Origin of the sequence: Okeania sp. SIO3I5, from assembly GCF_010672085.1 — a bacterium.
In the GTDB taxonomy this organism is placed as follows: domain Bacteria; phylum Cyanobacteriota; class Cyanobacteriia; order Cyanobacteriales; family Microcoleaceae; genus Trichodesmium.
Genome location: NZ_JAAHHT010000004.1, coordinates 22,691 through 80,093 on the forward strand (window position 1 = coordinate 22,691; position 57,403 = coordinate 80,093).

Below are 57,403 nucleotides of genomic sequence, written 5' to 3' on the forward strand. Positions count from 1 at the left end.
TATATTTTTTACTTTCTGGTTGTCAATAGATGATTAGAAAAAATTGAGGATAAGCAAGACTTGGTGCTATTATGAATAACCTCAAAAATCCCAGATATAAATATTTAATTTTGACCTTAGTTACTGGCTTAGTTATTCTTGTAATTACAGCTACAGTTATTAAGTCAATGACTCAGGCAACTCTTCCTCAAATAACTTTTTTAGCAGAACTGAATTTTTCCACAGGTTGAAAATTTCCAAATACAGAAGTAGGGATAATTTGGGAAGTTTGGGAAGTTTGGGGAGTGTATGTTTTTGACTTTCTAGTTGTAAATAGATGATTAGGAGAAGTCGAGGAGAAGGAAGACTTGGTGCTATTATGAATAATCTCAAAAATCAAAGATATAAATATTTAATTTTGACCTGAGTTACCTGTTTAGTTATTCTGATAATTACACCTACAGTTATTAAGTCAATGACTAAGGCAACTCTTCCTCAAATAACTTTTTTAGCAGAGGTGAATTTTCCCGCAGGTTTAAAATTTAAAAATACAGAAGTAGGGATAATTTGGGAAGTTTGGGAAGTTTGGGGAGTGTATGTTTTTGACTTTCTAGTTGTAAATAGATGATTAGGAGAAGTCGAGGAGAAGGAAGACTTGGTGCTATTATGAATAATCTCAAAAATCAAAGATATAAATATTTAATTTTGACCTTAGTTACTTGTTTAGTTATTCTGATAATTACACCTACAGTTATTAAGTCAATGACTAAGGCAACTCTTCCTCAAATAACTTTTTTAGCAGAGGTAAATTTTCCCACAGGTTTAAAATTTAAAAATACAGAAGTAGGCGGACTTTCTGGCATAACCTATAATTTAGATAGACAAATTTATTATGCTATTTCTGATGACCGTAGTATTAAAGCACCAGCGCGATTTTATACTCTGAAAATTGACCTAGAATCAGATAAAATTTCAGAGGAAACTGTAAGTTTTGTAGATGTCACAAATTTATTAAATGAAACAGGTAAAATATTTCCTCCTTTGAGTATCGATCCAGAAGGAATTACTTTTAACGGAACTCATTTATTTATCTCTTCTGAAGGAGATAGAGAACGTCAAATACAACCATTTATTAAAGAATTTTCTCTGGAAGGTAAACAATTACGAAGTTTGCCAATTCCTGAAAAGTTTCTGATACAAACTGACAGTGGAATTAGAAATAATCTCGCCTGGGAAAATTTAACTATTACTCCTAGCAAAAAATATCTCTTTACGGCTACAGAAAATGCTTTAGTTCAAGATGGTGCAGAAGCTAATATTTCTACTGGTAGTCCTTGTCGAATTTTACAGTATGATTTAATTTCTGGTCAGCCAGAAAAAGAGTTTCTATATATTACTGAACCTATTACTTCTACATCTAATAATTTGGGTGGCTTTAAGACTAATGGTTTAGTAGAACTAATAGCTTTAGATGATACTCATCTTTTAAGTTTAGAAAGGTCTTTTACTCTAGACACTGGAAATACAATTAAATTATTTCAAGTTGATTTGTCAGATGCAGATAATATTCAACAAATTAATAGTCTAAACGGTAAATTTACTAATATTTCTCCCGTACAAAAAGAATTAGTTTTAGATTTGAGCAATTTAGAATTAATCTCAGATAATATTGAAGGAATGACCTTTGGCCCAGTATTGCCAGATGGTCGGCGATCGCTCATTTTAGTCAGCGATAATAATTTTAATCTCCTACAAGTGACTCAGATTCTCATTTTCAGCAGCAACTTTTAAATTCAAAATTCAAAATTCAAAATTCAAAAGTTAAAAGTTAAAGAAAGGCACTGAAAATTCAAAAGTTGAAAGTTGAAAGTTGAAAGTTAAATTCAAAATTCAAAATTCAAAAGTTAAAGAAAGGCACTGAAAATTCAAAAGTTGAAAGTTGAAAGTTGAAAGTTAAATTCAAAATTCAAAATTCAAAATTCAAAAGTTAAAGAAAGGCACTGAAAATTCAAAAGTTGAAAGTTGAAAGTTGAAAGTTGAAGTAAAAGATATTAAAGGATTTTTCGACTAATCCTAAGCAAGACTGACGTAGAAACCGGGTTGATCAAGGAAAATCAGCAGCAACCTCTAGCCGGAAAATTCAAAATTCAAAATTCAAAAGTTGAAGAAAGATTATTGAAGGATTTTTCGACTAATCCTAAGCGAGACTGACGTAGAAACCAGGTTGATCAAGGAAAATCAGCAGCAACCTCTAGCCGGAAAATTCAAAATTCAAAATTCAAAATTCAAAAGTTGAAGAAAGGCGCTGAAAATTCAAAACTCAAAAGTTAAAAGAAAGGCAATTCTAAATCCTGAAAACCTTTAAAAGTCTGCTGTTCCCAGTTAAGTGTTCCCTAGCGCGTAACGCTATAATTGGGAAATCAACCTGGTTTCTTGGTAGATTTGCGTTCTTCATTCAAAATAAAAAAAATGAAACTTTTAAAGCCTTGTCAAGTAAAGGTTTTGGCTACAAGAAACAGAAAGATTCAAAAAAAATTTAGAGAAAGGCTTGACAAATAAAATAGAAAGCGCCATAATTATACATGGCTTGAAAAAAGAGGGACTGTAGTTCAACTGGTTAGAGCACCGCCCTGTCACGGCGGAAGTTGCGGGTTCGAATCCCGTCAGTCCCGTAAAATTGATAACTTAACACTCATAACAAATCTGATAGACATAACTGTTTGATGAAAGCCTAATTTTTATGGTAAAAGTAGGAAATCAAGTCAGTATAAAAATTAGAGATTTTTACATCATTCTGGTAGATTATATATCTTTTCAGATTTAATCAGAAGTAGAATAAAATCTAAAAATCAAAAATCAAAATAGAAATTGATATGAGTGTTAGAGTTCGTCTGGCCCCAAGTCCAACAGGAAATTTACATATCGGTACAGCTAGAACTGCTGTATTTAACTGGTTATTTGCACGGAACCAGAAAGGAAAATTTATTCTGAGAATCGAAGATACAGATGTAGAGCGATCGCGTCCAGAGTATACAGACAATATTTTGGAGGGACTGAGATGGTTAGGATTAGAATGGGATGAGGGACCATCTTATCAGTCCCAACGTCTAGAACTATACGAGAAAGCAACTCAAGATTTACTAGACAAAGGATTAGCTTATCGGTGCTATTGTACAGCAGCAGAACTAGAGGAAATGCGGGAAGCTCAGAAAGCAAGAAAAGAAGCACCCCGCTACGATAACCGCCACCGCAACCTCACAGCTAAAGAACAAGCAGCTTTTGAAGCAGAAGGAAGACAACCAGTAATTCGCTTCAAAATAGATGATGAGCGGATAATTACCTGGAACGATCTAGTCCGGGGGACAGTAACTTGGAAAGGTAGTGACTTGGGTGGGGATATGGTAATTTCCCGTGCAGCAGGGGGAGGGAAAGTAGGGCAACCTCTCTACAATATGGCAGTAGTAGTAGATGATATGGATATGAAAATTACCCATGTGATTCGGGGTGAAGATCATATTGCTAATACAGCTAAACAAATATTACTTTATGAAGCTTTAGAGGGGAAAGTTCCGAAATTTGGCCACACACCTCTAATTCTCAATACAGAAGGACGAAAATTGTCAAAACGGGATGGAGTAACTTCAATTTCTGATTTTCAAGAATTGGGTTTTACTCCCGAAGCACTGGCAAATTATATGTGCTTACTGGGATGGACGCCTCCAGATGCAACGGAAGAAATATTTACCCTACCAGAAGCAGGAGAAAAGTTTAGTTTTGAAAGGGTAAACAAAGCGGGAGCTAAGTTTGATTGGCAGAAGTTGGATTGGATAAATAGTCAATATTTACATAGTCTACCAGTAGAAAAGCTGACAGATAAATTAATTCCTATATGGCAAAAAGCAGGATATGAATTAGATCCAGAAGGCGATCGCTCTTGGTTAGAAGAACTAACAGCATTAATCGGACCTAGTTTGACTCGCCTCACAGATGCGGTGGAAATGAGTAAGTTATTCTTCTCTCCTACTGTAGAACTGGATGAAGCAGCGGCAGCACAAATGCAGAAAGAAGATTCTGTTAAATCTATTAATTCTATTCTAGAAGTGATAGATGCTGATGCACCTCTGGGAGCAAATGATGCACAGCAAACTATTAAAAAAGTTACTCAGAAAATTAAGGTAAAGAAAGGCATTGTGATGCGATCGCTAAGAGCATCCTTAACAGGTGCTATGCAAGGACCTGATTTAATTCAGTCGTGGTTACTGCTGCATCAGAAGGGTTTTGATATATTACGCTTCAAAAAATCTGTAGGTGAAGAAATTGAGGAAACGAATAAAACAGAGACTACTCCTAATCAGAGTGAAGGTACTGTTGTCCTAGAAACAACTCCAAAATCTCCTGCTTTATCAAAAGAAGAAACTAAGACAACAAGATCGCCCGAACAAAAACAAGTAGCAGAGAACAAAGAGACAAAAACCTCAATACCCGAAACTCCGACTACTCCGACTACTGGTGCAGCAGCTAAGACTCCAGGGGAAGCAAAGGTAGAAAAAGAAAACCAAGTTTCCACACCACCAACTCCCACTATTGATGTAGCTGGCAAAACTACAGAACCGACTGTAAAAAAAGAGAGGAAAATTTCAGCATCACCATCATTAGTAACTCCAACTACTGGTGCAGGAGCTAAGACTCCAACTGAACCGAATGTTGCCAAACAGAGTCAAGTCTCAACACCAGCAGCAACTCCGACTGCTTCAACTACTGGTGCAACAGCTAAGACTCCAGCGGAACCAAAGGTAGAAAAACAGAGTCAAGTCTCAACACCAGGAACTTCCACGACTCCGACTACTGGTGCAGCAGCTAAGACTCCAGTGGAACCAAAGGTAGGCAAAGAGAGTCAAGTTTCCACGCCAGTAGCAACTCCGATTACTCCGACTACTGGTGCAGTAGCTAAGACTCCAGGGGAAGCAAAAGTAGCAAAAGAAAACCAAGTTTCAACGCCAGCAGCAACTCCGACTACTCCGACTACTGGTGCAGCAGCTAAGACTCCAACTGAACCGAATGTTGCCAAAGAGAGTCAAGTTTCCACGCCAACAGCAACTCCGACTGCTTCGACTACTGGTCCAGCAGCTAAGACTCCAACTGAACCGAAGGTAGCAAAAGAGAGTCAAGTCTCAACACCAAAAACTCCGACTACTGGTGCAGCAGTTAAGACTTCAACTGAACCGAATGTTGCCAAAGAGAGTCAAGTTTCCACGCCAGTAGCAACTCCGATTACTCCGACTACTGGTGCAGCAGCTAAGACTCCAGGGGAAGCAAAAGTAGCAAAAGAAAACCAAGTTTCAACGCCAGCAGCAACTCTGACTACTGCGACTACTGGTGTAGCAGCTAAGACTCCAACTGAACCGAATGTTGCCAAACAGAGTCAAGTTTCCACGCCAACAGCAACTCCGACTGCTTCGACTACTGGTGCAGCAGCTAAGACTCCAACTGAACCGAATGTTGCCAAACAGAGTCAAGTCTCAACACCAAAAACTCCGACTACTGGTGCAGCAGTTAAGACTCCAACTGAACCGAAGGTAGCAAAAGAGAGTCAAGTTTCCACGCCAACAGCAATTCCGACTACTGCGACTACTGGTGCAGCAGCTAAGACTTCAACTGAACCGAATGTTGCCAAAGAGAGTCAAGTTTCCACGCCAGTAGCAACTCCGATTACTCCGACTACTGGTGCAACAGCTAAGACTCCAACTGAACCAAAGGTAGAAAAAGAAAGCAAAGTTTCAACGCCAGCAGCAATTCCGACTACTGCGACTACTGGTGCAGCAGCTAAGACTCCAACTGAACCGAATGTTGCCAAAGAGAGTCAAGTTTCCACGCCAACAGCAACTCCGACTGCTTCGACTACTGGTGCAGCAGCTAAGACTCCAACTGAACCGAATGTTGCCAAAGAGAGTCAAGTCTCAACACCAAAAACTCCGACTACTGGTGCAGCAGTTAAGACTCCAACTGAACCGAAGGTAGCAAAAGAGAGTCAAGTCTCAACACCAGAAACTCCGACTACTGCGACTACTGGTGCAGCAGCTAAGACTTCAACTGAACCGAATGTTGCCAAAGAGAGTCAAGTCTCAACACCAGGAACTTCGACAACTCCGACTACTGGTGCAGGAGATAAGACTCCAACTGAACCAAATTTAGGCAAAGAGAGTCAAGTTTCGACGCCAGCAGCAACTCCGATTATTGATGCAACAGGCAAAACTTCACCCGAACCGACTGTCGCAAAAGAGAGCCAAATTTCCACGCCAGCAGCAACAACTCCTACTACTACTGGTACAGAAATCATAGAACAAAAAGTAGCGACTCTGGTTGAAACTTCCATTTTGGATGATCAACAACCTGTAGACACAGTAACTAACAAAACCATCGATCTTGAACAACTCAATAGAATTAAAGAGCAATTGATCGATATCTTTTCTAACTTTCCTGAATACATTAGTCAATTCTATCAAGAATATCAAAGTCAGCTTAAAGTCGTTGGTTACGTGACATTAACAATATTAATTTTGACGTTAATTCTTAGTTTTCTCAAAGCTTTACAAGGAATTCCTATTCTATCAATTAGTTTTGAATTTATTGGAATGGGATATACAGTTTGGTTTGTTTACCGTTATTTGCTGCGGAAACCTAATCGACAAGAATTATTGGATAAAATTGAAAATATCAAATCAGAAATTGTTGGTAAGCAATCTTAAATAAGCCGTCAGCGGTTAGCACTCAGCCATCAGCAGGATAATTTTTTTTTAGGTTTAAAAATGGCTTTTAACCGAAAAATCAAGGTTTAAAGCCTCTCCTTTCAAGGAGAAAAAAAATTTTCCTTTTTAACCAATCCTTTTCTTTTTAAGAAGAGGTAATAATTAATTAATAATTAATTATTAATTATTGAAACAGAGTTTCTAAAAGCTGATAGCTAGTTAAATAAGAGTTTGATGTACTAAAAAAGAAAGGGGGGAAATTACAGCAATGCATGAGGATGGTGAGGTACAGTGTAACACAGCCTTCAAGGCTTTAACAATCTGGAAGGTTGAACTGCAAAAATTACTAATAGGTTTCTAGCTTTTAAGAAATAGTAAAGCTTTGTACCTCACGCGCAGGCGTGAAACTGCTGTAAATATATAAAGTGAAATAGTAAAACTTCTGATTCACATTTCCTCTATAATTTTTTTGACCTTTATTATCAGAAAACAGCACTCTAGATGGATATAAATAAACTCAAAAAAACGATATTATTTTTAGGAGTATTGTTTTCATTAGCAGGTATACAGAAAACCACCCCAGTCTTATCTCAAGATTTACAATTGACACCTATATTTGAAGATGTCAACCTGTATCCAAAATCTCCTCAAAACCGAATGATTATTAGAGGGTTAAGTGGAGGACCTATATCTGCAAAAGAAACAATAGGTAGAGAAAACACTGTAACAGGACCATGTGTAGGTTTTATCGATCGAGAACCAGATCATAGATTAATTTTAAATGGCTTTTTTCAATCTCTGAAACTAGAGGTTAAAAGTAGTGAAGATACAACTTTAGTAATTAGAGGTCCTGGAGGTAGTTGGTGTAATGATGATTTTGAAGGAAAAAATCCAGGAATTATAGGTCAATGGTTTTCGGGTACTTATGAAGTTTGGATAGGTTCTTACCAAAGAAATAAATATTATCCCTATGTAATTAAAATTACTAAAGAAGAAGGATAATCAAAATAATATCATGTTCGGTTAAATACTTATAAATAATTACCAAGGAGTCAGGAGTCAGGAGTCAGGAGTCAGAATTCCTGGAGATAAGGAGTCAGGAGAAAAGTAGAAGTGTAATATTTTTTCCCTACTGTCAGAGCTGAAGTTTTATTTATAACTGATTATCCGAACATGATATAATACCGTTTTTTTCTGCCTTAATGCTTTAATTTCCAAACTAATTATAGTTTAGATATTTTTTCTGAGTGACATTCTTTTTTTTAATTAGACATCTCCGAAAATTAACAATCAAATCAATTCTCCCATTTGAAATTATCTATTCTTTCTTCCAGTTAAGAGTTAAGTGTTCCCTGTTCCCTCTTTTCCGGAGATGTCTATTACTATAAAACATAGTAGGGAATTTCGATGAAACGTCCCTACTCTCACACATTTTCCCTGTTACCTATTTGTGGGAATGTTGTGGTGCAGATTGCTTATGATAAGTATTTTTTACTATTGGTTGTGGTTGTGGTACAGATGGTACAGGATGAAGATTTTCGATTGTAGGTTGAGGTCGTGGTATCATAGGATTCACAGGTGTAGGTGCTACAGGTTGAGGCGGAATATTTGCCACCATTGGTTGACGTCGGACTACGACAGCATTCACAGGTGTAGGTGCCACAGGTTGAGGCGGAATATTTGTTACCATTGGTTGACGTCGGACTACGATAGCATTCACAGGTGTAGGTGCCACAGGTTGACGTCGGACTACGATAGCATTCACAGGTATAGGTGCCACAGGTTGACGTCGGACTACGATAGCATTAACTGGTGTAGGTGCCACAGGTTGACGTCGGACTACAATAGCATTCACTGGTGTAGGTGCCACAGGTTGACGTCGGACTACGATAGCATTAACTGGTGTAGGTAGTTGGAGGTTGTTAACTTCTGGAATGCCGAATTTATTAGTTTTAGTAGTTTTCCATTGATGAGAAAAATTTGCACCTTGATATTTAGTTCCAACAACATTATAATTATTTTTTAACTGGGAATTTTGAGAAGTATTAATCTCTTGATTTTGGGAGAGAATAAAATAATTCCGATGCTTTGACTCTAAGTTATTTTTATTGACATTATAACTTTGTTGTGATATGTTTTGAGTAGACAGTTGAAGTGTATTTACTAGAGATAAATTATCTCTGTCGTGACTGATAGCAAAACTTACTCTTGGCTGAACTAATGTACCAATCGTATATGTTGTAGCAATTAGAGGAACTCCTCCTAGTAAAGCCTTGAATCTGGTAAGGACTGATTTTAATAAAATTTTCATACTACCTATAAACCTTCTACTAATGGATAAAGGTGATTATACTGAAAGCTGTTCGTATTTACTATAACATATTATTTATAACACTAACTTAATGTTAAAATTAATTTTTGTAATTCTGCAGCTGAAGGATATCTATCAGCACTATCAATACCTGAGTTAATTCATTAGTTAAAATTTATTAACTTAAGATTGAGGCAAAAATCATACTCATATAGATTCTATGTTTCCTGTAATAAATAGTTGTATTTGGGTGTTGGATCGAGCAGGATGCTTTCTAGGAAGTATTCCAGTAGATGGAGAACGATCCTTTTCAGAAGATAACTCCCTGAAATTTCAGATACGTCAAGTTCTTGAAAATACTCAGAAAAATATTTTGAGCGATCAGATTAAAACTTGTTTAAAAACAAATCGTAAAGTTGAAATCCAACATAACTCTCAAATAGGAGAGGAGGAAGTTAAATTTAATGCTAGTATTTATCCCATTAATCAAGAAAAAGTCATATTAATTCCCCATGATATTCAAGTTATTAACTCCCAGAATGAATTACCAGAATCAGATTCGTTTCTCACCGAAGCAGACGAGCAATTACAAACACTTTTAGAAGCAATACCAGGATTAGTTTCTTGGATTAGTTCAGATTTACATTATCTAGGAGTTAATAGGCATTTAGCTGAAATATTCAACATGACTCCTGAAGAGTTTATTGGTAAAGACATCGGATTTTTGAATGGAGATGATACAGAATTTACCAGGTTTGTTCGCGATTTTTTTGCTAGTGATGCCACCGTTACCGTCCATGAAATGGGATCATCTGTACGTCAATATCTCATAGTTGCTCAAAAATACGATCGGGGTAATGCAGCGTGTACTGTGGGACTAGATATTACTGAACTTCGGGAAACAGAAACAGCACTAGCACTGACAGGTAAAGCGGTAGAAAGTAGCAGTGAAGCAATTAGTATGACTGATGCTAATGGCAATCACATCTTTCAAAATCCAGCATTTACTCAACTTTTTGATTATAGAAATGTATCCGAACTAAATGCTATTGGTGGGTTGCTAAGTTTGATAGTAGATAAAAGAGTAGCTAAAAAAATATCTGAAAGGATGATGAGTGGAAGTGGATGGAAAGGTGAAGTTACTTGTCGAACTCGCAGAGGTCAAATTATCCAGATTTTGATGCGGATAGATGTCATTAGAGATGCAACAGATAAAATCACTGGGTTTGTTGCTGTCAGCACCGATATTACAGAACGTAAGCAAGCAGAAAAACAATTGCGGGAAAATGAACGAAGGTTCAGATCACTAATCGAAAATAGCACAGATATTATCCAGATTTTAGACAGTCATGGCATTTATCAATATGTTAGTCCCTCTCAGGAACGAATTTTAGGTTACACTTCAACAGAATTAATTGGTAAATCTGTATTAGAGTTAATTCACCCTAATGATAGATGGTGGGTAGAACAGGATATAGAAGAAGTCAAACAATATCCGAAAATGCGCCGAGGTTTAGGTGAATATCAAGTCCGCCATAAAAACGGTAGTTGGTGTGTATTGGAAGCAATGGTAATGAATTTACTTGATGATGAATCTGTTCAGGGAATTGTAATTAACTGCCATGATGTAACAGAAAAAAAATCTGCACAGGAGAAATTACGACGTCAATCTTTCTATGATAGTCTCACAGACTTGCCAAATAGAGCTTTATTAATGGATAGATTACAGCAAGCATTGGGATACATACACATAAACTCTTCTAATTTGTTTGCTGTACTTACGATTAATCTAGATCGATTTAAGATTATTAATGAGAGTCATGGTCACTCCATGGGAGACAAACTCCTAATTGAAATTGCTCAACGAATCAAAACTTGTTTACGACCGGGAGATACGGTAGCACGAATAGGTAGTGATGAGTTTGTTATTCTCTTGGAGAAAATTGACGATCGCGAAGATGCTATTGGTTCGGCAACTCTGATACAAGAAGCGATCGCTCGCCCTCTAGAATTAGATGGTGATAAACTCTCTATTACTGCTAGTATTGGTATTGTTATAAGTTCTGATGATTATAAATGGGCAGGTGATCTAGTGCGAGATGCTAATATTGCCATGGATCAAGCTAAAGTGCAAAACCCAGGAAGTTATTTGGTCTTCACCAGTTCCATGCACAGCTACGTTACAGAAATGATGCAGTTAGAGCGCGACTTACGTCAAGCTGTGGATATGCTAGAAGAATTTTCATTTTCTTGTTCCATTGCCAACACTTTTTTACTCAATTATCAACCAATTGTTTCTCTATCTACAGGCGACTTAGTAGGGTTTGAAGCTTTAGCGCGGTGGCGAAATTCTGAACGTGGCATGGTTTCTCCGATCAAGTTTATTCCCATCGCAGAAGAAACAGGTTTGATTATTCCTCTGGGTCAGTGGGTATTTTGGGAAGCTTGTCGTCAACTGCAAGAATGGCAAAAAATTTATTCTCAAACTAACCTGACTATAGCTATCAATATTTCTAGTAAACAGTTTTCCCAATCTAACTTAATTTTACAAATTCAACGTATTTTGGAAAAGACAGGTATCGATGTTCAAGGATTAAAAATAGAAATCACAGAAAGTGTGGTTATGGATAATGCTGAATCTGCTACTAAAGTTTTATCTCACTTACGGGAGTTGGGAATGCAGTTAAGTGTTGATGATTTTGGTACAGGATATTCATCTCTAAGTTATTTGCATCGTTTCCCGATTAATACTCTGAAAATTGATAAATCTTTTGTGACAAATATGGGAGTTAATGGGGAAAATTGTGAGATTGTCAGGGCAATTGTTACATTAGCTCATAGTCTGGGATTGGATGTGGTAGCAGAGGGGATAGAAACAGAGGAACAATTGACTCAACTGAAGGATTTAGGATGTGAATATGGTCAAGGATATTTGTTTTCTAAACCTGTAAATGTGACTGAAGCAACAGCATTATTAGGTACTAATTTTTTTTAGACATAGGCGTGAAAAATATATAGACTTTTTGTAAAAGTAGGGAACAGGGAACAGGGAACAGGGAAGAGATTTTCAGTAAAAATGTACAGGAAATGATTTTATCAGGAAATTTTACAACTCTAGCTTACAGCGCTTTTCAGATTGATGAACCACATCGTCACAAGCACAACCCAGTAGGGAGGTTCCATGGAACGTCCCTACTGTGGTCTACCGTGCAGGAAAACTGCTGTATGGTAAATAAATGGCAAGTTGATTTTCTGGAGATGTCTATTTAATACGATCGCCAGATTCTACATCAAACCAATGAATCTGTTTAGTTGGTAATTCTAAAGTTATTAAATCATCCCAAGTTTGATGAGAAGGAACTAAAACTTTGATATTTTTATCTGAATTTTCTATCTCTAAAATCAATAATTTTTCCTTACCTAAATCCTCTACTAATACAACTTTTCCTTTAATAGTAATCCCCAAATTTTCAGCAGAAGAAAAACGGATATCTTCCGGTCGAATACCCATAATAATTTGTTTTTTTGTAGCAGAAAAATCTGGTAAATAAATTTTAAAATCTCCCAAAATTGCATAATTTTCTTCACATTTAAGAGTCAGTAAATTCATTTGCGGACTACCAACAAAACCAGCAACAAATTTATTTGCCGGACGAGCATAAATTTGATGGGGTGCATCAATTTGTTGTAAATAACCATCAGATAAAATTGCGACTTTACTTGATAAAGTCATTGCTTCCGTTTGATCGTGAGTCACATAAACTACGGGTTTTTGTTGAGCATTAAATAATTGTTTTAATTCTGCACGCACTTGTTCCCGCAATAACGCATCTAAATTACTCAGGGGTTCATCTAATAAAAATACCTCCGGGTTTCGCACCAACGAACGAGCTAATGCTACCCGTTGCCTTTGTCCTCCAGACATTTCCTTCGGTTTGCGAGCTAATAAGTTTCCTAAATCTAGTTTTTGAGCGACATCATTGACTCGTTGTTTAATTTCATCAGGGGGTATTTTGCGGAGTTTCAGGGAAGCAGAAATATTTTCAAAGACTGTCATGTGAGGATAGAGAGCATAACTTTGAAACACCATGGCAATGTTGCGGTTTCCTGGTGCTAGATTTGTAACATCGCGATCGCCAATTATCACCCTACCCTGAGTAGGAGTTTCTAAACCTGCAATGAGTCGTAGTAGGGTTGATTTTCCGCATCCAGAAGGTCCTAATAAGGTTAAAAATTCTCCATCTTCAACTTCAATATTTATGTCTTTAACAGGAATAACATTAGGAGCAAATTGTTTTCTAAGATTTTTTAATTGCAATTTTGCCATAATTTTCAATCGTTTCTACTTCTCTACTTATATCAAATCCGGTAGTATCGGTATAATTCAAGACTGTAGGGGTTTGGTCTCCAAACCCTCTACCAACTAGGAGTTTTCACTCTTTTGTGATGGTAGCATTATATTACTCCTTTCGCCAGCGGATTTGATATTATATAGCAAGGAAAAGGGAACAGTGGGAAAAACATTTCCTACCCTAAGATTTATCATCAGTCGATGTCCTAAGCAATTTTTTCTTAGCTATAAGTATTCAATCAACTATAGCAATCCGACTAAATAGGTTGTAAGATTTTATCGTAGGGGTTTGGTCTCCAAACCCTAGTCAAGATAATGGGATTTGGAAACCAAACCCCTACAGTTTTTCTCACATCTCATTTCCATAAAATAGGGAATAGGGAATAGGGGGAAATAATTGATGATTTATGTACGATAATTGATTTGATTTTTTCAGGACTCACGCAAAATACTAAATCATACAACACCTGTAGGGGCGAATGCCATTCGCCCTTACTAGATATAGCGGTACTGCGTAAGTCCTGTTTTTATTATTGGAGATGTCCCTTATAACTTTTGACTTATGACTTTTGATTTTTGACTTTTATTTTTTTTCGGTTATATTAAACAGGACTTACGCAAATTATTAGACAATACGCTATCTGTAGAGGGCGAATGCCATTCGCCCCTACTAGATATGGGGGTTATGCGTAAGTCCTGATTAAATTCAAGTTTACGTCTAATTTTAGTTCAAAATAACTCTTGATAATGATTCCAACAAACCTGTTGATTTTAGCTGTAGGTGGTTTATGTGCGGGTATTCTAGCTGGATTTTTAGGAATTGGCGGTGGTACGATAATGGTGCCGCTGTTATTAGCTTTAGGATATCAACCTATACAAGCAGTTGCAACTAGCGCTTTAGCTATTACAATTACAGCGAGTTCCGGCACTCTACAAAATTGGCGTATGGGTTACATTAAACCTAAAAGAGTTCTGTTGTTGGCGTTGCCGGCATTATTCACCGCCCAAGTTGGGGTTTATTTGGCGCAAAAATTCTCCTCCACTCTGTTATTGTTAGGTTTTGGTTCACTAATGTTGGTTAATATTTATCTGGTAGAGTTACGCAAGCGTGTTATTGCTAAACACAAGGATGCTGAAAACAATGGTGAAAAACGGCAAGGGGCAAATCCTACTATTGCTAGAATTATTACCGGGGGAACAGCAGGGTTATTAGCTGGTTTATTTGGGGTTGGTGGTGGGGTGATTATGATACCTCTACAAATTCTTTTACTCGGCGAACCTATCAAAGCTGCTATTAGAACAAGTCTAGGTGTAATTGTTGTTACTTCTATTTCTGCAGCTTTCGGTCATTATTTGAATGGTAATGTTTTGTTTGTAGAAGGTTTGTGTCTAGGTTTTGCGGGTTTGATTAGCGCTCAAATTAGCACTCGTTTTCTGCCGAAGTTACCTAGTTCAGTTGTGAGTTTTGCTTTTCGGACTTTGTTGGTAATTTTGGCTATTTACACATTCTGGAAAGCTTGGCAGGTGTAGAATTTAGAATTTAGAATTTAGAATTGTTTGAATTTAGAATTTAGGAGTCAACATTTCAAACTGTAGGAAAAGTAGGCTATTTTTTGATTATTGGGCCAACAAAATTAGGCTATTTGCGACGATCGCTAGGTGTATAAGAGAGAGGGTGAAAAAAAATGGCTGAGGTTGAGTATGGGGAAGGGTTTGAGTTTTGTGGGAGGTTGGAGGAGGTCGTCGCAACTTTTGTATTGTTTGACTGGCAAGGATTTGGAGGATTTTGCTTGGATAGGGTATTGCAATTTTTTCAATTTTCATGCTACTTTGATTATGGTCATCGCAAATGTACCTTGAAAATTAAAGATGGCATGGGTTCCACAACCCTGCTGTTGAAACTAACCAAAATCCCTATTAGGGATTGAAACGATTTTCTCTAATTATTTCTCGATCATACTCAACAACTGCAGTTGAAACTAACTAAAATCCCTATTAGGGATTGAAACACTTATATGTATAATTCTGGATGTCATCCTCCTCGTTGAAACTAACCAAAATCCCTATTAGGGATTGAAACGATTAATCCTTCTTTGGTTAGGTAGTTCCAAGAGTTGAAACTAACCAAAATCCCTATTAGGGATTGAAACTTCTGGTATCCAATAAGACTTTTCTAAATTCCTAATTGTTGTCAGTTTAAACTATAGTATTTCTCAATAAGCGTGAGTTACAGTTCTTTCGATCCCCCCTAACCCCCCTTGAGAAGGGGGGAACTGGAAGTCCCCCTTTTTAAGGGGGATTTAGGGGGATCGTTCGATGTACCTCACCAACCTGAAAACTGCTATAACTAAAATCCCTATTAGGGATTCTAAATTCAATTCTGCATTCTAAATTCTAAATTCTACATTCCAAATTTATCCTTTAACAGCACCGGCAGTAATACCTTGAACAATTCGCCGTTGAGCTATTAATACCAAAATCACCAAGGGAAATGTACCCGTCACTGTTGCCGCTGCGATCGCTCCATAAGGAATTTCAAACAGAGAAGTCCCCCCTAGTTGAGCAACTGCAACAGGAATAGTATACATTTCTGAACGAGTAATAAAAGTGAGGGCAAAAATAAACTCATTCCAAGCAAAAATAAAAGTTAAAATTCCTGTAGTTACTAATGCTGGAATTGTGAGAGGTAAAACAATATTCCACAACATAGAAATTGTGTTGTAACCATCTATTTTGGCAGAGTCTTCTATATCTTTTGGTAACTGTTGGAAAAAGCTTCTTAAAACCAGAATTGTCAGAGGTAAGTTAATGCCCGTGTAAGGAATAATTAGGGATATATAATTATTGCCTAAACCAATAGCTCTAATAATTTCTAATAGTCCCAAAAATAACAACACATAGGGAAACAGACTAACGATTAAAACACAGGCAATAATAATATTTTCTCCAGGTATTTTTAACCGCGCCAAAACATAAGCAGCAGGCGCTCCTATTCCTAAACAAATAATTGTCGAAATAATAGAAACAAAAGCACTATTAAAAATATAGCGAAGAAAACCCCAACCGAGACTGAAATAGTGGTCAAAAGTTAATTGGTTTAGGGTAGGAAAATAGATATTAGGAACTGCTGATATTGCCTCATTAGTTTTGAAAGAAGTTAGTAACTGCCACAAGACAGGAGCGAGGCAAAATATTACAGTTAAAACCACACTTATCCACAGAATTATTCTGCCTATTTTGATTGGCGATTTATTTTTTGATATAGACATTTTTGATTCCTAATTTTACAGCGGTTTTCATTTCAGTAGACCACAGTAGGGACGTTCCATGGAACGTCCCTACAAGGTTTTGGTTGTGGCGATGTGGTTCATCAATGTGAAAAGCGCTGTAACTTTTGACTTTGAGCTTTTAATACCATATCCGGTTCAATTTTGAGTAACTCGGAAGACCTCTCCCCCAACCCCTCTCAAGAGCAGGAGAGGGGAGATGTTCCCCCCTTCCCTTGTAGGGAAGGGGGTTGGGGGGTTAGGTTTTTTCAACTAACTTTTGAATTTTGAATTTTGAATTCCGCATAAGGGAAGGGGGTTGGGGGGTTAGGTTTTTTCAACTAACTTTTGAATTTTGACTTTTGAATTTTGAATTCCGCGCAGCGGTGCTAGCGATCGCTACTACAAAAATTAATAATAGAAATGTTACTACTACTAAAGAAGCTCCATAACCAAAGTCTAAGTAACGTCTAATAGTAGCATAAATATAGATAGAAATTGTTTCTGTAGCTCCAGCAGGTCCTCCTCCAGTCATTACTTGTACTAAGTCAAAAATGCCGAATGCTTGAGCAAATCTGAATAACAAAGCAATGATTATTTGTGGCATTAATAGTGGGATAGTAATTTGTTGAAAACTCTGTATTGGGTTAGCGCCATCAATAGCGTGAGCTTCATATAAATCAGAAGAAATTGATTGTAAACCTGCTAATAAAATAATAGCAATAAATGGCGTTGTTTTCCAAACATCAGCAATAATCATTGCCAACATTGCTCGGAATGGATCGCCTAACCAAGTAATATTAGTTTGAATGAATCCTAAACGGAGAAGTATATCGTTAACAATGCCAAATTGATCATTAAAAATCCACGCCCAACCTAACCCAATAGCTGCAGTTGGTAATGACCAAGGAATGAGATTAATAGTACGAACAAAACCTCTACCTCGGAATGATTTATCTAATATTAAAGCGATGCTCATTCCTAATATTAATTCTAAGAAAATTGAGAAAGTTGTAAATATTGTTGTGTTCCATAAAGTTTGCCAAAAACGACCATCAGTTAAGATTCTGTTGTAGTTAGTTAATCCGGAAAAAATAGGCTTTAATTCTGTGCCTAGATTTTGTGTGAATAGACTTAACCAAAAAGCGCGACTAATTGGATAGGCAAATACAAATAGTAATATTATAATAGCTGGGGTAATTAATAGCCATCCTGTTAATTTTTCTCTTTTTTCAAGAGAGTTGGGAATAGAAGTAGTTTGGGAATTTTTCATAGATTGTTTTCAGGAAATAATATCAATATCGTAGGGGTTTTGTGACCAAACCCCTACCAAATTTGGAGCTTTTACCCATATTGAAATTCAAATTTATATAGCAATTTCTACAGTTATGAAGTACATTTATGATCCCCCTAAATCCCCCTTAAAAAGGGGGACTTTGAAGGCTTCAACCTTTTTAAGGAGGGCGGGCAGGAGATCTAAAACTGTAGCTCATAGATTAAAGTAAAAAACTGCTATAGTAACCTTTTAATAGACAAAAATTTACAGCAGATTCCAGGTATATGAGGTACAAAGATTAACCTTTAAATATTTGTAGTGCGGGCATCTTGCCCGCGATTAATAATAGCAACACCCTTAATTTGTAACATTTTATCGTAGGGGTTTGGTCTCCAAACCCATTAATTTTTCTCTGGTTTCAAGGGAGTTAGTAATAGAAGTAGTTTGGGGATTTTTCAGAGATTTTTTTAAGGAAAAAATCTCAATATCGTAGGGGTTTGGTCACCAAACCCCTACAAATTTGGAGCTTTTGCCCAAGCTGAAATTAAAATTTATAGTAACCTTTCAATCAACAAAAATTTACAGTAGATTGCAGATATGTGAGGTACAAATATTAACCTTTAAATCTTTTTACTGAAAATTAATTCTGTCTCCTGACTCCTGTCTCCTGACTCCTTCTTTCTCCTAACAAAACACGAGTTTCTCTAGCTGCAGCTTTCATTGCTGACTCTGGCGTACGGGAACCTGTTAGGGCAGCACTCAAATAACGTTGTAAAATATCTGAAGCTTGAGCATATTGAGGAATTGGCGGACGTAATACAGAATTATTAACTACTGGAAATAAATTTGGTAAATAAGGAAATTTTTCTACCAGGATAGAGTCATTAAAAAGCGATTTTCTCGCCGGAACAAATCCTGTTTCTAAAATAAATTTTCTTTGTACTTCCGGTTGGTTGAAATATTGAATAACTTCCCATGCTTCCTCTGGATGTTTGGTAGTTTTAGCTATTCCTAAACCCCATCCTCCTAAACAAGCTCCACTATTTTTTCCAGGAGCATGAACCATTGGTTTAATATCAAAATTTCCAGCTATTTTTGATGCTGATGCTAATGGATAAACATAGGGCCAATTACGCAGAAAAACAGTATTGCCACTTTCAAATAAACGACGAGTTTCTTCTTCTGCATAAGTAGTAACTCCAGGAGGAGAAATTCCCTGACTAATACTTTTCCGTAAAAAATCTACTGCCGCGATCGCTTCTGGTTTATCTAAACCTACTTCATTGGTTTCTAAATTCACCCAAAAACCACCATAACCTTCCAGAATTTCGATAAACATTGCTGATAAACCTTCGTATTGTTTACCTTGCCAAACATAACCCCATTCAACCAATCTTTGTCTTTGCAATTCTTGGGATATTTTGATTATTTCTGCAAAAGTATTAGGAGGTTCAAATCCACCCTTTTTTAATAAGTCGGTGCGGTAATAAAGCATACCTCCATCAGAACGGAATGGCATTCGATAGAGTTTATTTTGATAAATTCCGCCTGCTACATCTCCTTGTAAATATATTTTTTGTAATTGTTGGATATCGACTTTTTCTGAAAGGTCTTTTAACCAATTAGCAGCAGCAAATTTTGACACCCAAACTATATCCATATAAACTAAATCATAAGGAGAATCTCCTAGTAAAAAAGAAGATGTATATAAATCTTCTATTAGATTAGTATCGTTGGGACCTTTGACAATTTCGAGATTAATATTTGGGTGAGTTTTGTTAAATTCGGCTTGAATTGGTTCCCAGAAACTAGCTTCTAGAGCTTGTATTAATACTCGGATAGTTACAGGTTTTTCCTGAGTTTTTGCAGGTAGGATTAATATACATAGAATAGTTAGGAAAACTACTAAAATTAAGATGGTTATTTGGAATTGTTTTTTCAGTCTAATTATTAGGAATTTTAACCAGGCATAAATTTTTGATTTGAGTTTTTCTAGAGTATGGTTGAAAAATTTAATATATTTCATTATTTTGCTAGGCGCAAGAATTAACAATGACCAAAAAATTAGGTCTCAAGCCTCTGGCTTTCCTAGCTCATGCTACGCAAACAGGCAGAGGTACTGATAACTGATAACTGATAACTGATAACTGAAATGACCTCTATAGCACTCATAAATAGGTCGAGACAGATATAATAGTAATAATAACATCTCCAGTCAAAATACAAAAAATGCCAGGGGGGATGTGGAGGAGTTTTTGTTGTGGTTTCCTTCGCTTAAAAGTGAGTTTATTAAATTATTTTAAAGTCTGCCTGAAGTTATCTGAACAATCATGTTAACCTAAAGAAAAACTCATTTTTTCTAAAATTATGATATATGAACTTTACAATTATTAGTGAAATTACTAATATTGAAATTATTGCAGTTAGTAATTCCATTCGCGATTTAGCAAGATTAAATAAAACCTACGGGAAAGGGTGTTGGCGTAAATTAAAAGGAGTGGCTACGATTCGTCTTGATAATGGTAGGATTAGAGTTGCTGAATTACACTGGTATGAAGCGCATGGAATTGGTAAAAAAGAGATTAAACGTAAATTTTATTTGGATTAAAAACTATGAATAATCTGAAATCTGAAGCTCAATTTGCTGTTTGTATTAAAAATAAAGATTATCCTGCATCTTTAGAATTACATAAAATTTATGTAGTTTTAACTGATGAAGAGGCAATAAAAGATGGGGATTTAAGAATAGTTGATGAAAGTGGAGAAGATTATCTTTATCCTGCCGATTATTTTGTAATAATTGAATTACCAAAAGTTGTTCAAAATTCTGTTTTAGCTATTGTTTAATTAAGTTATTACTAGAAGGCGAAAGAGGCAATTATGAAATCATAATACGATTTCTCTCAAGCAGAACAAGGCAAGTTTTACCATCCCGATGCTAAGTTTCATTACTCCATTTATCTCGAACCAGATGTTGAACAATTTATCACTAAAATTGCTGAACAGAGAAAAATTGACGTACAAATTTTAGTCAATGAATGGTTGAGAAATTATATTAAAAATATGACTGCTGAGTAAAATTATTCTTCCAAAGAATCCTAAAGTTTAGATATCGGTTCATCAAAATCAGCGTTTCTACAATTTAATGAAATAACTCCTACTAAGAAATAGAACAAATATCTGAGTAGTTTCCGTAAAAGAGAAATATTGGCTTGTTCGATATAGTAGGATATGCAAAAAAGGCACAACTGAAATCAAAAATATAGCAGAAGAGGAAAAGAAAAAATGATTTATCAAAATCCAGAACGTGGCCAAAAATATTTGTTTTTAATAGAACAATTATTGAGGTCTCCTCAAGGTCAGCATGAAAGTATTTTAGGTGATAATTCAGAACTGCTAGATGCTGGATTAATTGAGATGATAAGACAAAGGGCGGAAGCTGAACAAAATATGGGTAATATTCAGAATTATGAGTTATTAAATTCAATTGCAGATAGACTGAATGAAAATTTACCATCATCTTTTTCTAGCAATTTAGATCGAGAGAAAAAGCAAAATATAGAATCATCTAGTAGTGATAATTTTAATCAACCGGAGACACAACAAAAAATTCCTCAATTACCAGAAGTTCAACAGAGAGTATTGTTTGACATATTTAAAAATATTGAAAAATATGGAGTAAATACAGAGATTATTTATCCAATTTTGCAAAAACATTTACCTCAATTTAATCTAGAGTTTGCTGAAAATTTGCGACGTTGGGCAACTGCAAATTTGTATAAAAACTCGACTCAGGATGCTCATACTTTTGCTTCTTTTTTAGTCAATTTAAGTTTTTTAATTCTCTATTATCCCTTGGGGGATAAAGCAGCTAATATTGCTATGGTTAGAGCTGGTTATGAAAGTGCTTTAACCTTTTTTACTAGAGAAAAATTCCCTGAAGCTTATGCCGAATTAATGATTAATTTGGGGATAGCTATTGAAGAAGATCCTCTAGCAGACTCGGTGGAGAAATGGGAAGAAGCGATCGCTTGTTATCAAACAGCATCTCAAATATTTACTCGTGAAGTTAATCCTGAAAAATGGACATCTATTCAAGACAATTTAGGCAATGCTTATCGCAACCGTCAGCAAGGTGAAATAGAAATTAATTTACAACAATCAATTACTTTTTATCAGGATGCTTTGCAGATTTTTAATCCTGAAAGACATCCGAAAGTTTGGGGATGTGTTCAACATAATTTAGGAAATTCTTATGCACAATTATTTACTCTGAATCTCAAGGAATCTCAAGAAGATAATGAGCAGTTTTTAGAAGCAGCTATTAATTGTTATGAACAAGCATTACAAACTCTGACAAAAAACACTTACTCTGACCTATGGGCATTGACAGAATTGAGTTTAGGTCAAGCTTATTGTGGTCGGTTACGAGGAAATCCTTATGATAATTATGAAAAAGCCCAACAATGCTTTGAAAATGCTTTATTGGTTTATACGCCTCAAACTTATCCTTTTTATTATCAACAGGTAAAAGATGGTAAACAGCAACTTCAAAAGTTCATTACATTTATGTCTGAAAGGGATTCAAATATAGAAATAAAAGAGGATTTTTCTTTTATTATTGAACTGTTAAAGCTCACCTTAGCGAGTCAAGGAGACCCACAAAAAGTCTTCCCGTTTCTGGAAAAAAATTTAGGTGAACTTAATCAAGAGTTTCCCAAAAAATTACTCGTATTTATTGCTTCACTTCGGAGTCAAGACAAAAATACTTTGCTTAATTTTATGGAAGCTATTTTACAATTTAGCGATCTTATAATGGTTTTTCCCAAGGGGGAAATGAGGATTAATATAAATGTAGCTATTATAGGTTTTCAATTAGTTTTAGAATATATTTCAAAAGATAAAAATTTACAGCAAGATTCAGAGTCATCATCTCTAATTGGAAGCATAAAACTAAGTTTAGGAGCAGCTTTTTATGAAAGATATGAGAATAGATGGGGTGATTATTTGCTTGATTTAGAGGAAACTATTAAATATTTTGAAGAAGGCTTTGCTGTTTTGAACTATGAAAAGGATCCAAATATAAACTGGTTGGCTTATTGTCAAAATCTATTAGGAAATGTCTACGTTACAAGAAATCAAATTCAAGGGGATTATGATGATATTGAAAAAGCTATTAAGGCTTATAAATCAGCTTTAAAAGCTGATCCAGAAAATACATTACGTTGGGCAATGGTACAAATGAATCTTGGTATTGCTTATGGCAATCGTCAAGGTAATCCTTTACACAACTTAAACCAAGCCATTGAATGTTATGAAAAATCTTTGATAGTTCGCAAACAAGAGACTTATCCTATAGAATGGGCAGATGTTCAGAAAAATTTAGGATCGGCATATCGCAAAAGAGGAATGCTCGGACATTCAGAAAGTGCAGAAGATATGGAAAAAGCAATCGAATGTGATAAGAATGCTTTAAAAGTTTATGACGATCCTAGCAAATACCCTAAACAGTGGGGTGCATTGCAACAAAATTTAGGAAATGCTTATAGCGATCGCCGTAAAGGAAATTCTGCTGAAAATTTGGAATTGGCAATTGACCATATGAATCAATCTCTGAAAGTAAGAACCAAAGAAGCCGATCCTTATGAATGGGCAATAACACAAAAAAATTTAGGAGCAATTTACCTTGACCGGAAACTAGGGGGACGAGGGGATAGAATTACTAATTTTAAGTTAGTAATTGAATGCTATGAAAAAGCTTTGCAAGTTCTTAACCTGGAAAAATATCCTGTTGATTGGGCAAAAACTCAACATAACTTAGTTGCGTGTTACAAAAATCTTGCCGATTTTGTTGAACCTAGAAAAAACTTGAAAAAAGCTATTGAATATGGAACAAACGTTATCAATCAAGACTGGGTTCGTCCTCAACAATTAGCCAAGACTCAATTTGAGTTGGGAACTTGTTATAAAAATTTGGCATTGAAAGGGGAAGAGCGAGAAAAAAATCTAACTCTAGCTATTAAATCTTATCAAGACGCTCTTCGTGTAATTTCCCGTGAAAGTCAGCCTCATTTTTGGGCTAATATAAAAAATAGTTTAGGCAATGCTTATCAACATAACGGTCAATATCAAGACGCTATCAACTCTTACCAAAATGCTCTTTTGGTGTATACTCGCAAGACTTTTCCAACTGACTATATCAAAACTGTAATTAATATAGGAAATGCTCATGCAAAATATGAAAAACTAACAGATGCTTTTAACAGCTATCAAGAAGCAATTAATGTCTTCGAGGATTTACTGTATCAGTTAGCAACTGATGATGATGCTAAACGCAAATTAGGAGAAGAATGGGTTAAAATATATCAACTGATGGTTTCAACTTGTTTGAAGTTAGGCAAGGAAAAACCAAAATATTACGCTACAGCTTGGCAATATGTGGAACGAAGTAAAACTCGTCGTTTAGTAGAAATTTTTGCACAGACTAAACCTGCTGATGTTTCTGATACTGATTGGCAAGAATTTCAGGATTTAAGAAACCAAATAACTAACGAACAAAAATGGATAGAGGATAAAGAGAAGTCAATTATTTTATTAGGAGAATCTGTCGAAAAACCAGAGTTAGATACTCGCAAAATTATTTTAAATAATCTGAAGCAGCAGTTAAATAAAAAGCTGGAAATCACCCCTAAATTAGCTAGCAGACAAAAGGTTCAATATACTCCTTTTTCTAAATTAGGGGAAAAATTATCAGATGACTATACGGCCATTATTCAGTGGTATATTTTAGAAGCTGATGAAAAATTCTGTGCTTTTATTTATAATCATCAAAGTTTTCAACCTTATGTGTGGGAATCAAGCTTTAAAGATTTAAATAATTTACAGCAGTGGTATGAAGAATATTTTTTGACTTATAACCAATTCATTGAGATAATAAAATTTGAGGCAGTATCTGATAGCTTTGAAGAATTAAAGCAAAGAATGATTACTAAGTTAGCTTCCATGGCAGAAGATAGTGAAAATATTTTACCTATAGATAACCACAAATACTTCTTATTAAATTATGTAGCTAATCTCAAAAAACCCGATCAATGGATTGATGAATTACCAGAACGTCTTAATCGTTTAGCTGAAATCTTGCATATTGATGACTTACTAAATTATCTTCCTCCAAACTGTCAACAAGTTATCCTGATTCCCCACCGTTTTTTACACTTATTCCCCATTCATGCACTACCTATTAAACCAGAAACTTGGCAAAAATTTAATCCTAATTATGTCAATACCAATCAAACTAATTATTTATTTGAATGTTTTTCAAAAGGAGTCCGCTATGCTCCAAGCTGTCAAACTTTATTAATGTTAGAAAAGCAAAAATGTCCTAATTTTGAACGATTATTAGCAATAGGAAATCCCACCCAAGACAGCGATTTAGCTGAATTATGTGTCAATACTGTAGATAAGTTTTGGAAGCAACAAAAACCCCAATCTCAACCTGAAGTTTTATGTGGCTCCAAAGCAACGAAAGACGCATTAATTAATCAATTACAAGACTACCTCCAAAACTGTCATACACTTCTCTATTCTGGTCATGGTAGTTTTGAGTCAGAGTCTCCCATTGATTCAGGATTAATTTTGCACGATCATCCTCTTGAATTAAGAGAAATATTTGGTTTAAACCTACAGAATTGTCGTTTAGTTACCTTAATTGCTTGTGAAGCAGCAATGACAGATGCGGGAAGTATTACTGATGAATATATTGGTTTACCCAGTGCATTTTTATGGGCGGGAGTATCAGGAATTGTCAGCGCTCTTTGGGCAGTAGAGCAAAAAGCAAGTGTTTTTCTTGGAATTAAATTATATCAAAATTTACTAGCTCAAACCGAGAGGGAAAAAGATGTAATTAAAGCCTTGAATGAAGCACAATTATGGCTAAGAACAGTCAACAAAAATCAGTTGCTTAAATGGATAAAAGATTCTGGGGTTAATGTAGATATAAAAGACTGGTTAAAGAAACAAAATAAGCAACCTTTTAGTAATCCTTATTATTGGGCTGCATTTTGTGTTATTGGAAAATAATACCAGTTTGATAAATATTTCCTACAAAATCGCGGGCAAGATGCCCGCACTTGCATTTATTTAATTGTTAGTCTCTGTACTTAATATACTTGGAATCTGCTGTATGTACACAATTCTAAATTACAAAATTTTCAATCATATCGCTATCCCCTAAAGAGAATTTAATGCTAAAGAATTGATCTATCCCTCCTATAAATTCTAAACTTAAATATCTTTCTTCTTCATTAGTTTCTACCTTTGAAAATATTTCCTCAGTTTCATCTAATAAAGATACTTGTAAACCAACAGGTAAATATTCATCTGTAGCTGAGGAAACCTGGATTAAAACATCAATTAAATCATCTTCATTTACTCGCAATGCTAAGAATAAATCAAACCAATCATCAGTAGGAAACTCTATAGTTTTTGTCTTTCCTACAGCACCTAATAGATTTTCTGGTTCAAGTTTACCTAATGTTAAAGCTAGCTGCCAAAGTGTTTCGCTATCTGTAATTGTGGGAATGCAATTAGCTAGAGTATCAATAATTTCTCCAGGAATATTGGTTAAGTCACCTAATTCATAGGCAATAAATTTAATACAGTCTAAATTACTATTATTGATATTGAGTAATCTTATTAATATCTGATTACTGGGAATTTCAGATGAATCTAAACCTATTTTTGATAACCATTTTGCAGGGATTTTAGAAACAATATTATCTAATAGGTTATTTTTTTCTACTGCCGGATTACCTTTTAAGACAGCAACAGTCGTATCGTTATTTAATTCTTTGACTAACCGACTAGCTTGCATTCCTATATCATAAACCCAGTCATTAATTTGAATATTATCAAACCATTGAGTTAACTTAAAACCAATATCAGCAGCATCTTCTGATGCTAATTCATCTATTTGTTGAACTTCTAAAATTGGAAATCCTAATATTTCTGTCAGCTCACCCGATTTTATTTTTGATTCAAGTCTTTTAAATCCTTCCAAAGAACCTTCAAATTCTATAATTACACATCCCTCTTTAGTACCCACAATTTTATTTCTAGAATCTCTAGATATTTCCATAATTGCTTGACGTATCTTTTCTTGATGTTGTCTAATAGTATCCAAATCGCCCTTAAATTTGACCATATACTTAATAATAGTAATTTCTCCTTGAACTTCAACTCCTACAACTGCTTGTTCCACTTGAATATTGCTATGCTCCTGAATTTTAGAGGGAGTCTTGGAGAAATTTTCTCGTTTTTGCTTCCATTTATCTTCAAAAATACTCTGGAATATTTCCTCTTTATTTTGTGAAGCTAATCGCAAGTAAAATCTCAAATTTTTAGCAGCAGCACCTTTTTTAGGACTGTGGCGAACTAAAATTTTTAAGTCTTCTAAATATGCTATAGCTGTCTGAATATAGCTCTTATATTTTTGTAGCTCTTCACCAACACAATTACGAGCATAAATTATTCTAACAAGGTCTTCTTTTGTAGTATTCTTAACAACTAAATGATAAGGTTCAGGATTGCCTTCTTGCCATTCAGCTTCAATTTTTTCATGCTTTTGATAATCTAATAACACTTGCACAAATTTTTCAACTTTCTCTTTATCATTATCTGTAAATCGTCTAGATATTAACCTTGGCATAGTTTTATTTCTTAATATTAATAACGATTCTGGGATTTGGGATATTCCAGATTTTTAGATGAATATTCTCTACCCCGCTTGTGACAAGCTTTAGAATTTTTCTGGGAACCCAAAAGATGCCCTAATAACCCATATTTTATCATTGACTTATAAACTAACAAGAGGTCAAATTCATGCCTGACAATAGAAATATCCAGAAACTAGGAGCTAATAAACTTTTTACAAGAGTTTTCAACAAGTTATCGGAGATATCTGGTGATAATAATAGTACAATTCTAATCTCTTCGATAATATTGCTATTAAGCTCCTTAAGTCCACCATGGCAATTTCATATTACCTTTAACGTTGTTAACAAAAGCGTGCAATCTCCCTTAATTGTCGAGACTGATACTGATGAATTTGAGTTTGAAGATATTGAATTCGATCTCTCAATCCTGGAAACAAAAAAACAACCTGATTGACTAGAGTATTAATTCCTCTGGGCGATCGCTTAGTATAGGGTAGGACTTACGCAAAAAATGAAATTATGGTTGATTGTCGTTAATCCCACCACACAAAGTGGTTATGCGTAAGTCCTATTTATAACATTCTTTTTTCAAATTAGTACAATCTGAAAAGCAGCGATCGTAAAACTTGTTATAATAAAAATTAGAATTTATTGTGATTTCTGAAACGGGAGCAGGATGCTCCCACTGACCAATTTATTGAGAACTCGATTAAGATGAAATTAAAAGATTTAGAACCCAAACTTTTGGCGCTAACTCCGGCAGAAAAATTTCAAGCTATTCAACTTTTAACTCAAAGTTTAGCTAGTAATTGGTCTGGTATTGAAAAGACTCCCGGTGTTTGTGGTGGTGATGCTTGTGTTGCTGGTACTCGTATATCTGTGTGGGTATTGGTGAATTATCGAAATTTAGGGGTAAGCGATACCGAACTTCTCAAGTGTTATCCTACTCTGCGTATTTCCGATCTAGAAAATGCTTGGGTTTATGCTGAAGCTAATGCTGAGGAAATCAAACGTGCTATTCAGGAAAATGAGGAGGCTTAATGTATGGCACGTTTGTATGCAGATGAACAATACCCACTACCAGTTGTAGAATTTTTGCGGAGGTTTGGTCACGATGTACTGACTACACAGGAAGCAGGAAAGGCAGGGCAAAAAATCCCAGATGAGGAGGTGCTGACTTTTGCTATTGCGGATGACCGTGCTGTTTTGACGGTTAATCGTCGTGATTTTGTTCTATTACATACTTTGCAACCGAACCACTACGGTATAATTGTTTGTTCTGAAGACAAAAACTGGGAGAGACAGGCAAAGCTTATTAGTGATTCAATTTCTGCTCAAGAAACATTAAGAGGTCAATTGATTCGAGTTAAACGTCCACAGCAATAAATTACAGCAATGCATGAGGATGGTGAGGTACAGTTGAAGATTAATCTCTATCTTTGTAGCACAAGCATCTTGCTTGTTACAACCTGGAAGGTTGTGTTACCACTCATTACTAAATGAAATTTTGTACCTCACGCGCCTCGGAAATTGCTGTAAGTTAGCGATCGCTCAATCAGATAATTGACTGGGATTATGCAGTAACCATAACCAAACATGAGTATCAAGTAAAATCATTCTCCTAAAGCATTTCAAAGTTCAGACATTGGTTCATCAAAATCAGCAGCAATTTTGATTGGCATTCCTCGTAATGGATAATTTTTTGTAACTTGGTCAGAAATAGTATCAGGAACAATACGAGCAACAGGCAAACCTTGGCGGGTAATAACAACTTCAGACTGGTTAGCAGCAATTTCGTTAATAATCACTGTTAGATCAATATTGGTTTTGTCTAAGTCCAGATGTTTCATACTTTACACGGCGATAATAATTTTATATTCTGATTTTAACACGATCTCTTGAAAATAGTTGAATAATTATGATAAAAATTACCAAAGACATATCAAAAAATATTAGACAAAAATGGCAGCAAACCACACCTTGGTCAAAATTTATTCTGGGTTTTGCACTGTTGTGTTTGACTGGGCGAGCGCTTCCCTACTTTTTTCCCATTCGCTCTCAAGACATAGCTCAACATCAACAAACTTTCAAATTTAGCGATCGTAATGCTCTCCCTCTGGGAACTATCCTCACCCGCAACCAAGAAAATACTGTAGTCGTACCCCTAGATAAAATTTCACCTCTCTTTATCAATGCCATTATTGCAGCGGAAGATAAAAGATATTATCAACATGGCGCTCTGGATATGAAAGCAATTGGGCGATCGCTCCTGGAAGCTATCCAAGCAAGACAAATAGTCAGTGGTGCTTCTACTATTACGATGCAACTTGCTCGAATGTTGGAACCTACACCGCGCACTTTTGGCAACAAGGTTCGAGAAATATGGTTATCTTGGCGACTGACAGCAGGTATGAGCAAAAATCAAATCTTGGAAGCATACATCAACCGTTTACCAATGGGAGGAAACATTTATGGCGTAGAAGCAGCATCCCGTACTTATTTTGGCATATCCGCTACCGATCTCAACCTCGCCCAAGCAACTATTCTTGCTGCTTTACCAAATGACCCGACCGATCTCAACCCCTATTACCACTGGAATATTCTCAAAAAACGTCAAAAGTATGTTCTTGATCGCATGGTTGAAGACAAATATATTACCAAAACTCAAGCTGAAAAGACTTTTGCTGAAGAAATAACTTTACAACCAGAAAATCAAGGTATTATTGCAGCGCCACATTTCCTTTTTTGGTTATCTGAAAATCTATCTACTAATTTAAACCTTGCCTTTAAAGATGAGGTTTTTACAACAGCTACCCCTACAGTTATTCGCACTACTCTCGACCGACCTTTACAACAATTTGTCACTGCTCAAGTACGGCAGGTAATTAAAAATATGGAGCCTTATAATGTTAATCATGCTGCTGCTATTGTTATTGATAATTACAGTGGAGAAGTATTAGCTTATGTGGGTTCTCCTAATTATTTTGATTATCAAAAAATGGGTAGTAATGATGGGGTACAAGCGTTGCGTCAACCTGGTTCGACGTTGAAGCCTTTTTTATATCAATTAGCATTAGAAAATCGAGTCATTAATCCTAATACAGTTTTGGCAGATGTACCTACATATTATGCAATTCCTGGCGCTCAACTTTATAGTCCTACTAACTATAATAAAGATCAATTTTTAGGACCAGTTATTGTTAGGGTTGCTTTGGCAAATTCTCTAAATATTCCAGCAGTGCGAGTATTAGAAAAAGTGGGAGTAGAGAATTTTTTAAACCGTCTACATCAATTAGGTTTTACACATTTACAAGCTTCACCAGAATATTATGGTTTAGGTTTAAGTTTAGGGAGTGGAGAAGTTAGTTTATGGGAGTTGGCAAAAGCTTATTTAATAATGGCAAGAGAAGGAGAAATTATCCCTATTGTTACAACAAAAAGGCAGAAAGAATCCCCCCTACCCCCCTTTGAAAGGGGGGGAAGGCAGGAGGTATCCCCCGTAGACCGTTTTGAAAGGCAGAAAGAATCCCCCCTAACCCCCTTTGAAAGGGGGGGAAGGCAGGAGGTATCCCCCCTAACCCCCTTTGAAAGGCAGAAAGAATCTCCCCTAACCACCTTTGAAAGGCAGAAAGAATCCCCCCTACCCCCCTTTGAAAGGGGGGAGAGAGAGAAAGATTTGGAAAAATTAAGTTTTTTTCAAGATAGAATGAGAGAAGATTATTCACAGACAAAAACCAAAAATTTACCCCCACTACCTAAAGCAAAATCTGAATGGATGTTAATCACAGATATGTTGAGCGATACTCATGCCAGAGCTACAGAATTTGGAGTTAATTCGGCTTTAAATTTGCCATTTCCAGCAGCAGTAAAAACTGGTACTTCTTCAGATTTTAGAGATACTTGGACTGTTGGTTTTTCCAAAGATTATACTGTAGCAGTTTGGGTAGGTAATTTTAGTGGCAAACCGATGATGCAAATATCAGGAGTTATGGGTGCTGCACCTTTATGGAATCGAATTATGCTGCATTTACATGAAAAGAATGAACCGACTTTTTTCCCCACACCAAAAAATATGGTTCAGCGCCCAGTTTGTACAATTTCTGGATTGCGTCCTAAATCGGATTGTCCGTCGGTAATGACCGAGTATTTTTATCCAGAAAAGTTAGCAGAATACGAGGATTTATCTAATAGCGATCGAGTAGAAAATTTGCCTGCTGAATATAATGAGTGGTTGGCAAGAAAAAGTGAGTCTAGTTTGGTTGATGGTGAGTTAAAAATTTTATTTCCCCAAGAGGATGATTACTTTTTAATTGATAGGAGTGCAGGAGAACAAAAGTTAGAATTTAAGTTGGCAAATTCAGCCAAAAAATCTGTGGAATGGTGGTTGAATGGAGAGAGGTTAACTGTTAATTCTGGTAATTCTTTTTTTTGGTATTTAACTCCTGGTAAATGGAATTTAGAAGTACGTTCAGCAGAGATGGTAGACCAAGTGAATTTTGAAGTAATATTGCCAAATAAATCTTCTTATAATGGGTTTTCTCTACTCGAATAGGAGGTGTCGGAGGTGTCGGAGGTGTCGGAGGTGTGCTTAAAGGGTAGATTTTTTTACTTTCTGGTTGTGACAAGACAAGGAGGAGAAGGGAAAAAAAGCAATGATTAGGACTGACGCAGAAACCGGGTTTATCAAGGAAATTTCGTGAAAAACAATAATCAAGATAATCAACCCGGTTTCTTGTTTGGGTACGTAATATCAAATCCGGTTCAACAGTTGTCATTGCGACGATAAGAAGCAATTTCCGCGCACCCCTGAGATTGCTTCCTTTCACTCCGTTCCAGTCGCAATGACTTGGGTATAGTAATTATCCGGATTTGATATAAGTCCTGTGATATTACTTTTGACTTTTGAATTCCTCAAACCCTAATTAGGGTTTTCTGATTAATTCTAAAAGTATTACCAAATAAAAGCTTTAGCATTTTTGATCTCAAAAAAAGTGCAAGCTTTTAGGTTGCTCAAGTTCAAAAAGTGGTAGTCCTGTAGATGTAGTGATTTATTGTAGAGAAAGGGAACAGCGAACAGGGAACAGGGAACAGGGAACAGGGAACAGGGAACAGGGAACAGGGAACAGGGAACAGGGAACAGGGAACAGGGAACAGGGAACAGGGGATGAGGAGGATGGGGAGGATGGGGAGGATGGGGAGGATGGGGAGGATGGGGAGGATGGGGAGGATGGGGAGGATGGGGAGGATGGGGAGGATGGGGAGGATGAGGAGGATGAGGAGGATGGGGATACGTAAGCTGCATGAATAAAAGTGGACTTTTCTGCCACACCTCCCACACCTCCCACACTTCCCACACTTCCCACACTTCCCACACTTCCCACACTTCCCACACTTCCCACACTTCCCACACTTCCCACACTTCCCCACCCTCTCCTACTTTTTTCTAGGCGTGACAATAAATTGATCCTGCTCCCAGGAGGGGAAATAATTGATAATTTATGGATAAGAATTGATTTTATTTTTCATTTTTGGAGATAGATATAGCTCATATTCGTTATATAGCAGGGAAGAGGGAACAGTTAGAAAAACATCTCCTAGTCTGATATTTATCATCAGTTTACGTCCTAACCAATTCTTTCTTAGTTATAACTTTTGACTTTTGATTTTTAACTTTTGACTTAATTAAGATGGGAGTGAAACTTTTGATATTCTGGAAATGTAATTCATTTGACATTCTCAATCAGACATTTCACTCACCCAAAAATAAATGGGGATAAATTAACGAAGCCATAAGTCAGAAGTAAGGAACCACAAGTCTAGTTACCCCTAACCCAATCCCTCCAAGGAGGTAGGATTGGGCGACCAAATCCTGTTTGATCAAGAATATTCCTTATTTCAATCCCAATAGTTTACTTGGAGGTACTGATAACTGATAACTGAAATAACCAGGGATTATTGTAGTAAAACCACATTAAAGGTGTATCGAAACTTTATGACAAATAATAATATTTTTGATAAAACTGAAAAAGCTAATTGGACTAACGTTCATATAGGCGAATCCCAAACAGATTTTCAACAGGACAATATTGACCCAGATATTTGTCAAGTGTCCCTAGGCAGTTGTGTCCAATCTCTCGGATTGAGTAAAATTCAGAAACATATTTTTATTTGTGCTGACCAAACTAAACCGAAATGTTGCTCAAAAGAGGTTGGTTTAGAAGCATGGAATTATCTTAAAAAACGTCTAAAAGAATTAAAACTTGATGAGCCTAACCCTAGTAAATCGGGCTGTATATTTCGCACTAAAGCTAACTGTTTACGAGTTTGTTGTCAGGGTCCAATTCTAGTTATTTATCCTGAAGGAATATGGTACCATTCTGCAACTCCTCCTGTGATTGAAAGAATTATTCAAGAACATATCATTGGTTCTCAAGTTGTAGAAGAATATCTTTTTCTGACTCATCCTTTGCCAGAATCAACGGTTATTTCATCATCTAATTTTCAGGAAGTAGGGAATAAGGAATAGGGGAAAACAAAATTATTTGTCAGTTATTTTTGATCATAACTTTAGGAGTATCAATACCCATACCCCCGCGCCTGCAAACTTATTTCAATCTTATGCCTAATACCAACTTTAAGATTTAGTTGCTCAACAAGTCTCTTAATACTTATTTTACCAAGAATCTCTTATACTCTTGCCAAAATAGATAGTCACTTAATAACTAAGCAAAATTCATCAAAAAAAAGCATACGAATTATTACCTTCTAGGGCAAATTTTGAGTTAATAAAAACTGTATTTGTATATCGACTTTTTATTTGAAATGCAGAAACCGAGTCCTCTTAAAAAGGGAATAGGGAATAGGGAATGGGCAATGGTAAAAAATGAAAAATAGTATTTAATTTTGAAAAACACAATAGAATTGGTACTCAATACAGCGTTTTTTTATTATAAAAAACTGGCTCTAGATTTACATCTCACTTGAAAACACTATATAATGTTTATGATACTATTAGTAGGGAATATAGTTGAATTATCGTATTTAAACTCTGCCAGGGCAGAGTATTATCAAAAGTAGTGGCAGCTATTTTCCCCAACTACAAAACTATTATCTAGCTATATCTACCTAAATTATCGGACTATCGAGCAAGTATAAAATCTATAATCTATAATAAACAGGGGATCAACTCCCTTTGAGCATATTATGCAGTCCAACCATATATGGGTAACAATATATATTATTAATTTCAGGGAAAGTGTTCATTAATGGATAATGGATAATGGATAATTACCTCTCCCTAAAAGAGAGAGGTAAGACTAAAAGGAAAAAATTTATTTTTTTTGGTCGATTGGATATGGCGTTAACGTTAGCGCAGCTCCTCTGTAAGAGGAAGCGGCTCTGCAAGAGCGGGAAACCTTCCCTCCGGGACGCTACGCGAACGCCATCCCACCCTACGGGAAGCTCCGCTAACGACCGCTTTTTCCCCTTGAAAGGAGAGGCTTTAAAGGTGAATTATTTAATTATTAATTATTAATTATTAATTATTCGGTCAACCTACCCTACTTCCTAAGTATGTTATGTAATGAAAGACGTGGGTTAACCCGTCTGTGAAATGAATTTTTGTAGGAATCAAAAAAGTGAGTTCTTCATTATGAAGGGAATAAATATTACAGACACGAAACAGTTAATGTTGGTTGATGATGACCCTACTTTAATCTTATTGGTTAAAGATTATTTAGAATTTCGTGGATACCAAGTAATAACAGCAGAAAATGGCCGAGAAGCTCTAGAACTTCTAGAAGAACAAGTGCCTGACCTAATTATATGTGATGTGATGATGCCAGAAATGGATGGCTACACCCTGGTGCAGCATATCAGAGAAAATACAGCTACAGAATGGGTTCCAGTCCTATTTTTATCTGCCAAGGGCCAAAGTCAAGATCGAATTAAGGGTCTCAACACTGGAGCTGATGTCTACATTGTCAAGCCATTTGAACCAGAAGAACTTGTGGCTCAAGTAGAATCTTCTCTTAAACAAGCTTCTCGCCTAATTAAACATCAAAATTCCGGTATAAGCGCTGGGCCAACAATTAAGGTGCGCCGAAATGTAGAGTTAACTCCCACAGAGCTGAAGGTAGTCCAATTGGTAGCTAAAGGAATGGCTAATCGTGACATTGCACAAATTATGGAAGTTAGTCAAAGAACGATTGAGAGTCATGTGAGTAATATGCTTGGTAAAACAGGTCTACATAATCGGACAGAGTTAGCTCGTTGGGCAATTGAAAGTAAGAAGGCTTAGATATAATTCTCCAATAATCTATCAGGGGTAAATACAGAAAGGGAAAACTTGTCTAAAGTTCTTTAAATTTACTCATAAATATAGCTATCAAGCTAAAATGAATAAGTTTTTTCAGTTGTTCCTCCATTGAGTCGTTATCAGCTACAATTAAGATATGAAGCTAGTTGAAAGTCATATTATCAACAAATCACATTATTTGTGGTCAGCTTGTTACCATAAGGCTTTTTTGTCTAAAAATTTGTTTAATTTAGCTAACTATTATTATCGTCAATATTTCTTTTCCGAACAAAAGAAATTAAATTTTACTGAACTTGATCACCAGGTGTCTAAATGTTCCGATTATCAAGCTTTACCTACCAAGGTAAGTAAGCAAATTATGTTTAAGATTAGATCAAAGTTGGACTGGTTATTTTTCAGCTTTAAAAGAATGGAAAAAACAACCAAGTAAATTTTCAGGAAAACCCAAAATCCCCAAATATAAACATAAGACATGCATGCCGAAACCAAACTGCCCTATCCAGATGAATCAATCTACGCGCAAAGTCTTAAAAATTAGAGCATATGAACGAGTTAGATAGAAATAGGGAGAGAAAATTAGAGATTTAAAAAACTCTTTAATTATCAATTATCAATTATCAATTATTCATGTAATTCGCTTTGGTCTTTTCCCCTTGGAATAAAGGGTTTGCAGTTTAACCCTGTAGTGGTTGAGCCACTTGCGTTCAACTAAGCATTCAGGTTTTCTCGTTCAGTTTGAGTAAGTTTAGTTGAGCGGTTCAAGTTTTTATCTATACTAATTCCTTGATTTTAGGGCTGTAATGCATGTACTGCCCGAAATTTTCTATATTTATAATTTTGCATACATAGCTTTTATAGCGCTACGCGAAGCGTGAATAGGGAATAGTAGAGTTTCAAAGGGTTTTTCTGATAGAGAAATGCTCCGCAAACAGGATTTATAAATGTCCTAATCTTAATGTGTAATGCTATATTAAATCAATTATTTTTGATTTGGCTAAATTTTAGATATTAGATTAATCAAATATTAACTTATGGCCTTGATGAAAAATTAAGGTTTTGTATGAAAATGCAGCAGGGGATCAATAAATATAACAGGTATAAAAAAAACATATTTTTATAAAAAAAAGCCTGAAATCTAGAATACTTAACTGTTAAACTCATTAAAATTCTGGGTAGAGAAAAATATTATCAGTTTATAATATAAGGGTAATTTTTGGCAGTTTAAATATGAAATATGCAAGGAATAGTTTCAATAATTAATAATTAATAATTACCTCTCCTTGAAAAGAAGAAGATTGACTCAAAGGAAAAATTTTCTTGTTTCTTCTTTAAAGGAGAGGCTTTAAACCGTAATTATTCGGTAAGTTTTTTTAGACTAAACAGACTTACATTAATGATCAAAATATTCCTATTGTAATAGATTTAGCCTAAATTATCTAAAATCAATATTAACAATATTAAACTTAAGTTTCTATGAAAAATTCTATGAACCGTCTTTCTATATTTGTTGACGGTAATAATATGTTTTATGCTCAACAAAAAAATGGTTGGTTTTTTGATCCGAGAAGAGTATTAGAATACTTCAACAGACCAGAAGTAAAATTAATAAATGCTTTTTGGTATACAGGTTTAAAAGACCCTCAAGATCAAAGAGGATTCCGAGATGCTTTAATTAGTTTGGGTTATACAGTACGCACTAAAATTTTAAAAGAATATTATGATGATGTTTCAGGTCGCTATTCTCAAAAAGCTAACTTAGATATTGAAATTGTTGTAGATATGTTTAATACTGTAGACCAATATGATGAAGTAGTTTTGTTTAGTGGGGATGGGGATTTTGAAAGAGCTATTGAATTACTACGTTCTAAAAACACTCATATCACAATTGTATCAACTGAAGGAATGATTGCTAGAGAATTGCGCAATGCTACAGACCAATATGTAGACTTAAATGATATTCGTGACCAAATAGAAAAAGCAGAATATTAGGAATAGGGTTCAATAATTAATAATTAATAATTAATAATTAATAATTACCTCTTCTGTAATAGAAGGATTGGTTAAAAGGAATTTTTTTCTTCTCTTGGTCGATTGGATATGGCGAGGAAACCTCGCCATCCCATCCTTCGGAATGCTCCGCTTGCCGACCGCTTTTTTCTCCTTGCTCATGAGAGGCTTTAAACCTTTATTTTTCGGTAAGCAAGAAGGAAGAAAGAACAAGAAAGTCAGTTATCAGTTATCAGTATCTCTTACTAAATAGGGAGTAGGGAATAGGGAATAGGGAATAGGGAATAGGGAATAGGGAATAGGGAGAAATAAGAGAAAAATTTCCTTTAACCCAATAATTCTCTTCATTTAGTTAAGAAGGGGTAATTATTAATTGTTAATTGTTGAATCTACTCTCTGAATTTAAGATATAAGAAAAGCTATAGCTTAATTCCTCTAAACTACAAGGAAAAAAACAATGACCACCAGTCAAGACCGAATTATTATTTTTGATACTACCCTCCGGGATGGCGAACAATCTCCTGGTGCAGCTCTCAATATAGATGAAAAATTAACCATCGCTCGGCAACTATCCCGCCTGGGAGTAGATGTGATTGAAGCGGGTTTCCCATACTCTAGTCCGGGAGATTTTGAGGCAGTACAAAAAATTGCTGAGACAGTAGGTGTAGAAGGAGGTCCAACTATCTGCGGTTTGGCAAGAACTACCCGTGCAGATATTGAGGCAGCAGGTAAAGCAATTAAACCAGCAGCTAAAGGACGTATTCATACTTTTATTGCTACCTCTGATATTCACTTAGCTTATAAACTTAAGAAAACTAGAGCAGAAGTATTAGAGATTGCTCCCGAAATGGTAGCTTATGCCAAAACTTTTGTAGATGATGTAGAATTTTCCCCGGAAGATGCTGGTCGTTCTGACCCAGAATTTCTCTATCAAGTCTTGGAAAAGGCGATCGCTGCTGGAGCGACTACTGTTAATATTCCTGATACTGTAGGTTATACGACTCCTGCTGAATTTGGCGCACTCATCCGAGGTATTAAGGAAAATGTGCCGAATATTGACCAAGCTATTATTTCGGTTCATGGTCACAATGACTTGGGTTTGGCAGTTGCTAACTTCCTGGAAGCAGTAAAAAATGGCGCTCGTCAGTTGGAATGTACTATTAATGGTATTGGCGAACGTGCTGGTAATGCTGCTTTGGAAGAGTTGGTTATGGCGCTGCACGTTCGGCGACAATATTTCAATCCATTTTTTGGTCGCCCACCGGAGTCAGAAGCACCACTGACTAATATTGATACGCACCACATTTACAAAACATCTCGTCTGGTTTCTAATTTGACAGGAATGTTTGTGCAACCAAACAAAGCTATTGTTGGTGCTAATGCTTTTGCTCACGAGTCAGGTATTCACCAAGATGGGGTACTCAAAAATAAACTGACTTATGAAATTATGGATGCTCAGTTAATTGGGTTGACAGATAATCAGATAGTCTTGGGTAAACTTTCTGGTCGTCATGCTTTCCAGACTCGGTTGAAAGAACTTGGGTTTGAACTTTCAGAGGAAGACATTAATAAGGCGTTTGTCAAGTTCAAAGACTTGGCAGATAAAAAGAAAGAAATCACAGATTGGGATTTAGAATCTATTGTTAATAGCGAGGTTCGACAACCACCCGAACTTTTCCGTTTGGAGTTGGTGCAGGTTACCTGTGGCGATCGCTCTCATCCTACTGCCACAGTTAGTATCCGTACTCCCGATGGAGAAGAATTGACTGATGCTGCTATTGGTACTGGTCCTGTGGATGCTGTGTACAAGGCAATTAACCGAGTAGTGAATGTGCCGAATGATTTAATTGAGTTTACTGTGCAGTCGGTAACTGCTGGTATTGATGCCATTGGGGAAGTGACTATTCGGTTGCGCCATGAAGGGCGGGTGTATTCTGGTCATGCTGCCAATACAGATATTATTGTGGCATCTGCTGAAGCTTATGTAAATGCTTTAAATCGGTTGTATGCAGCTTTGGAAAGTGGTGTAGAGAAAATACATCCGCAACAGAGTCAACCTGCGAAAGTATAGTATAGCGCTGCGGGAAACTCAGAAGTTAGAAGTAATCTCTAATATCATGTCCGGTTGAATACTTACAATGCATGAGGAGGTAAGGTAGAAGGTATCCCCCCATACTCCACGAGTGAAAGGGGGGGGAGGCAGAAGCGGTGCGACTCCGCGTCGCCGTCAGGCGCAAGCGGTGCGACCCCGCGACGACGACAGCTCGCTTGCGGAATGCGCACCAAGAGAGGGAATGCGCACCAAGAGAGGAAAGAAAAGGTTAGAAGGGAAAAGGTTTTTTCATCACTGATTATCCGGACATGATATAACTGAGTTTTTCCTGCGAAAATGCTCCGCAAACAGCATTTAGTAATTTCCTGACCTTTATAGCAATCGAAGCAAAGGTTAGGACGTTAACTTAACAGCATAATCAACTCTATCTCGAAAATTTTCTATTGTTCCTTCTGACTTTCTGACTCGGTTTTTAATTGGAAACCAATAATATTCTATTTCATTTAAGTCAGGAGAATATGGTGGTAAATATTCAATTTCACAATTCACTGATTCTATTAATTCTCTAACTTTTGGAGATTTATGAAAACTTGCATTGTCTAATATTACTAATTGTCCTGTTTTTAATTGTGGCAACAATTTTTCTGCCAACCATTTTTCAAAAACTACACGGTTACAAGAGCCTTCAAATGTTAATGGAGCAACTAATTTTCCCTCACACAAACCACTTATAATACTTACCCTTAAACTTCTTTTTCCTGACTTTAAATCGTAATATCTTTTTCCTAATTCATTCCATCCATAACCATAATCTTCTAAGAGTATCCATACCTGATTCATCTATATACACCAGCTGTTCCGGCCTTTTATCGCAAATTTTGGCGCTTATTTTTTTTTCTTTTGTCTTCATCTCTTTCTCTGTAACCGTAAGTTTTTTTTTCTTGTATAACCAATTTTTTTTAAGGCTTTACTTATAGTGCGATCGCGTAGCGGAACGGAGTTCTATCGCTTACCTTATCTGGCCATTCAGAAGCCATTTCTTTTTGAGTTTTACTGCCATTAATCTGGGCAAATTTTCGCTCATTGTTCTAAGTCTGGTATTTTGGGATTATATCCTTTTTGATAACCTGTTTTTGCTTTTATATCCCCAGTTTCTATTCTTCTATGTAACCAAGTATTGATGGTATTACGACTAATCTTAAATATAGAACTTACTTGAGTTTTACTCATGCCACTATCAATGGCCTTAATAACTTTTTGTCTTAAGTCATAGCTATAAGGAGAAGGCATAATCTTTCCTAGATAATTTTTCTCTATTATGTCCTAATCTTTGCTTCGATTGCTATAACTTTCCTGGCGGGAAGTCCCGCGCTCTCCATCCCCCCTAACCCCCCTTTGGAAGGGGGGAGGGGAGCGTCGGGATGAAAGCCTGGGCCAGGATTCGGATACCTTCATAAGCTAAACGTTGATATGCCCTTGACACTTTTAGGAGCATTTTGTTATTGTAAAAGTCAAAACAGGGGGAGGACATCACCTCTGTCATGCGCAGTGGTCAGGGTTTCCCAGACTGAAGAATCCCGCGTTGTCCCGTAAGGGCAACGTCGGGAGTATGTCAATTGGACTGCTATAATAGCAACTGATAGTAAAAGGGTGGGTTGAAACTCACCCTCTTATTTTTTCTTATTTGTAACTATTGGCTAATATTATTAGGACTTACGCATGAACGCTACTGGTAGGGTGTGTTAGCGCTAGCGTAACGCACCAGCACACCATATATAGTGCCTTTGCGTAAGTCCTGATTATGTTCGGATAATCACTTATACTGACCGCCTACAGCAGTTTTCATTTTGGTAGACCACAAGTAGGGGCGATTTCCTACGGACTGCTCCTAATTACGCGAATCGCCCCTACAGGGTTTTGGTTGTAACGATGTGCTTCATCAAGAAAGAAAAGCGCTGTAAGCTCGATTTAAACTAGCATTTAAATCTCGTTCGCACGCTAGCGTTGCGAAGCGATCGCAAGTGAAACCACAATGTTCGCAATTGAATACTCTTTCAGATAAAGACAGAGACTCTTTAATCTGAACTGAGGCCGTCAAGGGTTACTCATCTTTGGAGAAGTCTAATAGTTTGACATTATCCACTACAAGATTTTAAAAGCCAACCAATAACAATTCCTAAACCTCCGAATCTCAAAGCTTGCCAAAATGGTTCTTTTATGCTATTCCAACCAAATAAACTGCTTTCTAGGTTTAATTCTATTGTTTCTAATTCTGTCTGTATCTGTTGTAACTCTTCTCGCAATTTATGAGTTTTTTGGCGACGTACTTCCGGTCGTACTTCTTCTAAACGATGCTGGAGTTCTACTTTGCGTTTCTGGTAATACTGAACTTGAGAATAACGTTCTTTCAGAGCAGCAAGGTTACGCTCTACCTCGGCCAATGCTTGTCCCAGTTCCATGCCTGAAACTTCTGAGTCCTGATTAACTGGGGCATAATTTGAACACTCATTATTTAATTTTTTCGGAGAATGTTCTGGAAAAGGATTCATCCTGGCATACTTAAGTATAGTAAGTTCACTGGAAAAGATTATTTAAGTAGATATGCTTAACTCTAACTCAACCCCTACAACTACGGCTAAAAAAGTAGACACCTCTAATCATAGAAATTTACAAGATTATAGTACGCTAGAGCTAGCCCAAGCATTAGCCGAAAGACTTGCCATACGAGAAAAAGACTGGCATCGACTCAAGTCTAATCGCCAAGCTCGTGCATTAGAGCTAACTGTTGCTGCCTTGGTTTTTTTGATTAAGGGTCAACCCACTGAAGCGATCGCGCGCCTACACCAAGCAACCAGGTGGTTAGATCGATCTATATCAGCACCGCCCTGTCCCACTCATGGTTCTCAGAAAAATTAATCTGTTTAAGTGCAGTTAATTATTCATCGTACCAAGGGTAATCTAGAGTTATTCCTTACCTTTTTACATAGCATTAACTCTGTGCCCTTGGAATTCCATTCAATATAATCAAAAACCTGGTAGATAATGTATATTCCTCGACCACATTCTTTTTCCTCCTCACAATTTGTGTCTTTTTCAGGAGAATCAGCATGTAGTTGCTTCTTTTGGTTTGGCCTACAAGGTGGTTTAAAACCATGACCTTGATCTGATATTATCCACCAATAGTGGTCTTTGACAATTGAAAAACGGACTAAAATTTTTTTGGTGGGGTCTAAATTGTTTCCATGCTTTGTCGCATTTACTAACGCCTCTTGTAGTCCTAATCGCAGTTCTGGATGCCAGTGTTTAGGAACATCCGCCAGTAGCAGATCGAGGATCGGATACAAATAGAGGGTAGAAGCGAAGCTAATTGTCACCCAATTTTGACCTATTTGACGTGGACGTGATGATATAGCAATCACTTAAAAAAACTCCTTAGCCTTTGTACAGAGCATAGTCACCAACTACTTTTTTCTAGAGTTGTGAATTTCCTCTACAGTTGAAAAAGCTTTGATTTGAGCATCGCTGCCCTCATATTTCTTATAGTATCAAAACTCTTAATAAAAATAAAGTACCTAAGCAGAATTAATGCAAATTCTTGGAGATGTTCTACGAAAGTATCTAATATCTACTATTGGGACTTGAGAAAAAAGCACTTGAAAAATAGTATGAAAAGGTTACAGAGTAAAGGTTTTACTTCTCATCAACCCGTTGAGTTATCTATCTAGCGTTTGAGGCATTTTGAGGCTGTTGAACTATTTTCCCAAACCCTGTAGAGCTAACTCCTGACTGGAAGTTATCAAAATAATTGGGTTGCGCCACCCCGCCTCGATCAGCGAAATCTTTTTGGAGAGTCCCTCGCGCATCCCCGTTACAAAAACAACTTCTGACTTCTGATTTCTGACTTATGACTTTGTTAAGGGCAGTTATATCATATAGAATCCGGGTAATTAGTTATCGTATTACTGAGGAGTAATGAGTAATGAGTAATGAGTAATGAGTAAGGAGTAAGGAGTAAGGAGTAAGGAGTAAGGAGTAAGGAGTAAGGAGTAATATCAAATCCAGTTGAATACAAGAGTGTATTGTTGGGGGAGATGGTCCGATTGTCCGATTTAATAATGAACATATACTATATAACCGGATTCTATATCATGTCCGGATCAGAGCGTGATAGAACGACCTTCCGCTTACGCGACCAAAAAACTTTCTCCTCTTTATAACTTACAGCGCTTTTCAGTTGAGTAGACCCTATTTAGGGACGTTCCATGGAATGTCTCTACTGGGTTTTGGTTGTGACGATGTGGTTCATCAAGAAAGAAAAGCGCTGTAAAATTCTCTCCTCTTCCCTCCTGACTCCTGAGTCCTGACTCCTGACTCCTCAATTTTTATTTATAACTATTCAACCGGACATGATATTAAATATCCCCACACTGACTTGCTTTATCTACAATTAGTTGGGTTTGAACCAAAAGACAAAGATTGATTTTGATATCCTGTATCCTGATTCCTTATATTTTTATTGGGATCATTAATAATCAACATTTTGTGAATAAGATTATTCGATCCCATTGAATTTTTGATATAATACTTGATGTAATTTAATAAATGTTTATAATTTTTTTTAATGTATGTTAACTAAATCGGAGTTGACCACAGCTACACTTCCTGGTAATTATTGGCAATGGCGGGATCGGCCAATTTATTATTTATGTGCAGGTCAGTCTGACCAGGCCAATCCACCCTTGCTATTAATACATGGCTTTGGAGCATCTACAGACCATTGGCGCAAAAATATTGCAGGTCTAAGCCAGTTTTTTCAAGTTTGGGCTCTTGACTTACTAGGATTTGGACGTTCAGACAAACCAAATTGGCAGTATAGTGGTCAACTATGGCAAGAACAGATCAATGACTTTATTACCGAAGTCATTGGTCGCTCGGTAGTCTTGGCAGGAAATTCTCTTGGAGGCTATGTAGGATTATGCGTAGCAGCTCAATATCCAACTTCTGTAGCTGGTCTAATACTTATTAATAGCGCCGGACCATTTACCGAATCCCAACCTACTCCTAAACCTCCCTTGTGGAAAAAAGTTATTTCTCAAAGCACAAAGTGGTTACTTTGGCAAGACTTACCTAGTTTTTTATTGTTTCAATGGACGCGACGACGTAGCACTATTAGAAAAACACTACAGAAAGTTTATTTAGATCAAAGTGCTGTTACAGATCAACTAATAGAAGATATATATCGACCTTCTTGCGACCCTGGTGCAGCTAAAGTGTTTGCTTCTATATTCAAGACACCATCTGGCCAGAAGGTAGATGAATTGTTAGGTCAGTTAAACTGTCCCCTGCTAATGCTCTGGGGAGAAGCTGACCCTTGGATCAATACCAAAACTCGAAGTGCCCAGTTTCGTAAATATTATCCTCAATTAACAGAATACTTCTTAAAAGCAGGTCATTGTCCCCATGACGAAGTTCCTGAACAAGTTAATAAGTTAATTCAAGAATGGGTTTTCTCACCTTCTTGAAAACTAGACACGCGCTAGATATTTGCCATCGGTGAGTGCAAATGATTTCATTACTCACCCGTTTCAATGTGTACTTGCACAGAAAGTTAATGTTCCGCCCACAAACTATAGGTATAGAGTTCAACCGAATAAGTAGTAATATCATGTTCGGATAATCAGTTATGAATGAAATTTCAGCTCTGACAGTAGGGAAAAGATATTACACTTCTACTTTTCTCCTAACTCCTTTCTCCAGGAATTCTGACTTCTGTACGGGCGTTAACGATAGTTATGCGAAGCAAACGGCCGGAAAACCCCTACGACTCCTGACTCCTTGATAATTATTTATAAGTATTCAAGCGAACATGATATAATTCTACTCTTTGCCAATGAATTATTAAAAATAATGATTGATTTTTTGGTATTACCTAAGTTTTGATTTTTTATTATTTACTAAAAGCGAGGATGAATTCTAGGGTTGAGCATCTCATCTATAGGTTTATTGCCCTTGAGATGTTGTCTAACTATTAATGGTATATGCTCGGGTTGGACTCGGTAATACCAAATTTCATCGGGAATAATTCTGACTGTAGGGCCGATGCTACATTGGCCAAGACAACTACTGGGCTCAATATTGACCCCAACCAAATTTTTTGTCTCAGCCTCAAAGGTTTTGAGGACTTCTTGAGAGTTTTGGTGGAGACAAGAATGATACTGGCAAACAAATATATGGCGCTCGCCAGAACTAATTTCTGATTTTTGGCCTTCAGATGTTGACATTAGTTAAAAATTTTTAATATCGCTTTATTTTGTATTGTAAGCTTTGATTTAAGTTTCTTGGGGGGAAGTCCTACCCTATCCAGCTAACTGAGCGTCCTATTAGGATAGCCAATTTGAGTCGGACCAGAAGATAGTAATCTTGTTTGGCGTTGCTGATGGGTGTACAAAGTGTGGTAATGTTCATCAAAACGAATTAGGCTCAAAGCATTTTAAATGTCCGCACTGCGGTCACTCAATGCCGAGAGATTGGAACGGCGCTTTGGGGATATTCCTCAAAGCATTGCGAGATACCGCCAATGTCGATGGTTCTGCCGTCACATTGCTATGAACGGTTTTCCAGACTTTTACCGGGGATTGCCGGGCTTGATGTATCTGTTACAAAGCAGAAACCTAAGTCGTGATTAATAGAAATTTTGCACTTTCTTCCTTATAGCAGAGTCGAGAGGATGTCAATTTATAGATCGTTTTTAAATCTACCAGAAAAAAAATTCAGAGGTAAGTATGACCAACAAAATTGTATCAGACGTTATGAGCTACAATCCAATCTCCGTCAAGCCAGAAATGCCATTGAAAGAAGCAATTAAAATTTTGGCAGAACAACGTATTAGTGGTCTTCCTGTAGTTAATGAAAACGGAAAGTTAGTTGGGATCGTATCAGAAACAGATTTAATGTGGCAAGAAAGTGGAGCTACTCCTCCACCTTATATTATGTTGCTAGATAGTGTTATCTTCCTAGAAAATCCAGCTCGTTATGAAAAAGAAATTCATAAAGCTTTAGGAGAAACTGTTAAGGATGTAATGACTAAAAATCCTCTAACTACTACACCTGATCAATTACTTTCAACGGCAGCTAAACTTATGCACGAACGTAATATTCATCGGTTGCCAGTGCTAGATGAAAATGACAAAGTTATTGGTATACTAACTCGTGGTGACATTATTAGAGCTATGGCAACTGAGTGAGTTTGATTGTATTCAACACAATTTGTAGTAAGGGATCAGAAATAAACAAATATAATAATTAATTAAATAGGGAGTAGGGAATAGGGGGGAAATAATTGATGATTTATGTGCGATAATTGATTTGATTTTTGATTATTGGAGACGTCTAATAATATTAAGCCTCATACTGAGCAGCTTCAAAAAATTAAAATAAATTTATGGAAATGAGTGTTACCCCAGATTCAATTCAGCAACTACTAATATCTAAAGAATTAGGCGATCGCCTGCGCGGAGTTAATCAATTACGTCAAATAGAACCAGCGCTCGCTTTTGAATTAATTCAAACTCCCATTAAAGACAAAGATACTCGTGTTCGTTACGCTGCCGTGAGCCAAATGTCAAGTTTGGGAGAACAAAACTTAACAATGTCCCAAGAAATATTACTTGACTGTCTGCTGAACGATCCCGAACCAGATGTCCAAGCAGCGGCAGCAGATGCTCTAGGAGCATTAAAAATAACTCAAGCTTTTGATGACCTACAACAGGTATACCGGGATAGTCCAGAATGGTTAGTAAAACTGAGTATAGTAGCAGCAGTAGGAGAAATGGGAGAACCAAAAGCATTATTTTTACTAGAAGATGCTCTGAAATCAGACAATGAACTAATACAGACTATGGCCATTAGTGCCCTAGGGGAACTAGGAAATTTAGAAGCTATTCCTTTACTAAAACCCTTTGCTGTCCATAGTGACTGGCAAATCCGCTATAGACTTGTACAAGCTTTACATAGGTTAGGAAGTCCAGAAGCAAAACAAATAATAGCAGAGTTGGCTAGCGATGGAGTTGAGCAGGTGGCTGAGGAGGCCAAGTTAGCGCTGGACAGCTAGTTTCAGCAATTAACAATTAACAATCAACAATTAATAATTACCTCTCCGTAAAAGCTATCCCTGATCAGGAACTCCTGAAAACCTTGTGGGTAGGGTCGGGAGGATGGGGAGGATGGGAAAGCTTTAAAGGTGAATTATTTAATTAATAATTATTAATTATTAATTATTCGATAAATGATACTTGCATATTCGCTACATTAGAATATGAGTAAAAATTTTATTTCCTTAGAAATATAGTATTAGCAAGAGGAAAAACTTTATGTTCTTAGATGAATTGACCCCAGTTGTAAAAGAATTGATCGAACAGCCAATTGCCTTCTTCGGAGGATTTTTCTCTGGTATACTTCGACTAAATCTTAATGATGATCCTGTTAAAACTTGGCTTGATCAGCAGAATGGTTATACTCCAACTAACGGTTCTATTACAGAAGCAGATAATAGCAACAGTGAAGGTCCTCAATCTATTACTATAGAATAATATTGAAGATTTACCAGAAAATGGGGTTTAAAATCTCGCCTTAGAAGGGCGAGTTTTTGATTAAACCCCGCCTGATTGGGCGGGGATTTGGTTGCTCAACCCAAGTGGAAATGGGATGAAAAGACCAAACTCCTACAATTTTTTTTCACAAATCATTTACGATCTTTATAGCTGATATCAAATCCGCTCTTCATGGAAGTGTTATAATACCTTCGGACTTTGCATAACAAAAATGCGAACGTCCCTACCCCATTGCTCCAGTCTCAAGTCTCGAGTCTCGAGTCTCCTACCTTCACCCATAAGACTTTTGAGCGCAAACCCTAAGTATTCAGGCGGACATGATATGACTAATCAACTGAAATATTGGCAACAGCAATCCTTGGGAACACCTGTGGGGATGGCGATCGCCTCATTATTCTTAGGTTTAATGATCCAAGCCTTCACCCCGATTCTAACTAGACTGAGCGAAAGCGAAGTCAGTCCAAATGTCGCAATCTTTCATCGCTTCTGGATTACTCTTGCTATCATGGGGCTGTGGAATGGAGTTAAAATAGCAGGCTCTCCACAGTCTGACAAGGAAGTTGAAGCAAAGCCGCTATATACAGCTCAAGTGCTATGGGTGTTGCTAGCAATGGGAACTATGGGTGCTACTGCTATGCTACTTTGGGCGTGGTCTTTAACTCAAACCTCAATTGCCAATTCAGCTCTTGCCTTTAGTATGACTCCTTTATTTAGTTGTTTTTTAGAATGGCTAATTTGGGGTAGACGCTTCGATCTAAAATTTGGCATTGGGATGACGATCGCAATCATCGGAAGTTGTACCTTGGGAGTCAAGGATTTCTCAGAAAACGCACTTTACCTACAAGGCGATGCCATTGCCTTGCTAGGGGCATTTTTTTTGGCTGCTTACTTGATGCTTGCAGAAAAACTGCGAACTCAGTGGACGGCAACAACTCTATTACTTTGGCGCTATACAGTTAGCTTGATATTAACTTTACCCTTAATCTTCGTTGGTAGCGATCGCATTTTTCCCTATTCTTGGATGGGTTGGCTTTTCCTGATTCTTCTAGCCGCCACTACTGCTTCTCAGGTATTTATACTTTATAGTCTCAAGCAGTTACCCTCTAGCTTAGTTGCCCTTGCCTTCCTCATAGATCCGGTCTTAAGTGCTATTTTAGCTTGGATAATTTTCTCCGAACAGCTAGGTTGGTTGAACTGGATCGCTTTTGCAGTAATTTTGTTGGGTGTTTACCTTGCCACCTCCAGCAAATCTACTGTTAAAGCTCAAACAGAGTGATAGTTGGAAGACTTAAAATTTTAGGTTTTTTTAGACCTTTGCCAAATTTTTAATTACAGCGGTTTTCCTGCACGGTAGACTACAGTAGGGGCGATTCGCTGCAGTAGGGGCGATTCGCTACAGTAGGGGCGAGCAAGCGAATCGCCCCTACAGGATTTCGGTTATGGCGATGTGGTTCATCAATCTGAACAGCACTGTAAATCAATTTACAGCGGTTTTCATGTGGGTCAACCACAGTAGGGACGTTCCATGGAACGTCCCTACAATGTTTTGCTTGTGAAGATGTGGTTCATCAAGAAAGAAAAGCGCTGTAAGAGCTGAAATAAATAATTTCATCTCCCTATTCCCTATTTCCTATTCCCTATTCCCTGACTTATGCAAGAAGTCTTTTGAATATAGCTGAAGTTCTAGGGATGGCCAAAAAGGCTGATTTCTAGAGCTTTTCTTGACAAAGAAAAACTTTATTTGATTGATAGTTTATGCTAAATTCTATGATAATATCAAATCCACTTGGGTTCGGTATAAAAAAATCTTCATTTTCAGCAAAGAGTAAATCCTTCTAAGTTCTCTTCCCTCGTGACTCCTGACTCCTGACTCCTGACTCCTAGATTAACTATCTAATTATACCAATGCTACCGGGTCTGATATAATACCAAAAATAAATCAAAATAGTAAGTCTAATAGACAGCATTAAATAAATGACTAAGCAACGAATTGCAGAAATATTAAGAAGCGGTAAACCTGATACCAAAGTAACAATTCAAGGATGGGTACGCACTAAGCGAGAGTTGAAAGAATTTGCTTTTGTAGAAGTTAATGATGGTTCATGTTTGGCTAACTTGCAAGTAGTATTAAATCCTGATATACCAAATTATCAGGAAAGTTTGCAGCAGATGAATACTGGTGCCTCGGTAGAAGTGACTGGTATTTTGGTAGAGTCGCCAGCAAAGGGGCAAAGAATTGAACTGAAGGCAGAAAGTGCGATCGCTTATGGTGATGCCGATCCTGAAACATATCCTTTGCAGAAAAAACGTCACTCTTTTGAGTTTCTCCGCACTATTGCACATTTGCGAGGACGAACTAATACTTATGGAGCGGTTTTTCGGGTGAGAAATGCTTGTGCTAATGCTGTGCATCAATTTTTTCAAGAACGAGGTTTTTTGTGGGTTCATACTCCTATTATTACTGCTAGTGACTGTGAGGGTGCGGGGGAAATGTTTACTGTTACTAATTTCGATTTAAAGAAGGTTCCTTTAACAGAAAAACAAGATGTTGATTTTAGTCAAGACTTCTTTGGAAAGTCGGCTTTTCTAACAGTAAGTGGGCAGTTAGAAGCGGAAATTATGGCAACTGCTTTTAGTAATGTTTATACGTTTGGTCCGACTTTTCGAGCTGAAAATTCTAATACTTCTCGGCATTTAGCTGAGTTTTGGATGATTGAACCGGAGATGGCTTTTTGTGATTTGGAAGGGGATATGGATTTGGCTGAGGAATTTTTGAAACATATTTTTAAGTCTGTTTTGGAAGGTTGTCCGGAGGATATGGAATTTTTCAATAAACGGATTGATAAAACTGTTTTGGAAACAGCGGATACGATTATTAATAATAGTTTTGAAAGGATTACTTATACTGAAGCTATTTCTTTATTGGAAAAGACGGATAAAAAGTTTGAATATCCCGTAGAATGGGGTTTAGATTTACAGTCGGAACATGAACGTTATTTGTGTGAGGAGTTGTTTAAAAAACCTGTGATTGTAACTGATTATCCGGCAAAAATTAAGGCTTTTTATATGCGGTTAAGTGATGATGGTAAGACGGTTAGGGCAATGGATGTTTTGGTGCCGAAAGTAGGGGAAATTATTGGAGGTTCTCAGAGGGAAGAACGTTTGGATATTTTGGAGAAAAGGATAGATGAACAGGAGATGAATAAGGAGGAATTATGGTGGTATTTAGATTTGCGCAGGTATGGTACTGTGCCTCATGCGGGGTTTGGTTTGGGATTTGAAAGAGTGGTGCAGTTTATGACAGGAATGGGGAATATTCGAGATGTGATTCCTTTTCCAAGAGCGCCTTTAACGGTGGATTTTTAAAGTTAGGAATAGTTGGGAAAGTGGGGGCGGTTGCTGGGAGATAATTATCATAATTTTTGGCGGTGAAATTGTTTTGATGATTATGGATTATTTTGGCGATCGCTCCTATTTATCTGCTGAGTTTATAAGTCTAGTAGCAAAATTGTAGTGGACTGTTTCACCTAAAATAGTGCAATAGAATACCAGCCAAAAGTTACTATTGGACTGACAAGCGATATAGCTGCCGCACTTGCGGGAGCCAACGCTATAATTTATCTAATGTTAATGAAAGCAATCGAAACTAACGGTAAAATTGATGATCAGGGAAATCTAATTTTAGAACATCCTCTAGAAATAAATACTCCTACAAATGTCCGAGTTATTATTCTTTTGCCGGAAGATTCTGAAAGGCAAGAAATAGAAACTGATCGAACCAACGAAGGTAATTTTGAAGAAGCTATGGCTATTTATAAAAAAGGCAGTGAAAAATATAAAAATGCGTTACGAGAATTAGCATAATGAAGGAACCTGTTTGGATAGACGAAATTATTACTAAAGCTATTCATGCAGACCAAATTATTCAACATGGAGGAAGTCCAGGAATTAGAGATAAAAATTTACTTTCTGCTAGTTTAGCTAGACCTCGACATTTGTTTATTTATGGTGAACCGAATTTATTTGAACTTGCTGCAGCTTATGGTTATAGTCTAGCTAAAAATTATCCTTTTATTGATGGAAATAAAAGAACAGCTTTTATGGTTATGTATACTTTTTTAGGGGTAAATAATTATTTATTAGAAGTACCCGAAGCCGAAGTTGTAACAATGATGGAACAGTTAGCAACTGGAGAAGAAAATCAAGAATCTTTAGGGAGGTGGTTAACAGAAAATTCTGTAGAAATTTAAGCATCAAAATAATAATAAGTGTAGCTTGGGTTGAGGGACGAAACCCAACAATCATAAAAAAACCTAACCAAAATCAAGCTTTGTTGGGTTTCACTAAGGAGTTTTTATTGCTTCTGTTCAACCTTTTCAACTGGCGCAAGAACGGAAAATTATTGATTTTTATGCCGGAATTTTTAGCTATTTATTTACACTATATTTATGGCAAGAAACAGGTACGCCCAAAAAGGCGATCGCCTACACTAGCAAACAAATTCCAGCTAGCTTAAAACCAAACCCACTTTATGAAGTAAAACCAGGTACTAAATTAGAAAATGAAAGTGTATATTTGACTGAAAATAATTATCCAGTTGCTAATGGAGTAGTTACGAAAGTTGAGGGTAGTCAAGCTCAAGTTTGGTTAGGAGGATTAGATGTAAAACAAATTTCTCAATTAACAACTGGTAATGTCTTTAATGTTATTTATCCTCAAGAAAAATCTCGACCTAAATTAATTTTTCAATCCCGCGATGGTTTAGGCGTAACAGCAACAATTAAGGGTACTGTCAAACCAGGATATTTATTAGACATCTCCGGAAAAGAGGGAACAGGGAACAGGGAACAGGGAACAGGAAGAAAGAATAGATAATTTATGGATGAGAATTGATTTGATTTTTAATTTTCGGAGATGTCTATTACAGATTTAAAAAAAAATATTTGCAATATTATTTTATTTACAGCAGTTTCGGAGGCGCGTGAGGTACAAAGCTTTACTATTTGTTAAAAGCTGGAAACTTGTTAGTAATAAGTGGTAAGACAATCTTCCAGGTTGTTACAGCCTTGAAGACTGTGTTACACTGTACTTCACTATCCTCATGCATTGCTGTAATTGTGAGAGAAAAAAAATGCAAGATGAAATACTAGCTAAAGAACGAAAATTCCACGATATCTGGGCATCAACTATTGATATTGAAGGTATCCGAGTAGTTGATTATTTTGAAAGTTGTACGGCACCAGAAAATAGATTTATTCTCAAACAAATGGGAGATTTAACAGATAAATATTTGTTAGATTTAGGTTGTGGTGCCGGAGAAAATAGTGTTTATTTTGCAAAAAAAGGAGCGCGGTGTTTAGCGACAGATTATTCTCCAGGAATGGTAGATGTTGCTGTTAATTTGGCAGAAAAAAATGGTGTAAAAGTTGAAGGGAAAGTTATGGATGCTATGGCATTAGAATTTCCCGATAATACTTTTGATTTTGTTTACGCTTCTAACTTACTTCATCACTTACCAAATCCGACATTAGCAATTAGGGAAATGCACCGAGTTCTTAAACCAGGTGGCAAAGCTTGTTTTTGGGAACCGTTGAAACATAATCCAGTTATTAATGTTTATCGACGCATTGCGACAAAAGTGAGAACTGAGGATGAAACACCTCTGGATATTAATATTATTGATTTTGTCAAATCTCTCTATTCAGAAACAGCTTATGATACTTTTTGGTTGGCGACTTTGTGGATTTTTATCAATTTTTATTTAATTGAAAAAATTGATCCAAATCAAGAACGTTATTGGAAGAAAATTATTATTGAAAATCAAAGATTAGAACCAATTTATAGCAGATTAGAAAAGTTAGATGTGGTGTTAAAAAAGTTGCCTTTAATGAAAAGATTTGCTTGGAATTTAGCAGTAGTAGCAACTAAGTAGTTCAATAATTAATAATTAATAATTAATAATTAATAATTAATAATTAATAATTACCTCTTCTGTAATAGAGGGATTGGCTAAGAGGAAGTTTGAGGTATAAAAAAGCATTTTTTTGTTGAGATTTTATACTGAATAAAAGTAATTATATCATGTCCGGTAGCATCGTTTGTGTATAGAATTAGTCCTGAATTGGAAAAAAACCTTCTGCCTTACTTCCTCATGCATTGTAAATATTCAACCGGACATGATATTACTCATTCCTTTGTTAAAGACTTACCTCTGTCAGCTCCTTTCCCCCAAAACTCTAATTATTCCGGTGCATCTCAATACATGAAAAAAGCCAAAAATTTATTGCTTTTAGGAAACACTTAACTCTTAACTGGGAATAGAAAAAAAGTATTTTTGCAAATATTGAGATGCACCCAATTATTCAACCGGATATGAATATAAATTACCGAAAAACAAAGGTATAAAGCCTTCTATTTCAAGAGAAAAAAAAGTGCTAGGATATTTCCTTATATTTAATCCGATGGTTTTCCTTGAGGTAATTATCCATTATCCATTAATTACTCCCTTACTCGCACATCAATCACACTAGCATTAAAATTATAATCCCTACCTTCCAACTCAATTGTCATCCCAATTTTTACTTTAATATTTCCTAAAACAGGACCATCATTAGTAACTCTACCTTGACCTTCTAATGTTAATAAAACATTCCGACTAAATAATTCTTTCTCTCTAGGATCGGGTAAAGCTTTTACTGTTCCATCCGGTTGAGGAACTGCCACTTTTCGAGTCAAGAATTTTACAGATTTTAGGTCAACTTCTCCATAAGGTTGATTCCGAATAATTAATTGAGTTTTTTCCCCTTCCTTTAATAAATTTTCTGGGTTGCGACCTTTTAAACCTAGAGCAATAGCATCTACTTCAACTGGTTTAGTCACAATATTACCCACTTGAGCAACAGAATTTTTGTTAGTACCAGGAAAGACAAATATTCCCAATAATACCATGAAAATTATTAACACGGCGCCAACGTCTAAGACACTAATTTTACCAAATAATCGTCCTTGAGAATCCAAAATTTTCATAACTTCATAACTTAATTTTTACAAAAGTAAACTACTCAAAATTAAATCGCCTGATTATCAGATGAGCTTTTGATACTCCTCCAGAATATTAGGTGTGGGAGGTGTGGGAAGTGTGGGAAGTGTGGGAGGTGTGGGAGGTGTGGGAGTTGTGGGAAGTGTGAGAGGCGTCGGAGGTGTGGGAGGTGTGGGAGGTGTGGAAGGTTTGGTAACCATAATAGTATATAGTTAGTTGTCTGGATACAACATCAAAACAAAATTACTCACTTTTTTTATATTTACCACATAAACTATCTATTTGATACAATGTACATAAATTCATAATAAATAGTATTACGATCATTTTTCCATAGCTAAAAAGATGTAGTAAATTAAATTAATGATACTCCTACAAAAAAACATCCTCTTAAGTAGGTTAACCATGAGTTAAAGTAAAAATTAGTTTAAAGAGTGAAGATAAGGAAGTTTGTTATATCAAATCCGCTTAATTCAGTAGAAAAAAATGTTCCATCTTCAACCATTACCAAATCTTTCTATAATCTCCCCACCCTTCCCACACTTCCCACCCTTCCCACACTCTTTTTACACCAATGCTACCGGATTTGATATCCGGTAGGTAAACTCCCTTATCTTCCATAAAAAATAAACTTTTAGCTTTGCGGAAAAGCTGTAGATAACTTTTGTAGTTAACAATAAGATTGGCAAAACATTATTTGCTAATTTATGACATATTAATAAGTGCAAAATTTAGTACCTCTTAGTAAAAAAGTCCATGTTGAAAAAATTATCCTTGATTTCTAAATCTTCCTATCGTCGAATATCATATCCTTTAATATCTCTAATGGTTGCTGCTGGTTTATGTGCAGGTACAGCATCCCCCACTCAAGCTATTCCCTGGAGAGAATTAATTTTCCAGGGTGTTCAAATGATGTCAATTTCTAACCTGTCTGACGATCAAGAAGTTGAACTAGGTAAACAAATTAATCAACAGTTATTGAGAAGCGGAGATGTTAAACTTTATGGCGATCGCGAAGCAAACGAATATATTACTAGAATTGGGGAAAGATTAGTTGCAGCAAGTCCTCGCTCGGATATTCCTTATACTTTTCAGGTAGTCGAGGATGATAGTATAAATGCTTTTGCAACTATGGGAGGGTTTGTTTATATACATACTGGTTTAATGAAAGCTGCCGATAATGAAGCAGAATTAGCTAGTGTTGTTTCCCACGAAATTGCTCATATTACTGAACGCCATGCAGTGAAACAATTACGTCAAACATTATTAGCACAGGGTTTAGCTACTGCAGCAGGTGTAGATGAGAGTGTGGCAGTTCAAGTGGGGGTAGAATTAGCATTACGTCGCCCCAAAAGTAGGCGCGCAGAATTTGAAGCGGATCAAGTTGGTATTGAAACCTTGGGAAGAGCGGGATATGCTCAATCTGGTGCAATTACATTTATGCAAAAATTGCTGAGAAAAAATTCGCCACCATCTTTTCTTAGCACTCATCCAGCAACATCCGCGCGAATTTCTCAGATGAAACAAATGGTTGATCCTGAACTCGCTTACAATGGTGATGGTTTGGATGAGAGACGTTATCAGGTAATTGTCAGTAGGTTAGTTCCGTAGTCGGGGAGTCGGGGAGTCGGGGAGTCGGGGAGTCGGGGAGTCGGGGAGTCGGGGAGTCGGGGAGTCGGGGAGTCGGGGAGTCGGGGAGTCGGGGAGTCGGGGAGTCGGGGAGTCGGGGAGTCGGG

The 57,403-nt window shown here is 36.5% G+C and carries 46 protein-coding genes, 1 tRNA gene and 3 pseudogenes; 36 read left to right on the forward strand and 14 right to left on the reverse strand.

The genetic code is table 11. From position 1 onward, the window contains the following. Window positions 1-71: 71 nt before the first annotated feature. The 7 genes and pseudogenes from F6K40_RS01495 to F6K40_RS01525 all read left to right on the forward strand — a co-directional run bounded on the left by F6K40_RS01495 (window position 72) and on the right by F6K40_RS01525 (window position 7,727). The gene (locus F6K40_RS01495; protein WP_293130399.1) at window positions 72-230 is read left to right on the forward strand and encodes a hypothetical protein; all 159 of its coding nucleotides are present in this window, start codon (window positions 72-74) and stop codon (window positions 228-230) included. A gap of 224 nt (window positions 231-454) precedes the next feature. Further along, window positions 455-607, forward strand: coding sequence for a hypothetical protein (locus F6K40_RS01500; protein WP_293130401.1), 153 nt, complete (start codon window positions 455-457; stop codon window positions 605-607). Next, window positions 604-1,770, forward strand: a complete 1,167-nt coding sequence (locus F6K40_RS01505; RefSeq protein ID WP_293130403.1) for an esterase-like activity of phytase family protein — start codon at window positions 604-606, stop codon at window positions 1,768-1,770. The genes F6K40_RS01500 and F6K40_RS01505 overlap by 4 nt, the downstream gene beginning before the upstream one ends. Window positions 1,771-2,577: 807 nt before the next feature. Then, window positions 2,578-2,651: transfer RNA gene (locus F6K40_RS01510), tRNA-Asp, on the forward strand. Between the two features lie 201 nt (window positions 2,652-2,852). Then, window positions 2,853-4,277, forward strand: a pseudogene (gene gltX / locus F6K40_RS01515) (glutamate--tRNA ligase); the annotation flags it as partial. A gap of 570 nt (window positions 4,278-4,847) precedes the next feature. Further along, window positions 4,848-6,725, forward strand: coding sequence for a CAAD domain-containing protein (locus F6K40_RS01520; RefSeq protein ID WP_293130487.1), 1,878 nt, complete (start codon window positions 4,848-4,850; stop codon window positions 6,723-6,725). 501 nt (window positions 6,726-7,226) lie between these two features. Beyond that, window positions 7,227-7,727: a hypothetical protein gene (locus tag F6K40_RS01525; RefSeq protein WP_293130405.1), complete on the forward strand. Its 501-nt coding sequence runs from the start codon at window positions 7,227-7,229 to the stop codon at window positions 7,725-7,727. 442 nt (window positions 7,728-8,169) lie between these two features. On the opposite strand, the gene F6K40_RS01530 is transcribed toward F6K40_RS01525, so the two are convergent. After that, window positions 8,170-9,036, reverse strand: coding sequence for a hypothetical protein (locus F6K40_RS01530; protein WP_293130407.1), 867 nt, complete (start codon window positions 9,034-9,036; stop codon window positions 8,170-8,172). 220 nt (window positions 9,037-9,256) lie between these two features. Between F6K40_RS01530 and F6K40_RS01535 the strand changes: the two genes are divergently transcribed. Continuing rightward, entirely contained in the window at window positions 9,257-12,031 is a 2,775-nt protein-coding gene (locus F6K40_RS01535) for a bifunctional diguanylate cyclase/phosphodiesterase (RefSeq protein WP_293130409.1), read from the forward strand. A gap of 92 nt (window positions 12,032-12,123) precedes the next feature. Beyond that, complete coding sequence (locus tag F6K40_RS01540) at window positions 12,124-12,306, forward strand: hypothetical protein (RefSeq protein WP_293130411.1); 183 nt, start codon at window positions 12,124-12,126, stop codon at window positions 12,304-12,306. Here the strand turns inward: F6K40_RS01540 and F6K40_RS01545 are convergent. Next, window positions 12,299-13,363, reverse strand: a complete 1,065-nt coding sequence (locus tag F6K40_RS01545) for an ABC transporter ATP-binding protein (RefSeq protein ID WP_293130413.1) — start codon at window positions 13,361-13,363, stop codon at window positions 12,299-12,301. The genes F6K40_RS01540 and F6K40_RS01545 overlap by 8 nt on opposite strands. Window positions 13,364-14,134: 771 nt before the next feature. Between F6K40_RS01545 and F6K40_RS01550 the strand changes: the two genes are divergently transcribed. Then, window positions 14,135-14,917: a sulfite exporter TauE/SafE family protein gene (locus F6K40_RS01550; protein ID WP_293130415.1), complete on the forward strand. Its 783-nt coding sequence runs from the start codon at window positions 14,135-14,137 to the stop codon at window positions 14,915-14,917. A gap of 155 nt (window positions 14,918-15,072) precedes the next feature. Beyond that, on the forward strand, window positions 15,073-15,315 hold the full coding sequence (locus F6K40_RS01555; protein ID WP_293130417.1) for a hypothetical protein: 243 nt from the start codon (window positions 15,073-15,075) through the stop codon (window positions 15,313-15,315). A 486-nt stretch (window positions 15,316-15,801) separates the two neighbouring features. Here F6K40_RS01555 and F6K40_RS01560 read toward each other — a convergent pair whose 3' ends face one another. From F6K40_RS01560 to F6K40_RS01570, 3 genes are all read right to left on the reverse strand, one after another. Continuing rightward, the gene (locus F6K40_RS01560) at window positions 15,802-16,656 is read right to left on the reverse strand and encodes a carbohydrate ABC transporter permease (protein ID WP_293130419.1); all 855 of its coding nucleotides are present in this window, start codon (window positions 16,654-16,656) and stop codon (window positions 15,802-15,804) included. A 334-nt stretch (window positions 16,657-16,990) separates the two neighbouring features. Continuing rightward, entirely contained in the window at window positions 16,991-17,926 is a 936-nt protein-coding gene (locus tag F6K40_RS01565) for a carbohydrate ABC transporter permease (RefSeq protein ID WP_293130421.1), read from the reverse strand. 643 nt (window positions 17,927-18,569) lie between these two features. Further along, window positions 18,570-19,955, reverse strand: a complete 1,386-nt coding sequence (locus F6K40_RS01570) for an ABC transporter substrate-binding protein (protein WP_293130423.1) — start codon at window positions 19,953-19,955, stop codon at window positions 18,570-18,572. Between the two features lie 348 nt (window positions 19,956-20,303). Here F6K40_RS01570 and F6K40_RS01575 point away from each other — a divergent pair, with 348 nt between their 5' ends. From F6K40_RS01575 to F6K40_RS01585, 3 genes are all read left to right on the forward strand, one after another. Next, a complete protein-coding gene (locus F6K40_RS01575; RefSeq protein WP_293130425.1) occupies window positions 20,304-20,537 on the forward strand; it encodes a hypothetical protein in 234 nt (77 codons plus the stop codon). Between the two features lie 5 nt (window positions 20,538-20,542). Continuing rightward, the gene (locus F6K40_RS01580; protein WP_293130427.1) at window positions 20,543-20,776 is read left to right on the forward strand and encodes a hypothetical protein; all 234 of its coding nucleotides are present in this window, start codon (window positions 20,543-20,545) and stop codon (window positions 20,774-20,776) included. A 438-nt stretch (window positions 20,777-21,214) separates the two neighbouring features. Continuing rightward, window positions 21,215-26,008, forward strand: a complete 4,794-nt coding sequence (locus F6K40_RS01585; protein WP_293130429.1) for a CHAT domain-containing protein — start codon at window positions 21,215-21,217, stop codon at window positions 26,006-26,008. A gap of 115 nt (window positions 26,009-26,123) precedes the next feature. Here F6K40_RS01585 and F6K40_RS01590 read toward each other — a convergent pair whose 3' ends face one another. Next, window positions 26,124-27,635 carry a DUF1822 family protein gene (locus F6K40_RS01590; protein ID WP_293130431.1) on the reverse strand — a complete coding sequence of 504 codons (1,512 nt, stop codon included), beginning with the start codon at window positions 27,633-27,635 and terminating at the stop codon, window positions 26,124-26,126. Between the two features lie 173 nt (window positions 27,636-27,808). Between F6K40_RS01590 and F6K40_RS01595 the strand changes: the two genes are divergently transcribed. From F6K40_RS01595 to F6K40_RS01605, 3 genes are all read left to right on the forward strand, one after another. Next, window positions 27,809-28,096 (forward strand): hypothetical protein, encoded by a 288-nt coding sequence (locus F6K40_RS01595; RefSeq protein WP_293130433.1) that lies wholly within the window; start codon window positions 27,809-27,811, stop codon window positions 28,094-28,096. Between the two features lie 260 nt (window positions 28,097-28,356). Next, window positions 28,357-28,683, forward strand: a complete 327-nt coding sequence (locus tag F6K40_RS01600; protein WP_293130435.1) for a DUF433 domain-containing protein — start codon at window positions 28,357-28,359, stop codon at window positions 28,681-28,683. Between the two features lie 3 nt (window positions 28,684-28,686). Continuing rightward, window positions 28,687-29,028 (forward strand): DUF5615 family PIN-like protein, encoded by a 342-nt coding sequence (locus F6K40_RS01605; RefSeq protein ID WP_293130437.1) that lies wholly within the window; start codon window positions 28,687-28,689, stop codon window positions 29,026-29,028. A gap of 245 nt (window positions 29,029-29,273) precedes the next feature. On the opposite strand, the gene F6K40_RS01610 is transcribed toward F6K40_RS01605, so the two are convergent. Further along, window positions 29,274-29,492, reverse strand: coding sequence for a type II toxin-antitoxin system Phd/YefM family antitoxin (locus tag F6K40_RS01610; protein WP_293130439.1), 219 nt, complete (start codon window positions 29,490-29,492; stop codon window positions 29,274-29,276). Between the two features lie 68 nt (window positions 29,493-29,560). Here F6K40_RS01610 and F6K40_RS01615 point away from each other — a divergent pair, with 68 nt between their 5' ends. Then, window positions 29,561-32,194: a penicillin-binding protein 1C gene (locus tag F6K40_RS01615; RefSeq protein ID WP_293130441.1), complete on the forward strand. Its 2,634-nt coding sequence runs from the start codon at window positions 29,561-29,563 to the stop codon at window positions 32,192-32,194. 399 nt (window positions 32,195-32,593) lie between these two features. Here the strand turns inward: F6K40_RS01615 and F6K40_RS01620 are convergent, their stop codons facing one another. Further along, window positions 32,594-33,061: a hypothetical protein gene (locus tag F6K40_RS01620; RefSeq protein WP_293130443.1), complete on the reverse strand. Its 468-nt coding sequence runs from the start codon at window positions 33,059-33,061 to the stop codon at window positions 32,594-32,596. Between the two features lie 573 nt (window positions 33,062-33,634). Here F6K40_RS01620 and F6K40_RS01625 point away from each other — a divergent pair. The 4 genes from F6K40_RS01625 (at window position 33,635) to F6K40_RS01640 (ending at window position 40,037) form a co-directional block, all read left to right on the forward strand. Beyond that, the gene (locus F6K40_RS01625) at window positions 33,635-34,168 is read left to right on the forward strand and encodes a (2Fe-2S) ferredoxin domain-containing protein (protein ID WP_293130445.1); all 534 of its coding nucleotides are present in this window, start codon (window positions 33,635-33,637) and stop codon (window positions 34,166-34,168) included. Between the two features lie 1,125 nt (window positions 34,169-35,293). Next, window positions 35,294-35,941, forward strand: coding sequence for a response regulator transcription factor (locus tag F6K40_RS01630; RefSeq protein ID WP_293130447.1), 648 nt, complete (start codon window positions 35,294-35,296; stop codon window positions 35,939-35,941). A 1,491-nt stretch (window positions 35,942-37,432) separates the two neighbouring features. After that, entirely contained in the window at window positions 37,433-37,948 is a 516-nt protein-coding gene (locus F6K40_RS01635; protein WP_293130449.1) for a LabA-like NYN domain-containing protein, read from the forward strand. A gap of 475 nt (window positions 37,949-38,423) precedes the next feature. Then, window positions 38,424-40,037 (forward strand): 2-isopropylmalate synthase, encoded by a 1,614-nt coding sequence (locus F6K40_RS01640; protein WP_293130451.1) that lies wholly within the window; start codon window positions 38,424-38,426, stop codon window positions 40,035-40,037. Between the two features lie 375 nt (window positions 40,038-40,412). Here the strand turns inward: F6K40_RS01640 and F6K40_RS01645 are convergent. Next, window positions 40,413-41,309: pseudogene (locus F6K40_RS01645) on the reverse strand (IS630 family transposase). An 845-nt stretch (window positions 41,310-42,154) separates the two neighbouring features. Further along, window positions 42,155-42,568, reverse strand: a complete 414-nt coding sequence (locus F6K40_RS01650; RefSeq protein WP_293130453.1) for a sll0565 family protein — start codon at window positions 42,566-42,568, stop codon at window positions 42,155-42,157. 52 nt (window positions 42,569-42,620) lie between these two features. Here F6K40_RS01650 and F6K40_RS01655 point away from each other — a divergent pair, with 52 nt between their 5' ends. Next, window positions 42,621-42,935, forward strand: a complete 315-nt coding sequence (locus F6K40_RS01655; RefSeq protein ID WP_293130455.1) for a DUF6439 family protein — start codon at window positions 42,621-42,623, stop codon at window positions 42,933-42,935. Between the two features lie 23 nt (window positions 42,936-42,958). Here the strand turns inward: F6K40_RS01655 and F6K40_RS01660 are convergent, their stop codons facing one another. Then, complete coding sequence (locus F6K40_RS01660) at window positions 42,959-43,438, reverse strand: ATP-binding protein (protein WP_293130457.1); 480 nt, start codon at window positions 43,436-43,438, stop codon at window positions 42,959-42,961. Between the two features lie 1,206 nt (window positions 43,439-44,644). Here F6K40_RS01660 and F6K40_RS01665 point away from each other — a divergent pair. Beyond that, a complete protein-coding gene (locus tag F6K40_RS01665) occupies window positions 44,645-45,541 on the forward strand; it encodes an alpha/beta fold hydrolase (RefSeq protein ID WP_293130459.1) in 897 nt (298 codons plus the stop codon). Window positions 45,542-45,973: 432 nt separating this feature from the next. Here the strand turns inward: F6K40_RS01665 and F6K40_RS01670 are convergent, their stop codons facing one another. After that, entirely contained in the window at window positions 45,974-46,300 is a 327-nt protein-coding gene (locus tag F6K40_RS01670; protein WP_293130461.1) for a (2Fe-2S) ferredoxin domain-containing protein, read from the reverse strand. Between the two features lie 160 nt (window positions 46,301-46,460). On the opposite strand from F6K40_RS01670, the pseudogene F6K40_RS01675 reads away from it, so the two are divergent. From F6K40_RS01675 to F6K40_RS01695, 5 genes and pseudogenes are all read left to right on the forward strand, one after another. Next, a pseudogene (locus F6K40_RS01675) lies at window positions 46,461-46,628 on the forward strand (zinc ribbon domain-containing protein); the annotation flags it as partial. Window positions 46,629-46,801: 173 nt separating this feature from the next. Continuing rightward, complete coding sequence (locus tag F6K40_RS01680) at window positions 46,802-47,263, forward strand: CBS domain-containing protein (RefSeq protein WP_293130463.1); 462 nt, start codon at window positions 46,802-46,804, stop codon at window positions 47,261-47,263. Between the two features lie 203 nt (window positions 47,264-47,466). Continuing rightward, on the forward strand, window positions 47,467-48,129 hold the full coding sequence (gene nblB / locus F6K40_RS01685; RefSeq protein WP_293130489.1) for a phycobilisome degradation protein NblB: 663 nt from the start codon (window positions 47,467-47,469) through the stop codon (window positions 48,127-48,129). A gap of 259 nt (window positions 48,130-48,388) precedes the next feature. Then, window positions 48,389-48,607, forward strand: a complete 219-nt coding sequence (locus F6K40_RS01690) for a ssl0294 family protein (RefSeq protein WP_293130465.1) — start codon at window positions 48,389-48,391, stop codon at window positions 48,605-48,607. 343 nt (window positions 48,608-48,950) lie between these two features. Continuing rightward, window positions 48,951-49,904, forward strand: a complete 954-nt coding sequence (locus tag F6K40_RS01695) for a DMT family transporter (RefSeq protein ID WP_293130467.1) — start codon at window positions 48,951-48,953, stop codon at window positions 49,902-49,904. A 79-nt stretch (window positions 49,905-49,983) separates the two neighbouring features. Here the strand turns inward: F6K40_RS01695 and F6K40_RS01700 are convergent, their stop codons facing one another. Then, a complete protein-coding gene (locus F6K40_RS01700) occupies window positions 49,984-50,139 on the reverse strand; it encodes a hypothetical protein (protein WP_293130469.1) in 156 nt (51 codons plus the stop codon). Between the two features lie 463 nt (window positions 50,140-50,602). On the opposite strand from F6K40_RS01700, the gene asnS reads away from it, so the two are divergent. The 5 genes from asnS (at window position 50,603) to F6K40_RS01725 (ending at window position 54,560) form a co-directional block, all read left to right on the forward strand. Beyond that, window positions 50,603-51,994 carry an asparagine--tRNA ligase gene (gene asnS / locus F6K40_RS01705; protein WP_293130471.1) on the forward strand — a complete coding sequence of 464 codons (1,392 nt, stop codon included), beginning with the start codon at window positions 50,603-50,605 and terminating at the stop codon, window positions 51,992-51,994. A 264-nt stretch (window positions 51,995-52,258) separates the two neighbouring features. After that, window positions 52,259-52,492: a hypothetical protein gene (locus F6K40_RS01710; protein WP_293130473.1), complete on the forward strand. Its 234-nt coding sequence runs from the start codon at window positions 52,259-52,261 to the stop codon at window positions 52,490-52,492. Then, on the forward strand, window positions 52,492-52,878 hold the full coding sequence (locus F6K40_RS01715) for a type II toxin-antitoxin system death-on-curing family toxin (RefSeq protein ID WP_293130475.1): 387 nt from the start codon (window positions 52,492-52,494) through the stop codon (window positions 52,876-52,878). The genes F6K40_RS01710 and F6K40_RS01715 overlap by 1 nt, the downstream gene beginning before the upstream one ends. 325 nt (window positions 52,879-53,203) lie before the next feature. Then, window positions 53,204-53,503: a hypothetical protein gene (locus F6K40_RS01720; protein ID WP_293130477.1), complete on the forward strand. Its 300-nt coding sequence runs from the start codon at window positions 53,204-53,206 to the stop codon at window positions 53,501-53,503. Window positions 53,504-53,759: 256 nt separating this feature from the next. Further along, window positions 53,760-54,560 carry a class I SAM-dependent methyltransferase gene (locus F6K40_RS01725; RefSeq protein WP_293130479.1) on the forward strand — a complete coding sequence of 267 codons (801 nt, stop codon included), beginning with the start codon at window positions 53,760-53,762 and terminating at the stop codon, window positions 54,558-54,560. Window positions 54,561-55,126: 566 nt separating this feature from the next. Here the strand turns inward: F6K40_RS01725 and F6K40_RS01730 are convergent. Then, complete coding sequence (locus F6K40_RS01730; protein ID WP_293130481.1) at window positions 55,127-55,654, reverse strand: DUF4330 domain-containing protein; 528 nt, start codon at window positions 55,652-55,654, stop codon at window positions 55,127-55,129. A 94-nt stretch (window positions 55,655-55,748) separates the two neighbouring features. On the opposite strand from F6K40_RS01730, the gene F6K40_RS01735 reads away from it, so the two are divergent. Together F6K40_RS01735 and F6K40_RS01740 are read left to right on the forward strand one after the other, a co-directional pair. Continuing rightward, a complete protein-coding gene (locus F6K40_RS01735) occupies window positions 55,749-55,883 on the forward strand; it encodes a hypothetical protein (protein WP_293130483.1) in 135 nt (44 codons plus the stop codon). Between the two features lie 540 nt (window positions 55,884-56,423). Further along, window positions 56,424-57,278, forward strand: a complete 855-nt coding sequence (locus F6K40_RS01740; RefSeq protein ID WP_293130485.1) for a M48 family metallopeptidase — start codon at window positions 56,424-56,426, stop codon at window positions 57,276-57,278. Window positions 57,279-57,403 lie beyond the last annotated feature (125 nt).

Excerpts from the sequence above, each read along its gene's own strand:
- F6K40_RS01625 (WP_293130445.1), top strand. The coding sequence starts at position 33,635 with ATGACAAATAATAATATTTTTGATAAAACTGAAAAAGCTAATTGGACT.
- F6K40_RS01640 (WP_293130451.1), top strand. The coding sequence starts at position 38,424 with ATGACCACCAGTCAAGACCGAATTATTATTTTTGATACTACCCTCCGG.
- F6K40_RS01600 (WP_293130435.1), top strand. The coding sequence starts at position 28,357 with ATGAAATTAAAAGATTTAGAACCCAAACTTTTGGCGCTAACTCCGGCA.
- F6K40_RS01695 (WP_293130467.1), top strand. The coding sequence starts at position 48,951 with ATGACTAATCAACTGAAATATTGGCAACAGCAATCCTTGGGAACACCT.
- F6K40_RS01650 (WP_293130453.1), bottom strand. The coding sequence starts at position 42,568 with ATGAATCCTTTTCCAGAACATTCTCCGAAAAAATTAAATAATGAGTGT.
- F6K40_RS01590 (WP_293130431.1), bottom strand. The coding sequence starts at position 27,635 with ATGCCAAGGTTAATATCTAGACGATTTACAGATAATGATAAAGAGAAA.
- F6K40_RS01710 (WP_293130473.1), top strand. The coding sequence starts at position 52,259 with ATGAAAGCAATCGAAACTAACGGTAAAATTGATGATCAGGGAAATCTA.
- F6K40_RS01570 (WP_293130423.1), bottom strand. The coding sequence starts at position 19,955 with ATGAAATATATTAAATTTTTCAACCATACTCTAGAAAAACTCAAATCA.
- F6K40_RS01555 (WP_293130417.1), top strand. The coding sequence starts at position 15,073 with ATGGCTGAGGTTGAGTATGGGGAAGGGTTTGAGTTTTGTGGGAGGTTG.
- F6K40_RS01725 (WP_293130479.1), top strand. The coding sequence starts at position 53,760 with ATGCAAGATGAAATACTAGCTAAAGAACGAAAATTCCACGATATCTGG.
- F6K40_RS01495 (WP_293130399.1), top strand. The coding sequence starts at position 72 with ATGAATAACCTCAAAAATCCCAGATATAAATATTTAATTTTGACCTTA.
- F6K40_RS01730 (WP_293130481.1), bottom strand. The coding sequence starts at position 55,654 with ATGAAAATTTTGGATTCTCAAGGACGATTATTTGGTAAAATTAGTGTC.
- F6K40_RS01670 (WP_293130461.1), bottom strand. The coding sequence starts at position 46,300 with ATGTCAACATCTGAAGGCCAAAAATCAGAAATTAGTTCTGGCGAGCGC.
- F6K40_RS01540 (WP_293130411.1), top strand. The coding sequence starts at position 12,124 with ATGATTTTATCAGGAAATTTTACAACTCTAGCTTACAGCGCTTTTCAG.
- F6K40_RS01655 (WP_293130455.1), top strand. The coding sequence starts at position 42,621 with ATGCTTAACTCTAACTCAACCCCTACAACTACGGCTAAAAAAGTAGAC.
- F6K40_RS01535 (WP_293130409.1), top strand. The coding sequence starts at position 9,257 with ATGTTTCCTGTAATAAATAGTTGTATTTGGGTGTTGGATCGAGCAGGA.
- nblB (WP_293130489.1), top strand. The coding sequence starts at position 47,467 with ATGAGTGTTACCCCAGATTCAATTCAGCAACTACTAATATCTAAAGAA.
- F6K40_RS01550 (WP_293130415.1), top strand. The coding sequence starts at position 14,135 with ATGATTCCAACAAACCTGTTGATTTTAGCTGTAGGTGGTTTATGTGCG.
- F6K40_RS01560 (WP_293130419.1), bottom strand. The coding sequence starts at position 16,656 with ATGTCTATATCAAAAAATAAATCGCCAATCAAAATAGGCAGAATAATT.
- F6K40_RS01615 (WP_293130441.1), top strand. The coding sequence starts at position 29,561 with ATGATAAAAATTACCAAAGACATATCAAAAAATATTAGACAAAAATGG.
- F6K40_RS01585 (WP_293130429.1), top strand. The coding sequence starts at position 21,215 with ATGATTTATCAAAATCCAGAACGTGGCCAAAAATATTTGTTTTTAATA.
- F6K40_RS01635 (WP_293130449.1), top strand. The coding sequence starts at position 37,433 with ATGAAAAATTCTATGAACCGTCTTTCTATATTTGTTGACGGTAATAAT.
- asnS (WP_293130471.1), top strand. The coding sequence starts at position 50,603 with ATGACTAAGCAACGAATTGCAGAAATATTAAGAAGCGGTAAACCTGAT.
- F6K40_RS01525 (WP_293130405.1), top strand. The coding sequence starts at position 7,227 with ATGGATATAAATAAACTCAAAAAAACGATATTATTTTTAGGAGTATTG.
- F6K40_RS01575 (WP_293130425.1), top strand. The coding sequence starts at position 20,304 with ATGAACTTTACAATTATTAGTGAAATTACTAATATTGAAATTATTGCA.
- F6K40_RS01690 (WP_293130465.1), top strand. The coding sequence starts at position 48,389 with ATGTTCTTAGATGAATTGACCCCAGTTGTAAAAGAATTGATCGAACAG.
- F6K40_RS01715 (WP_293130475.1), top strand. The coding sequence starts at position 52,492 with ATGAAGGAACCTGTTTGGATAGACGAAATTATTACTAAAGCTATTCAT.
- F6K40_RS01545 (WP_293130413.1), bottom strand. The coding sequence starts at position 13,363 with ATGGCAAAATTGCAATTAAAAAATCTTAGAAAACAATTTGCTCCTAAT.
- F6K40_RS01530 (WP_293130407.1), bottom strand. The coding sequence starts at position 9,036 with ATGAAAATTTTATTAAAATCAGTCCTTACCAGATTCAAGGCTTTACTA.
- F6K40_RS01740 (WP_293130485.1), top strand. The coding sequence starts at position 56,424 with ATGTTGAAAAAATTATCCTTGATTTCTAAATCTTCCTATCGTCGAATA.
- F6K40_RS01610 (WP_293130439.1), bottom strand. The coding sequence starts at position 29,492 with ATGAAACATCTGGACTTAGACAAAACCAATATTGATCTAACAGTGATT.
- F6K40_RS01630 (WP_293130447.1), top strand. The coding sequence starts at position 35,294 with ATGAAGGGAATAAATATTACAGACACGAAACAGTTAATGTTGGTTGAT.
- F6K40_RS01505 (WP_293130403.1), top strand. The coding sequence starts at position 604 with ATGATTAGGAGAAGTCGAGGAGAAGGAAGACTTGGTGCTATTATGAAT.
- F6K40_RS01565 (WP_293130421.1), bottom strand. The coding sequence starts at position 17,926 with ATGAAAAATTCCCAAACTACTTCTATTCCCAACTCTCTTGAAAAAAGA.
- F6K40_RS01595 (WP_293130433.1), top strand. The coding sequence starts at position 27,809 with ATGCCTGACAATAGAAATATCCAGAAACTAGGAGCTAATAAACTTTTT.
- F6K40_RS01580 (WP_293130427.1), top strand. The coding sequence starts at position 20,543 with ATGAATAATCTGAAATCTGAAGCTCAATTTGCTGTTTGTATTAAAAAT.
- F6K40_RS01605 (WP_293130437.1), top strand. The coding sequence starts at position 28,687 with ATGGCACGTTTGTATGCAGATGAACAATACCCACTACCAGTTGTAGAA.
- F6K40_RS01680 (WP_293130463.1), top strand. The coding sequence starts at position 46,802 with ATGACCAACAAAATTGTATCAGACGTTATGAGCTACAATCCAATCTCC.
- F6K40_RS01500 (WP_293130401.1), top strand. The coding sequence starts at position 455 with ATGACTAAGGCAACTCTTCCTCAAATAACTTTTTTAGCAGAGGTGAAT.
- F6K40_RS01665 (WP_293130459.1), top strand. The coding sequence starts at position 44,645 with ATGTTAACTAAATCGGAGTTGACCACAGCTACACTTCCTGGTAATTAT.